The organism is Veronia pacifica, from assembly GCF_001707825.1.
GTDB lineage: Bacteria > Pseudomonadota > Gammaproteobacteria > Enterobacterales > Vibrionaceae > Veronia > Veronia pacifica.
This window is the reverse complement of record NZ_LYBM01000039.1, coordinates 1-49,282: the sequence shown is the minus strand read 5'-3', so window position 1 is coordinate 49,282 and position 49,282 is coordinate 1. Positions and strand designations below refer to the sequence as shown.

The following is a 49,282-nucleotide window of genomic DNA, read 5'->3' as shown; positions in this document are numbered from 1 at the left end:
GGTCACTCTCTCACAGACATATCTACTGTCATCTTTGCCGACTTTCTTAAATAAACTTTCGCGATAGACTTACCAATAGAATATGGAAGCAAGTTCAAGCCATATTTAGTGCTTACAGAAGCAGACATGTGTGGATATCTTTTTTAATGAGGTGTTTACTGCTGTAATACTGGGATCCAGTCATTCGTGTAAAGATTGAACAACGGCGTCAGGACGTTGTTCAATCAATTACGTATCTCTAATGCATTTTATCCACGAGGTATGCTGCCTTCGTCATCTGGGTGAGAACCACCAAGATACTCTTCAAGTGTGGTGAAACCGTCATTATCGCGATCAAGCACTGCATCTGCGGCATCTTTATCTGAATAGCTATGTAACTGCTCAAACCATCCCGGTAGCCCATCTCCATCTAGATCATCGGGCAACCCGAACGCAGTATTGATGGATAAACGTATCGTTTTTTCATCCTTCGAGAAGTCGGCGTTGTAAAGCATAACGTGAGCGTAAACTCTACCCGGTGTCGGAACATTTGGGGTGATAGCATTTTTCTGGTTGCTATAGCGGCAGTCTGTACTTTGTATACGGCTCCAGTTTGTCGTGTCATAGAAATCTACTGTGCAATCTACAGAGCGAAGATCCCCCGAAACAATATTTACATAAGCAAACAACTCAGAGAATGCATCAGGACGATCAAGGTAGGCGCCCACCCACTCTCGCTGCCCTTTAGTTAAGGAAATGTTCCCGGTTGCCTGACTGTAATGAATAGCATCTACAGTTGAGGGAGACACTGCCGTATGTTGCACTTGAGCAGAGTAGTTGCGAGTATCCTTAATGATTGATTCTGTCAGTGGCGCTTCTTTCGTCACAGAGGCCGATGCAGACGCGGCAAGAATCCACATAGGTGCTGCTATCAATAGACTTTTTTTCAAAACCAGTTTCCTTATATTCGGAGAAAGGATGACGCTTAAACGTCGTGGTAAAATCTCAATGAACAAAAATCTATACATTTAATGAAAAATAAACTAGTCAATTATTTATCTCGCTTACATATTTCTAGTGAGTCTTCACTTAAAAATGTAATGAAAACTCACAGTCTTCCATATCTATTGAATTGAATGCAAAATATTGAAATTATTAGTTAAAAATTAAAATTAATAACATGAATATTTTATGATTTGCGTGAGTATCAACAAGCTGTGGGCTAAGTGATTATTACAAAACAAAGGCCGAAAGAAATGTATTGGGGAAGAGGTTATGACGCTTTCTTTTATGGTGCCTAAAACCTACATGCAGTCGTCAAATGGCTTAGGCAAAAGTACACGGCAACATTAACAAAAAGTTGTTCTTAAGTGAGATATAGATTAAGTAGTGATTGATGATGCTAGATTAGTTTATGGACAGTCCATCATCTTCTATCGAGGGAATCTAACAGGTAAATTGAAATTTGCTTTGAGTCTTGTAATCAGTGTCTATCCCGTGTTCTTCGGGTTTTGTCCGACAGTCAGCACCATACAGATTTACCCTCCAAACTTTCGTAATTGAAGTCGTGGGGTATGGCACTGAAGCCAGCATACCCAGATTTTCTACACATACTAATTTGGTGGTTTAGTACAGCACTTAGGTCTCAGGTGCTCGGGTAAAAGAGGCGTATCAATTTTCAGCGTTTTTTCTCTTAACTGACCGATGTACATCACTGCAGATTCAGACAGCCAGACTGGTGATTCAAAGTCCATTCCACCAACAAGAAACTGACCATTTTTTCGCTTTGCTATGATTCCGGACTTACCAACATGTTGACCACGTTTTATCCAAACGGCACGACTTTGAAGTCGTGAGTCAATCACTCTGTAGTCTCTTTGGATTAGACGTTCCTTCATACATCCCTCTCCTATTTCTTACGCCACTAATACTTCCTAAGACAGACTCCGTTCTTTCCATAGAAACGGGCGGTTACTCCATCTCTCGAACGTCGTATTCATTAGCGTCGGTATTGTTAATCTAATCAATTCTCTTTTTTGGCGCTTAAAGTCAAACACACGTTTTAACTTTGAGATCGACATTTGAATAATCAGGGCTAATTGCTTATTTTTCAGCACGTTTAAGAATACGGTTCACTGATTATTTAACGGGCTTAAATCGTCGGTTTACATTGAATTTTGCAGGGCTTTTATGTCAGCAAGCCATGCCTAACCGGACATAAAATATGCCCACAATAAACAGATAAATGATCAGATTGAGTGTTGAAAAAATGCCTACAGAATCACACCGAGGCTGTTTTATTAGAGCGCCGGACAAACCGGCGCTCGTAACAAAATCAACGGCGCTCTACGTCAAGTGTTACATCAGAGAAAGCTCGGTATGCGCGCAAACCGATGAAGACGACATCTCCCTCGCTTGCCGTTACGTCGCAGCTTTCTGAATTACCGCTGCTGTACGGACGACAGTCATAGGTATTGATGGTAGGACTTTGATTAACACGAACATACAAATCCGCATCTCCTGTCCCTCCAGAGCTTTTTACCCTCAACGCTCCAACACCTGCCTCTACTGGGTATTCAAACGTCAACCACTCATTATCCGGGGCAGATAGTGCTGTCTTCGGCCAATCAGGCGAACCGACATTGCTCGTTTCTGCTATCAGCGTTACATCATTAAAATTGGAATAGCCAATGATCTTAATGAAAACTCTACCCTGATAATTGCCCGAGCAACTCTCAGCATTACCTGCGCTATATGGACGGCAGTCCCATTGATCTTTTGTTGGTTCAACCCCTGCTTTCACATAGAGGTCTGCATCGCCAGTCCCCCCTGACATTTTCACATCAAGTCTTGTCTGATCTTCTGGCATATCAATATAAAAGACTAACTCCTCTCCTTTATCGCCAGAAAGATTCGAGACAGGCACACCTGGTTCCAATACATTTGAGTCTTTACCTACCTCAATTGTCTCAATACGTTTATCCGTCTTACCCTCGTTGTCAGTCACTTCAAGGACCACATTATAAGAGCCAGCCTCCGAGTAATAATGATTGATCCTTTCTCCAACTCCAGTCGTTCCATCACCGAACTGCCAGACAAAGGCATCTATGGTTCCGTCGGTATCAACACTTCCTGATGCATCAAAAGCGCAATCGAGTTCGTTGCAACTTTGCACAAATGTAGCTATCGGTTTACCGCCCACCTCGTTGTCTCCAACTGGCGGGACATTGCCAAAGTAACTCGCAACCTGTGGCCATATTTTATCAATCCGAACACCTTGGTTCTCACAACCACCAAAATGGTGGAGCGCAATCGCTCGACCGGTATCTGCAGCTAAAACAGGCGAGCCGGAGGAGCCCCCAATGGTGTCACAGAAATAACCGGTGTCGACACCCGTAGCTCGTCCATTTGCGCTCACCACATCAATCTGACAAAGACCACCATTATTCTGATCGCTTTCAATTGCTAACTCTTTTGGATTACCAGAGCCATGCTGAGCAATGAAGATCCTCTCATCCTGAACCGGAGGACGAACCTCAAGTCCGAAGAAACCAAAGTCGGCAATTTCAGCAAAACCGTTTACAGAGAATAAGGTGTAATCAAGGTCATAATCTGTTTTCAGCAACTGGTCACCCGTTACTTTAACGACTTGTTGAAACTCTGAACCATTACATGCAGTTCGCTGATAGTTGAACCATACCTCGGTATCCTGTAGACGTGATTCTGTAGCGACACAATGGTTATTGGTAAACATGTGGTTATCCTGTCCAACTCGCCAACCTGTGCACAGGCCGCTATTAGCGATCAGCAATCTGGCAACAGGTCGGGTGCGCTCGAATTCTACAGGATGTGAATCTTCCCAACAGGCAACATCTCTACGCTCCATTTCACCGCATGTGGAAAATGGTGATACGGAATCATCGAAACTTACATCATCAACGATCGCGACTGTCTCGTTACCCTGGAAGTACTTATCGATTTCAACGCCATGCTCAGCAGTCCAAACGACTCCATTTGGCACAACAACACGAACGATAGCTGTTTCACCGGTAATTGACATAGCGGAAAAACGCGTGAGGCCGTCTTCACCGGCAGATGTATTGAATGTGGAGGCTGTCGTAGACAACCCATCGTAGATATATTTTTCAGTTCCCATCGGATTAGACACTTCAAGATAAGCGCCTGCTGGCAACACCACACGAGAAAAATGCACTTTTATAAAAGTGGCACCATCAACAGAGATAGTGTGCTCTGACACACGTTCACCCGCCACCAAGGTTTGCGTAAATTGTGTGGCATTGAATGACTTGCTGTATGGAACAGTATCAGATATCACAGGCGGCTTAATGCTTTGTAGCTCTGGTGACGCCGATACCGAAACAGGAAGGGTCAGGCTAATTGCCAATGCCAACCATTTAACGCTGGGAGTTTGCATATACAGATTCCTTTCATATAAAAAAATAGAAAACAAAAAACAAATTTCATATGTATGGTTATCTATACAATTTGGGGAGTTCAATAAAAACGATCACAAGAGAAATTTCTTCCCCCAAAAATACTATTCAGGTCATTTTGTTGTTGAAATATCGAGAAATGGAATAATTAAAACCATGACGAATATTTACTCTAATTATCTTGATGAGCGAAAAAAGCCAGTGAATCCATACACGTTAAAAATAAAAAACAACGATAGGAATAAGCTTTTGAAATTGCGGGTAAGTGATGTCGTTCTAAAAATTCAAAGTGACATTATTGGTTAACAAAAATGACACTCAACTTCTTTACTTTCTGCGCTGACTAATCAATCACTAAGGATTTAAACATGCTGTCACCCACTCGTCTGATAACGGCGTTGTCTCTTGTGTTATCTAGCCAAGTTATCGCGGATACCGATTTGTATTTAACGAATAATTCGAACGACGTCTTGTTCATCGATGTTCGTCATTTTGGTACCGACACTTTGGAAGAAGGTAATGAATGGATTCAGCATGAGGTTGAACTGGCACCATGGACATCAGCACCAGTATTAAGTTTTAACCGATGGCAAGGTGTTAAAGCGGGCAAAGAATATAATTTTGAAACCAGAGTGACTAATGCAGCTGGTGACACTGTCACACTTCATCAGCAATTGAAAGGAAGATGGCATAGCACTTCATTCACACATGGTGTTTCTTCATCAGACAATCCATTAATTTGGAGATCTGATCGAAATATTCACCGTGTGAATACAGACGAATTTGGTGAGCGAAAAACAGAATTAGCCGTTAAGTCTGAGTCAACTTGGCGATTCGATGATTTGTATTACAGCATTACACCAGAAAAAATTGATGAGCAGACTAACCCTGATCCCAATACCCTTAAGATCATGACTTATAACATCTGGGCATTGCCAGGTATTGCCTCGAAGATCTCCGAGCGATTTGCTCTTCTCCCTGATCATCTTAAAGGTTATGACGTTATCGCGTTACAAGAAGTCTTCGCAGGCGGTCGTGAAGCATTTTTACGCACGCTTGCTGAAGAATATCCGTATCAGACTAAAATGTTGAATAAGCCCGGTGTCAACGTGCACGACGGAGGCGTCACCATTGTCAGCCGATACCCAATCGTCAGAGAGAAACAAAAGATTTATGACCAATGTAGCGGTGCTGACTGCTTTGCTGATAAAGGTATTAACTATGCCGAAGTGATCAAAGGTGGCGAGTCATATCATATTTTCGCAACTCACGCGGCTTCATTTGATACTGATGAGGCTCGCAAAAATCGCCAGCTTCAATTCAAACAAATGCGTGCCATGGCAGAGTCTCTAGACATCCCAACCAACGAAACTGTCATTTACAGCGGTGATATGAACGTCAATAAACTGAAATTTCAGGATGATTACAAGCAAATGCTTCGTACTCTAAATGCGTCTGAACCTATCTATAGCGGTTACGACAGAGCGACATTTGATCCACGGATCAACAGCTACGCCGGGAACGCGCTTTCAGGAGGAGACAGCGTTGAATATCTCGATTATGTGCTGTTGGACAACAAGTATGGCCATCAACAAGAAAACAATAATCGTGTTGATGTACCGCGAACTACAGATACTAGCGTGTGGGGTAATTGGAACCTCTCTGACCATCAGCCAGTTACAGCAATCATAAAATGAAGCGTTTATATATTCTGGGTGGCCTGTTGGCCGCCCTTATTTTTTTTATCTACTCGATGAGTGATGTAGTTACTGATACCCAACCAGTTGCCTATGAGATAACTAATGATACCGCTATCAGCAATGCCTCATCTCTTTCAAAACAGGATGTACATATCGATACCGCCGAATCTGTGGCGCTTCCCGCCACGGATCGCCCATCCGTTTTGCCGTTAACTCAACAGAATCCATTAAACTTTGCGCAGGGAAAGACACTGATTTCAGCAATAAACAATTTCTGGTTTCATTGCAAGCAAGCTAACAACTGCGCCATTAAGCTGGGATCTCTTCAGTCTCAGTTGGGTGAGTCACGGTTTTTGTTGGTCCGGGATTACCCCTACCTAAACGAACTCTGGCAACAAAGTCAGGCTGAAATCGACTTAAATAGTTTGGATAGCTTAAGAGATAAGATTAATGCATTTAAAGATGCCGCAGTGGCAATTTGGGGGAGTAACGCCCAAATAGTGTTGGCAGACCAACTAACGTATCTTCAATTCCAACTAGCTAATCAGGATTTACGAGATAGTGTTGTTGCTGCGCCCGACCTAGGAATACAGGAAATTGTCTCTCACATTGAAAAGTGGCAGGTAAGCCTAATAGATGAGACTGATTCCACCAAGAGCGGAATATCAAAAGATTTGATCAAATATGAGCTGGCAATAGCACTTATTCCGTCATCATTGGATGAGAGTCAACAAACCGTCTTTCGTGAAAAGCTAGCCCAACGTTACCTAAATCCCGAACAACAGAAAACAATCTTACACCGCCAGAACCAGCGTCTGAGACAAGCAACGATAGTGGAGAAATATCAAAGTCAATTGCGACAATATCGGACAGCACTCAATGAACTCAGACAGACTGAATATTTGCACATGGACGAAGGCGAATGGCAATCTTTTTATCAACAGAGAATCCGTGAATTTCGCAAGGGCTTTTTTTCTATCAATCATTAGCAGACAAGAGATGATGGAACTTGAGATATAGCAGCATAAACAAAGCATCAACTCATTGATAAAACGTTATGTTAATAGAGCGAGTCAAGCTGTGGCACGGCAGCTTGAACTCTCCCCCTACTTTGTCTATCGTTAGAATGCTCTCGGTTACAACGTTTACCACAAGTATGTCTTGTCATATCGAAAGCACTTTAAGATTATCAAACTAGCGTCCTCTTTTCCCTTTAGTTAAATTGTATTGATAATAAACAAGTTACTTTTAATATAGTTATGTCCCTTTAATAGAGAATAGTCTTGAGAAAAGATAAAAGTTCGATAAAACAGAACCTAAATTGCATACCCATACAAATACATTGCTAACTGATTATCTATGGGTTTCGAGACAATATTAGTATTTATTTATAAATGACCATTTATGAAGAAGTGCCTAATTTAGAGGTAGTAAGCAGGATAAATCATTTTCACATGTTGTTACAAAACATGTTGCAGCCATTGCACTATCATATTATTGCTGTGACCATTTATAGACGAAGAGAAAATACAAAAAGTTCAGGCCTGTAGGACGGTGATACTGAAATAGAGTGTATCTAAACGGTAATCGTGTAAAGCTGAACACAATGAAGAAGTTTCTGGCTCATCTCCACTTAATGGGTTAGAATCTGCGAAGAACGTACGTTCTATTCTCAAATACATCAACTAATAGAATTAAAAAAAACATATATGAATGAAACACTACCGACAAGCCGAACTGACTGGCTGATTTATTTTCGCCGTGCAAAAACAGTAGATACGTTGGACCTTATGCTCGACGGTGCATTGAGAAAATTGAAAACTCCACGTGAACAGGCTGATGCGATACTAGGACATGAAGCTAGGCTTAATGAAATTGAAAAAGGATAATCTCAACCATACTGGTAGAGATGTATTAAAAATTACTTAAACATTTTATGTATGGCGTTTAGATATTCATTGGAAACATTCTCGAACCATATGTGTTGCTAACCAAGAAGGAACTCCTAAAAGTTCCCTCAAAAAATGAAAGCTATTTATAAATCTATATACCAGCCAAGACTTTCTGCTTGATTGACTAAAGATTGTTTGATTTTTATTTTTTTACTTGAGTCGACGAAAGATTCAAGACCGTGATTGAAATAAGATTGACCATACTTTCTGGTTTCTTTACCAAAAAAAGCGAATGAAGGTATCTTTATTTCATTTTCTGCAATACTGAGTTTAAAGGATACTGGCTCTTCAATATATGGCTTGTCATTGATAACCCAACCGCTCTTGGCACGGCAACGGTATTTCACCACTTCATACTTTCCTGGTGCAATATCAGTGTTAAGGGCATAATCTTCACCCGGTTTAACGTAGAAACTCGCGGATTCGACTTTTGAATCAGTACTCCCAAGAACAATAAAATCAATGCTGATTGATTGACAAGGAAAGTTTTTATCAAACTCATTTCTGCCTTCCACGAAGGTTGGTAACGCAACAGCCCCAGAACCATTGGCTTTAGACAGTGAAGAAGATGAGCATCCTGTCAATGCTATCGCTACACCCAAAGTTACCACTGCTTTTTTCATTTTTTTCACTCTTTACTCAAACAAGACAAGGCAATTCTTACTTTTCTACCAAATTTTTTCATCTTATTACTAAATAAATTCGAGTTATATAACATTCTTATACTGGATCAATTCATAAAAAGTGACGTGAATTTTTCGTCATCAATTAAAAACACAACAACTTACATTAGTATTAACTTGAATAAGTGTTGAGTGATTTATCGCCAATGTAAGAGATTAATCATAGACTGAATGAGATATAAGATATCAATAGATACGTAGGCCTTTCGATCACTTTTTCTATAAATAGTAAAAGTAATGAAAAGATAGTTTTGTAGGATTAAAGTATATGTTATTCAGAAAGAAATAATAAGTGTCTATAATATAAGATATTTTAATTAGATATTTGATGAAAATAAAAATCTATTTTTAATAAGATACTCGTTGAATAAATTTACGGAAAAGTATCTTTTCTTTACATCGACGCTGGTTCGAATGTATTAGGGAAAGCAGGGAATATCGCAATTAACCATTGTTTCAACCTACATTTTATTGAACGATGGACTTTTTATTTCAGACTGTCAAAGGCCATTTTCTTTTGATACAACACCAGCACATAATGTACGACTATCTGTTATAAGTACCGATTATAAATCCTCCGTATCTGCCCTCAAAAGATAAAATCGTTGGTCCAGCTTCCTGACACCTGCCCTACACTAATAGAAACACACGCTTTTTGAGCGCTTACTGTCTACGTTGTGTATTACATAATGCAACTATGGATACACAAATCGATAGAGTCCCATTGGCCAATTATCTCTCCACAACTATCTTTCTCGTACGCATTCAAATCCCGTGCAAATAAAGATAGAGAAAATGCTCTCACATTGCAACTAATTATCACGTAAGAATTAGTATATACATCCCAGTCACTTCAAACTGACATTCACCACAGCTCTAACTCCACCACTCCGTGACAAAATGCGCGTACTTGAATCATTAATTTACCATCGATGTTTTTCTAGCTGTAAACCATTGACGCACAACAACCAAGACATAGAGTGTTAAGGTACTTTTCGAGAGATTAATCAGTATTGGTAAGGATGAAACGCATCGCAACATTCAATCCATGGATTTCATCAGCGTCTCTAACCTACCCGCGTTAAATCTTCTAATTAACTCCGTTGCCCACACCCAAAGAGGTTATTTTTTGCGCAAATTACAGATTCTCCTCCCTGTAATTTCGAAAACTACTGAAAAATAATATTGAAAAATATAAATGTCATTTACATTTTTTTTAGATCTTGGTCGTTCTTAAATTGTAAAGATTGTAAATCCTATATTTTCCTAAAAATTTTTACGTAAAGATATCCAATATAAAATTAAAAATACCAATTAATAAAAAAATATGCCGATATTAAATGATTTTATGACGATGAAATAAATAGATTCGAAATATTAATCCTAAAGTTTAATGTTAATTTCTTAGATTTATAATTAAGGATAATAAATGATATCTGTCAGTGAACTGTGCTTTTCATATCCATCATCAGAAAATAAGACACTAAAAAATATAGCATTCTCTGTTAAAGAGGGAGAAATTTTTGGATTTCTTGGGCCATCAGGCTCGGGAAAGAGCACAACTCAAAAAATACTTTGTGGGTTGCTCAGAGGTTATGAAGGGGAAGCTAAAATATTAGATAAAGAAGTACGTGACTGGGGACGACAACTATATCAAAAAATTGGTGTGGGATTTGAATTACCCAATCACTATGACGCTCTTTCAGCATTGGAAAACCTTAATTTATTTGCCGCTATGTATTCGGACGCAAATCAACCGGAATATCTTCTTGAACGAGTTGGATTGTTAGAACACAAAGACAAGCCAGTCAATAGCTACTCAAAAGGAATGAAAATGCGTCTGAATTTTGCCCGCGCGTTATTGGGTAAGCCGCAGCTTGTCTTTTTCGATGAGCCAACATCTGGGTTAGATCCTACCAATAGCGTTAAAATAAGAGAGTACATTAAAGAGCTTCAACAACAAGGTGTTACTGTGTTTATCACCACACACAACATGCATGATGCAGATGAACTGTGTGACCAGGTAGGGTTTATCTCAGATGGCAAAATAATGAATATTGACGCGCCATTTGAAATGAAGCAGCAATATGGGAAAAATCAGATTGAAGTAACATACAGTGATCATTTAATAACGAAAAAAAAATCATTTCCACTTGAGAAAATAGGTGAAGATAGTGAATTTTTCGCATTACTAAAAAATAGTAAAATAAAAAATATTCATAGCCAAGAAGCGAGCCTAGAACAGGTATTTATTGAGCTGACAGGGGTAAGCTTGACATGAATCAAACTCTTGCATTATTCAAGGCTGAACTTCTTTTTCAGACAAAATCTGGTTTTCTGATTGTCGGTAGCATTGTCACTATATTATGGCTTTGTATACTTGTATTTATACCCGAAACCAGCGTGTCTACATTACTCGGCCTTGTTCTTACCCTCGACGTTTCATCAGTGGCATTAATCTTCTGTATGGGTTCACACCTTATCGAAAAGCGCCAAAACGTTCTTTCAGCATTTAGTGTTACGCCATTAATTATTGGTAATAAGATTTGGACGAGAGTAACGCTTATAAGCCTGATGACGTTATTCATTAGTTCTGTAGTTACTCTATTATTTGCAACACCCAGTGACGTTGTAGACATATTATTCGTATGCGCAGTTAACTCCGTGTTTTTCTCTGTCGCAGGCTACCTTCTTGCCATTCATACGAACAATATTAGCCAACTTATTGTCAGATTAGGATTAGTCAGTCCACTGTGGCTACTGCCGTATCTGTCTTATTTTGACATTTTCTATCATCCTGCATTTTACCTAGCGCCAAGTTTTGGGATGACTATGATGATTGCCACACATTCTCAATATGGCGGTATAACAATACCTAACCTTCTGAGTGCTTTATTCTGGTTACTCTCCTTCTCTTGCTGGCTCCAATATGCTTATCCAAGATCACTCTCACGGAGTTAAACATGGTCATTTCGCAAATTTTAAAAACTGACACTCGCCGAATTTTAACCGATCCTTTCATGATATTTATGTCTATCGCGCCTTGGGTGACGGCCATCATCACTAAGGCTGGCTGGTTATATATGAATAAACATTATCCAGATATTACTCTCGATCCTCTTATTACCTCACTGGCCGTTGCCTTATTGACACCAATGAACATTGGAATCGTTCTCGGCTTTCAGCTCCTTGAAGAGAAAGAGCAAGGAGTATTTAGAGCGATCTCGGTGACTCCACTTAATAACGACTACTATCTTTTTTATCGCTTTGCCATCACAGTCGTAATCGGCAGTATCATGACCTATTTTGTTCATGAAATACTGGGATTGATAAGCCTACCACTTGTATTTTTACTGCCGGTAATATTAGTTGCCACTTGTCAAATCCCGTTACAGTCGCTCATGATTGCCAGTTTCGCCCGTAACACACTTGAAGGCTTCGCCGTAATGAAAGGCACTGGTTTCACGCTCTTGGTTCCATTGCTAGTCGCGTACTTTTTTAGTGATTATTCAATAAGCTGGCTTGCCGGTATTTTTCCATTCTTTTGGTTAATTAAAGCCTACCAGTTTGCTATTAATGACCAAATTGGCCTCTTCATTGCCTCTTTATCGGTAGGGATCAGTTATACCCTTTTACTATGCTGGATTTTATTCAGGTACTATCGCACCAATGCATTAAAGTAATTGTTTTCTTAATCAGAGGGGCAAAGCCTCTCTGACTTTTCAAATGAACTTTTGGTAGGATTTGCACTGCTAAATATTCATACATAATAATATATATTGTCTAATTTTAATTACAATCACCCCTACAAAAAAATCAATTTTAAAGCGACACAATCACTTTTCAAAAAGATAAAAAAACTTATCGATCACATCTTAAAAAAAATACTTATTTAGCTTTCATTGAAGATTAATATCATTATCAGTTTATATTAATCAAAATAGTGGATCTGGAATGATGATTAAAAAAGTTACTTATCTGTCTGCATTGATATTTATTCAAGCATGTGGCGGTGGTTCAGGAGATGGAGAAACAGGAGGTGGAGGTTCAGTGACGGCAACTCAGTGCTTTCCATCTTACCTAGGAGAAGTAGGAAGTAAATTAGATACAGTATCTGATAAAACTGATTTTCAAGGCACTGAAATTATAAATAGCTCGCAGTCAGTACAGAGAAAAATAACATATCAAGGCATCTCTGATGTTTCAGAAATTGTCGATAACGACGATGCCAACAATCTTGCTTATGTGAAAATTAACGATATTGAGAAAAAACTCACTCTTCTCGCAAACAAAGACGTAGAAGGTACCAGTGAAATTCTTCCTAGCGGATTAGAAATAAACTACACCATCGCTCAAGGGACGACACTCACGTCAGAAAATGTGACACTGAGAAGTACAGGTTCTCCTGATGTAGTTGCCGATATTAGTGTGACGTTCCAAGGAATAGAGAGTATATCGATACCTGCTGGAACATTTAATGCCTGTCGATTTGATATCACCTTCTCACAGAATGGCGTATCGCGACAATTCGATCAGTTTTGGTACAACGTTGGAAATGGTATTGAACTGAGGTCAACATCTTTTTCATTCGGTGTGGCTGAAACGGAAGAGATAAGGAGTGCAATCCTTAACGGCAATACGTTAGAAGGAATATAATCACTAACATTTAAAATATGTGGGGTATAATTTGGTTTTGTAGTGATGCCCCACACAGAAAAATAACGGCTCCATAAGCTGTTTATAACTTGCACAACTTTTACAATATCAGTCACATCTCTGTACCCTCTTAAATTCCAACGCCATCTTTTTTCAGAGTAAATTTTATCGTTACTACTTTTATAGTATTTCATTCAATTGACTTATGAAAAATGGTAATCACCACGAGAGAAGATATCGCGATACTTAATAGTCAGTTTTAAACAAAAAAACAGCCACATATAGTGGCTGTTTACGTCTTTCTCTAAATAAATAGAATTATGGTTGTACAACTGGGCCAGGGGCAGCGGCTTGTTCCTGATCTTGGTACCTAAACCAAACATCATTCACAGCTTGTTCTTGACCATTCATAACGAATGCACCTTGCTGTCTGTGCTCGTTACCGTTTGCATCCGCATTAGCTTGACCGTTTTCATTGTAGCCAAGGTTAATTTCAGTAATACCCAACTCGGCCAAAGATTTCGCTTCGCCGTCAACCATCATGGTGAGACCCGTTACTTGGCTAAGTTGTTCAAGTTCTTTAGCATCAAGTTTGCCGTCAGCAATTGCCTGAGGACCAAGGTGCTTGGCAGCAAGAGCTTTTAGCGCCTCGAAGCCATTAGCTAAGCCATCACTCTTACCGTCACCGTCGACGTCGGTGTAGTTACCCAGTAATTCCTTACCGTTTGTACCTACTTTTCCATCGCCATCGGCATCAAAGGCAAGAACACCGTCGCCTTTTCCGGCCCACGCTGTGTTATCGACCTTACCGTCGCCATTGATATCAAATTTTTTGCCAATGCCTGTAGTGTCGACAGTGCCATTTTTGTTAAGGTCAAATGTGAGTGGCGAAGCAATCTTGTCTTTGTGCCCACCTTTTGGTGGATGCCAACAACCTTTAGATTCGCCCGACTTACAGCAGACAACGTTGAAGCAATTCTTGTCTTTCAGCCAACAACACTTGTGACCTGCCCACTTACCTTTAGTGATGGTAAAATCACCGTTCTTCTCTTTCTTGTATCCGCCATGTGGGCAGATCCAACCATTTTTCTCTTCGCCCTTGATTTGTGTAGGGTTAATGAAGTTTATATTGTTTGCGAAGAAATTATCACCCCTACTGTTCCTGAGGTCTGGGCGAATGTTGGCATAGTTAGGTCCCTGATAGCCCGTAAAGCTTCTTCCGCCTCTTGGACGATACGACAGACCCTGTGGACCCATACCATCAGGTGCTGGACCACTATAACCTGCACCACCACCCATGCCGCCAAAGTTACCCATTACAGGCATAGCAAGCATAGGCATTCTCATATTAGGCATTCCAAATCCCGAGATAGGAAGTTGCCCCATACCGCCGCCGACGAAACTCATGGGCGGTGCAAAACTGAGACCTTGACCGGGCATCCCGAATCCTTGTTGGAAACCAGCACGTGGGAATGGAATTGACGGGTAGAACGGCAACGTTCTCATGTTAGGAATTCCAAATCCGATATCAGGCATAACTGCTGGCTGCATTAGACCTGGCTGACCTTGGCCTGCAAGCATACGTGCCATGTAATATGAATTTCCAGCTGGAGATGCACCGAACTGAACTGCTGGATTAATAGCGGTTTGAGCATGCATAGCAGGCTGAATTGGCATCGCAGTCAGTGGAATACCACCGGTTCGTGCCGCCATGAATTGGGGATTGACATTAACCGGAGTAAAGACGATCGCCATATAACTCTCCTTAGTTTCACATCGGTTCAATCTTCAACATGGGTGTGTAGAGGTAAAAATTGACCGTTTATTGGAATAAGAATGGTGTTTTTCGCGGGTAGCTACACGCATTCAATAGTATTTCTTGTAACATTAAGTGAGTGATGGAAATGAGAAACTAGTTCCATATATATTTATTCCAGCCATATCATATAGATATATTAAATATCGTGCATAAGCGATTCATTATATAGAGATAATAAGATATTTATTTAAAGAAATTATTTGAATATGTGAATTTTTATGGAATAAAAATCAGTTCAAATACAAAGCGAAATGGCGGAATTATAAGAGGGAAGTAATTTCTTTAAGCTTATCAAAAAAACATCTCAAAAATGAGACTTCTTAGTATCCAAATAAAACTTATTGCATATAAAACTCATTTAGATAGAAGTCGATACAGCTTTTACACTCACCATTTCCATCTTGAATGCATTTAAGAAAAAATAATCCTTTAATATGAATAATCTACACATGAATACTAGGTTGATTTATACCAAAGAGGACAACCCATCTTATATATTAGACAATACTACACAGGACTTTACGGGAAATACAATAATTAGGATATAAGTATCCATGCTATGTTTGATATCCAATTATATAACCCGCCGAGGAAAGAACATCAAACATCAAACATCAAACATCAATAAGAGTGTGACCAATAATAAGCCCGCAGCTTACTCAATATTTCTTATAAATAAAGGTGATTTTTAAAAATTTAACTAATACATAAACGAGCACGACATGTTTACATCGGGTGTTCACTACAGGAACGTTAATATGATAACGCCAACACAACACTATGAAAAATCTGGATGAAATGGGAAAAGGCTAACATATAGCTTATCAACAATATTCCAGTGTACACTTTGGCGTGGTAACACCCACCATCTTGTCGATTGAGATAAGGCTATTAATTTGTTCTTTAGCGCTCCGCCTGTCATTTTTCGATATGTACAGTCTGCCCTGAAGTCTTCGTTTCGCAGTGTGTGAACGTTGTTATTCCTCCAAGGGTTTCACCCATGGCTTCATGTCACTGATTTGTGCATCTCACAAGCAGGCGATGCAATGACTTCTAACAAGCACCAACCTGCTTTTTGTGGTTTGCTTCGAAAAGATCAAGACAACATTAGAATTGTTGAGCCCAAGTGTAATCAGAGAAGGTTATAAGGTTGCCAGGCACCCCGGGAGCTTGAATAGGTTGCACAGCTAACCAGTTTTCTGGTGGCGGTGGTGGAGCTAACCAATCATTCAGTTTGAAGTCTGGAACAACCGGTGCTGTTGCACCTGGAAGCGCTGCTACCCAATCTTCAAAACGCGGCGGTTCCACCAAGCCAAAATCACCGTCGGTTAAAATAGTACCGCCGGGCATCACTGCAGGTGCCCAATGCCCTGTTTGTCCTAACTTCAGCTCAAGGTCAGATATAGGCACTATAGAACCCGGAACTACAGCAGGACGCATCATACCGGGAGCGTCATTGGGAAGTTGCTCCAGAGGAGTGAAACCTAGGCCAGCTCCGGGAGCGCCAAATCCCTGTAGAAATGGCTGCGATGGGAATCCAATTGGCGACGGTTTAAAGGGAGACAAACTGTTGAAATCAAGTCTGTTAATAACGTCACCTAAACCGGGAACAACTGCAGGCTGCGCCATAAATGGTACACGACCTTGGTCTTTTAATAGCCGGGACATGTAGTAAAGACTGGCATCTGGTGCCTGTTGTGGCAGACCAACGGTCACAGGTACAACAGCTGTCGTCTGAACCGCATTATGAAAAGGTACGGGATGGGTGAATACATTTGCCTGGGGTGTCGCAGTCATTTGCGGCACCACTGCACGATTAAATGTGGGAATAAATGTCATCTTTCTGTCCCTCTCTAGTAAGAATATAAATCTAATAACTCGTTTAAATAATGTTGACCCTTCCCCGTTATGTCTTGGTAATTATTAGGGAGACATCATTAGGTATAAAATCACTTTTACTCGTATTGAGTGCTCTTTATAAGCAACCAGTTCAATATTAAACTGATTTTATATTTTAAAAATATAATAGAATTCTTAAAAACAGTAATATCTTCACGGAAAACACTAATAAACAAGAGGGTAAAAAGTCAGATTGATTTTATCTTAATGTTTTCATTTCAAAACCCAATCAAAGTCATGAGTTTATTATTCATCATCATTTTAATTTTAATAAGGTAGCAGACTGTTCCCTCTCATACTTCGTTTCAAGAGAGACACATTATTAAGATCTATACGCTTGAACCTCAGATAAATAAACATCATCGATAAAGCAACAGGGAAAAAGTCATAGTAATAGTTAAATGATATTAACCACCGAAAAATATTTCCATATTTACACCTTATTCATCATTAATATTGAGAAAGAGATTGAAAGCGAAAAACGTATTGATACATATCATCATTGCACTCGCCTAAAAAAATAGTCCTGATAAATCAGGACTATTTTATTGAGAAGCACGATGTAGATTTTCTCTTCTAATATTTCTGCTTTAGGCATGATGTGTTTCTACAACACTTGAGTATCTTCTATGCGGCCAATAGCATTAATCGGTTATTCGTATTTGAACCAGACATCATTAACTTTCTGGTTCTCTTCACCGTTGCGGGTAAAGCCAACACCGACCTGTCTGTGCTCGTTGCCATTTTCATCAGCGTTGGTACCCGCCTCTTCATATCCCAGATTGATATCTGTGATACCGAGGTCTGACAGAGAACGTCTTTCGCCGTCAACCAGCATGGTAAGGCCCGTCAGTTGCTCGAGCAATGCCAACTCCTGTGCGTCAAGTTTACCATCAGCAACTGCCGCTTCACCCAAGTGTTTAACAGCCAGAGCACGGAGTGCGTCAAAACCATTCGCCAGTCCATCGCTTCTGCCGTCGCCGTCGATGTCTGCATAGTTACCAAAGAGTTCTTTACCGTCGGTACCCACTCTGCCATCGCCGTCTGCATCAAACGCAAGCACGCCGTCGCCTTTTCCTGCCCATGCAGTGTTGTCAACTTTTCCGTCAGCATTAATGTCAAACTGCTTACCACCATTGGTGGTGTCAACTTTTCCATTTCCGTTCAAATCAAACGTCAGTGGAGAAGCCACTTTCTCGGTCTTCGTAGGTGGCTTCCAACAACCAACAGACTCACCAGTGCTCGTGTTCTTGATGTGGAATTGTTTCTGTTCTGGCATCCAATAGGCTGTATGGCCTTTATAACGACCAGCTGTAATTACGGTCCCACCGCCTGCTTTGTGGTAGCCACCATGACCTGCGATCCAACCACCGCCGATTTGTTTTGTGTTAATGTCACTGGCTAGCTTTTCAGTCTTAGAAGCATGTTGGAACAAACCCTTAGGCATATTGGTTTTGTTATCGACTAAGTGAAATGCCTTTCTGTCTTCAAGCCAGATAGCTTTGTGCCCGGCCCACTTACCTTTAGTGATCTCGTAATTGCCGTTATCCAGTTTTTTCGCACCACCGTACGGGGCAAGGAAACCGCCTACTTCTGCATCTATTTTTTTCTCATTAATGTATTGAAGGCCCATCATAGCACCGCCGAATCGTCCAGCGCCGCCAAAGAGCATCTGATTCATAGGAGGCGTAAACCTGGGGCCTGCACCGGGCACACCAAAACCTTGCAGCTGGCCAGCAGGTGGGAAACCATAAGGTGAAAGCTGAAAATTACCCAACATAGAAAACAAAAGCTTTTGCAGATCCTGCATACCGGGAACCAAACCAGGCATAACAGCTGGTCGAAACTGCGGCATCACCGCCGCTCTCATCTGCATTGCATTGTTAGCTTGAAAACGCGCCATGTAATAAGCGCTCGGATCCGGTGCGTTTTGTGGAAATGCTAAAGTAACTGGTACAAGCGCTGTCGCTTGGCGCGCTTGTTGTAAAGGCATGGCATTAAAGGTCGGCATCGCAGTCATTTGCTGAGCCATACCTTGGTTAAACACTGGTATGAAAGTCATAATATTCTCCTTTATTTCATCGACCCTAACCATTTCTAATCATTCAAGAGCCAGACGTTTATTACTATTCTCAGTTCTAAAGGCATCGACAAAGCCCATAAGAGATTGTTCGAACCTTGTGTACGATAGTGAGTGAGATATATAGAAAAATAGTTCCATAAAAAATTAGTTCATATTATTAATGCCAATAACTGCCAAAAATTATAGTTAAACTAACCCAGTTTCCTTTTAGTTAATATGAAAGGTAAACGTAAGAAAAAATGGAAAAAGCAAAAATAAACTTATCAAAAATATAGGGGTGCGGTATAGAAAATTAGTCAATATTTTAAAATAATCTAGGGTGGGGAAAATTACTCACCACTTGATTTAAAATTACAATTAAACCATTGAAATATATATATTTAAAATAGATACTCACATGTAAAAACTGACTTTTCAGGGGGGGGGTAAACTTTATAAGGAATAGTAAATTAGAAGTAACCACCCAATTTAAAAGGCACAAAGACTCAGTACCTAAAAAATATCCTCCATAAAAATATAGACGTATTCACCTATAAAAGTCCCCCGTACAAAATTTCAATCGATTTATATTAAATCAATTTAATATAAGTTCATATTTCACTAGTAAGTTGACCTCATGACGAAAACAAATGAAGTGGTTTCATAGAAAATGACATGAACAAGGGTATTTTTATTGCTAAAAAGAGAGACACTCACTTTTAATGTTTTGAAGAGTGTTTAAGCGAATATGGTCGATATAGGAAAGGAGCGCGACTTCTCCATTTCTTGGGTACATGCAGGGAAATATCGTGAATCGTATACTGTGTAAACGCTAGCTAGCGATTTTTATCTTCACCTTCGCTCTTGGCTGGGAGAAAGTGGCTGCTATTGTATCGATCGTTATCCATAAAATGGGAACGGAAACGTGGATTTTCACCCGAGGGTATGTAGTTACTGATAGAGCGTTTGTGAATTGGTGTCTCAAATGGCACGCCAAAGCTCTGGCCATGATTATGACCGAGGTTCAACGGCGATACATATCGAAGGCCAAATCCACGAACACCAAATCCCTGCTTAAAAGGAGCAGGAGAAAAACCCAGTGGAGAGGTAAAGAATGGTGCTAAACGCGAAAACACAACATGCTCGCCAGATGTGTTAGCGCCATACATTGCAGAGCCACGAATCATTCCTGACTGACGTTGACCAGAAAGAAACCTGGACATGTGATAAGTGGAGACATCAGCGGCTGTAATGGGTATTGCGCCGGGAAGATGTGCCACCTCTACCTCTGGACTCACTCCATCGGGAACATGCTGTTTCTCAGGTGCATTGAAGGAAACAATCTTCATTCCACTCTCCATTTCGATGCAAAAGACCAGCCGTTATCTCTACATTTGATGCTAGCTGGTGTCCAATAGGGTTTGTTCCCTTCCATTTCTCCGTCGACATTTGTCTATATAGTGAGTGAATTTAATACGAAACAAGTTCCTTATTAATTTTTTGTATATCTTTCATTTGCATAAAAAAACATTAGGTTATGTTTAAACAATAAGTTACTAATATTGATATAGCTTAATGGTTATGATGCTATCGGCATGGTGTATGGACAAAATTTCATTGATTGCTAAATAATGATTAAAAATTACTTTCCTATAAAATCAATTTAAAACAGATAATTAGGCCATAGGTGTGCGTTGCAAACTGTTTAGCCCAGCGTACTTTTCAAGAACAGACAATAGAATACTCACAATTATGAGGAAACAAGTGAAAATACAACTGTTGAATATACGACCAATATCTTTGTGTGGCGTCATACGTAAACGATGGTATTTGTATCAGACACGGACCTTAAATCGGCATGTCTGATACTACGACAGAATTTATGTATCTATGTCTTAGATACAGTCATCTCAAACTTTGAGAGTTAATGGTGGCCTGTGGCCATCATTAGCAACTGTTAATTTTCTAAGTCAGCACTCCACTTCACCACTTTTCCTGTGCTTAATGCAGCAAAAATGGAATAAGGCGGAATGTGTTCACCATTTACTAAGAACTGCGCGCTTCCGAAATTTGCAATAATCTTGGAACCGTCATCGAAAATGGTTTGCTGAACAACGCCATGCTTGTCTAACCAGTCAAATTTGACCATTTTTTTGTCCCATAGCTGGGTATGAATTGCCAGAAAACCTTTCTGGTAGTGCACTAACGCTTTGACCCGAGGACTATTCACTGAGGAGGCTTCGTCTCTGGCCAAATGAACCATAGGTGGTGTGTTGTAAAGCATTGATGTCAGATCACGCTCTCGTTTCACATCACTGAATTTAAGGCTGTCACTGTGCCAGTGGTGGCTATTGATCACTTCATCATGAAATACAGTTTGATAAAGCGGAATGCGAAATTCTGGTGAAAAAAGCAGTGTTTTATACGGTTCTTTTACTCTTGCTGATTTAAAGAAGAACTGTGGCTTGTAATCAGGGTACCATCGGCCAAGGAAGTATGGAGAGCGCGTATTCTTCTTCATGTCTTTATCTGTCCAGCCAAAGCCGACAGTCTCTAAGCCATGAGCGAATGCGATACCCTGAGTTGTTAGGCTGTTCCCATCTTCTGAGCCCAGTACCATATTGCCCTGACGTGAAATCCAATCCAGACGATCATTAAAGCCATCCAGCATTTGTTGTTCACTTGACTTATTACTGAAATCCTCACGGACCATTGCCGTCGCATCAACATCCAAAAACAGACTGTTGAGATGACCATATTTAACAACATCTTTCACACGCTGTTTTACATAGTCTAAGTGGCAAGTTGGATTGAGATAGAAGCCATTACCACGGAAACCTTTTTTCTTTCTGCCATCAGCCATTTCAATTGCACATTGTTGACGAACGATATCCGGCAATTGGGCAGTCAACCAACTATCATTTTTTCCAGCTGGAATGGCAGTATTGTATGAGTCATATGCCCCAACTAAATATCCAGATTTCTTTGCCGACTCAACGGCTTCTGGTTGATAGAATGCCGGCATCCAGCTAGACAATCCCAACCATAGCTTTTGTAGCCCTGCTTTTTTAAGTGTCGAAACCATTTGGGGAGACATCGCTTGCCCCCACTTATGACTATCAATCAGATAGTTCGAAGCCTGTTTTTCTAGCCATTGCTTTTGGTGCTGGGCAGACCGATATTGTGCTTCGATTTGATTATCAGCCAATGTCGGTTTTCCAATTGGGAACTTTTGCTTTAACAACACATTGATTGCATCAACCAGCACCTGTTTTTGATAGCGGTCCAACCAGTCACGGCCTTTCTTTAGGTTTTTAAGTTCACGGCTGACTTCGTCAGTGTGAGATATACCGGGCACTGAGAAATACCAGTCTTTGAGTCCCCACCAATCAGAGACATCTGAAGAACTGAGTAGACTCTTTCCAAACATATAAACATGACTGGCACCAATTAACTTTTCTACATTCGCATCCTGTTTACGTTTTTCAGACAAAGTCGAAGATAAGTGATTTACTTCCCGCCAATTTCGATATGCTTTCGCGCCATCTAACCAATCATTGCCGACTGTAATTCTGACTGTGAAAGGTTCATTTTTGTTTAATACCGTAAAGTGGTGCTTAGCCGACATATCAATGTGCGGTTTGGTGTTGAGAAATGTCAGCTCGTTGTTTGTTGCGGTAACAACATGATAGGTAATGAATTTATCGTCTTGCTCGGCTGTCCAGAATGGCATCTTTAAGTTGTGGACGGTGTCAGAGCCCGAATACTCATCTACGAGGTAACTTGCCCATGTCTTGTTATCTGTTGGCACTCTCATGCCTTCGCTAAAAGGCAACAGCAAGGTATCCGTCGGCTGTTCCGCCAAATCAAACCAAGTCAAAGCTACTGGAGCATTGCGCTTTATCGCAATTGATTCCGGTGCTGTAAACGTAAGTTCTAAATCACCACGATCAAGAAAAGCTGATACACGAATACCACTGGGCAACAGCGTCCATGTTGCCTTCTTTGATGAGTAGACAACCAAATTCGATACCGTTTGTTCTTCTTGGTTCACCCGCAATGCGCCAGTATTAACCTCTAGCTTGTTCCACAGAATGGCGAGGTTCTGAGGAGAAACAGTAATATGATTAAGCTTGTCTGTTAGAGAAATATCGCTGGCGCTGGCGTTCATCGAAAAAAGCACTGCAGCGGCAACAGCGGCTCTCTTAAGTTTCTGATTGGGTAACATTTTGTACTCCGTGGGTTAATTTGGAAGCTATTAAACCCAAAGACGTTCATGGGAATGTCACCCATATGTCACCATTTAACTCTCAAGTTCACTGCATCAGTTTAATGAAGTGAGAGGTAAAGATAACCTCTGTGTGTACTTCACTTTGATACCTTGCTGATACTCGTAGTGAGAGGTGGCCGCTGTTAAACGAGTTGCACCTTCTGGACGGTCATTTGCGGCGGGTAGAGGGTTAACCACGTCGAGAATGGGAATTCGAACACCTAACAGCTCGAAGTCAGCACTAAGCCACTGCCAGGTAGTTACAGCCGACATACAGTTGTCTGTGGTATCAGGCGGAGAAACTAGCAATCGCTTGTTCGCTCCTTCAATTTTCAGCCATTTTTCTGATGCCTCCAGGGCAATGATCAACACATATTTGTTCTTTCCAATAGCGAGAGAATACACACCTGATTCGGGGATACGGAACATATCGCCTGTTTCAATCTCCTGATATCCATCTATGGCTGGAAACTCACCGACGAATAACGTTTGCTCATCTGGTGAGGTAAGAGACACTGAAAACGCGACTTTTACATCTTCAGCTGACAGGGTTATCGAATATCCCGGAGACAATATTCCAATCCTTTCGATAAAACTGAGAGTTATCTTTGCAGGAGGAAGGGATGAGCCGTGTTTTAGTGTCTGACCACAGGCAGATTGATCAATGATTTCGTTTTTCAGTGGTAACCAATGTTTTTTGTCAATTTTGTCGTGATTGAGTGCTTGGCGCAGCTCACTCCATGCCAACTTGGGATGGTTCTCTGCTAATGCTGAGTAAGCTTTCGCGAGCGGCGACGGGTAAAACCACCCATCGCCCTGCGCACTGAATACAGGAAGAAATATCATAAGGGCTAAAGTTAAACGCATATTCATGACAGACTCTCCAGCAATCGGTAGCCAACACCCCTATGCGTTTCGATATTCAAAACTGGAAATTTAGTGCGCAGGCGAAGAATATGGTTATCTATGGTGCGGGTACTCGGAAATGCCTGATAGCCCCATACTTTGTTGAGTAATTCATCGCGATGAAAAACCCTGCCCTGATTTTGGATAAGAAGTACAAGTAACTGAAATTCTTTAGGCTTCAACTGTACAACTTTGTTCTCGTATTGCGCCTCACGGCGTGATAGATGAATCTCGATACTTGCGTATTTCAGAGTGACCTCACCCAAAGGTCTTAGCTGACTTATGACCCGGGCGAGAAGTTCTTCATAAACAAATGGCTTAGTGACATAATCTTTAGCACCAGCGAGCAAGCCTTCAACTTTTTGCTCAGTTTCAACTTTTGCAGTGAGCACAATAACAGGTATTGCCTTCAGTAGAGACCAGGTTGCAAGGTGCCTTAAACTATCGCCATCACTGAGCTGCCTATCAAGAATAACCAAATCCGCCTGATACCAATATTCTTCTACCTCAGTTGACTCTTGAACCCAATTGCAGCGGTATCCGTTCGATTCAAACAAGGACAATAGTCCCTCTCCCAACAGAAGGTCATCTTCAATAATCAACAGCGTTTTCATAATGGCAACTCCAAAATACAGCGTGTGGGATCACGACGGATGCGAAGCTTACCTCCCATCAGTTTCATCAAATGAGAGACAATAGTGAGCCCTACCCCCATATTTTGACTCCTATCGCGCTGCTGAAATCGATTGATAAATGTTCGAAACATTGACGGATAACGGCCATCATCTCTCACTTCAATGATCAAACTGCCCGTTGCTGAAACGATCACTTCTATCTTTCCACTACCGTGTATTTTGGCATTGTTAATTAGGTTCTCGAGACAAACAGTTAGCCAGTAGAATGGGACATAGATTTCAATGTCATTTTCAAGTTGATAATCGATATTGTGCTTTTCACAAACATGACACAGCCATTCGTCTAACGAACCAGTCTGTCGCTTCAATGGCTCATCATCATTTGCATTCAGATAGGCTTTACTTTGATCTGTTAGTTGCAAAAGTCGCTGATAATCGCTGATTAACCTCCATACTGCGCCTTGCGCATCAACAGACAACTCATCAAACTGTTTCCGGAATACTTCAACAGTAAGCCCTAAACTTGTCATCGGTGTGCGAAGCTCATGAGTCAAAAGTTGCAAAACAAACCGCCTCTCCTGACTCTGTCTCCGTCGCACATACAGATACTTGATGCCGAAAGCCACAAAAGATGTAACTAAAGCTATTACCAGCAACATATAGTGTTGTGTGTTAAATACAGCTTGATTAACGCATAAGTTGCTGTAGCGAAATGCGCAGTTTTTCCCGGTTATCGTTATATTGAGATTTTGCGCAATGGGTCGCCAATGCTCTGGGGGAACAGCTTTCCAACCTTGCTCCCCTGTCAGCCAGAGAATATTGCCCTCGAGCCATGCGCGATAACCCTGTAGCAGGCTATCTCTACCGACGTCCGACAGTATTGATAGACGATCATGCAAGGGATGATCGGTATTTCCTACTGTTAAATATCGCGCTAACTGTTTTTTGATTAACGTATCTGGTGAGCGAGCGAGGTATCTGTCGGCAAAGCTCCCACCTGCAGGGTGCAAAAGATTATGTGAAGTAAACCAATCAATATCGAGTGAGCGGCCTTTGCAAAGTGCCAGCTCAAACTCAATAGCGTCCTTCAAATGTTCTGAGTACTTTTTATCGGGTTGGCATGTCTTACTGAGTGTATAAAGCCCCTCAATGTCCGACCATGTGAACTTATCCAGATCAACATATCGAACGCTACTTTCAAGGAGTAAAACAGGGTACATATCCAAGCTTTGCTGAGTAACGGCAAATGGCTGACCATCCCAACTTTGATGAAATAATGATTGCCATTTTTCTTGCAGAGTTTGCCCGGTAGCTATCTGTGGAGATAAGAATACACAAAGCGCAATTACTCGCCCAAAGTTCATAAAAACACTCATGGTTAAATGCGTGCAAAAACTTTACAGTGTTTATCAAAACTTGTGTAACCCTAATGTAAACATCGTCAAGTTATCCCCCTAAACGAAAAGCATGAACGTTAATGTAAGGATGAATATGCATACAGATTTAAACGTGTAAAGGCGATGGGATAAATTGCCCAGACTCTACTTTTCCCAATCAGGCCTTCACATTACATCAATTCCTGTTAGTACAATTAAAACAGATGTTTAATACGGAAGTCATAAGAGTGATATGTCACATTTACAATAAATGAAGGTTTTCGGGGGTAATTTGCCCAAGATTCACTGTTGTTTTGGAGGGAGCGATTTGGAGGGTAACTTGTACAGAGGAAAGATAGATTAAGCATTAAAACAGATATTTAATAAAGTAGAATAAAGGTTATCCAATATTTACCCGCTAAAAGTATATCTTTCTGATAATTACAAATTACTGTATCTATTATCTAATAAGCTATATTCCCACTATTAAAAACAAAAAAACGCCGAAATAACCCGGCGCTTAGTAAAAGTCATAGTAAAAATGGATTTTTTACTTAGGAACGTTGAAGAAAGTTCCGCCTTTGCAGGTAAAGGTATAAAATTTCTCTCTTTCCAAAAATTTCTCGAAACCTTTCCCTTCACAGTAAGTCGCGTTGAGGTCCGTTGAAATATTCAGTCGACCATCGACTACACGCTGATCTGGATTAGGCATGGAATCTGCGGTTTCAAGAGATGAGCACCCTGCCATTACCAACGCGGCAGTCACTGCGACTATCAGTTTTTTCATTTTTCCCTCACTTACAATACGTAGTTAGCGCCATCTTTACAGGATAGTTTGATACCACCCTGTTCATCAGACACTAAATTTCTAATTCCCATGCTTGAACAGTATACACGGTCCAGCTCTGCAACTTTTTCTATTGTTAATCCGCCACGCAGGATATATGAGCTACCATCGTGGCACATCACTCTAAAACCATCCTGAGTATTCGAAAACGCTTTTGCACTGTCGCTTTGGCATAGCTTTATCGCAGCCTCAATCCGAGTGTCGACCGGATCAGAGGTTGACGAGCAACCCGCCAATGTCAGAGCAACAGCAAGAGGAAGTAATGCTTTAATCATTTACACTGTCCTGCATTCTCTTTTTTGTCTAAAAAATATAACAAAGTTAAGGAGTTTTGGCACAACAGATTAGCATACAGATAATAAAACTACATCCAATTAGACTTTATCGGTGGCGAAATTTGTAAATAAGGCGAGGTTGTTCATCATTCTGGTAGGATTTGTAGAGGTCGTAATTGGGGTGTAACCATAATCACTGATGGTTTTTAAGATAAAGGCTGATACTGATACATCGAGATTTTTTGCCTTTGCCTGCATATCTTCCACCATCATGATATTCAGCAAATTGTCATACTCTTCAGGCAACTCATCGGGGTCTTCCTCTAAATGGCCATCAAGCAACGCTGAATAAGTCAGTATTTCTGGTTTGAAACGACTGGCGTGAAGTACATCATTCAACGTTTCATCTAGCAGCACCTGCGGTGCAAAGTTTCGATTGAAATTTGGCGTGATCAGGCTATATCTGTACTGCGCATACTTGAATGGTGTTAGGCCATGAGCAAGTATCTCTGATTCAAGAGCTGTTACTCTGTCGGCATTGTAATTTGAAATACCGAGCTCACCGACAATTCCCTGCCGTACAAGATCTGACATGGCAGTCCAGGTCTCCAGCAATGGAACCCGATGATCATCCACATGTGCGTAGAGCACGTCTATGCGATCTGTCTGAAGTCGATTGAGGCAAGCATCCACTGAGGCTTTAATATTACTGGCTGAAAGTCCGTCTAGGTTGTCGTAGGTCAGACCATCGGTAGGCATAGCACCAATTTTTGTCATAACCTCAACCGAGTCGCGACCTCTCTCAGCCATCCACTCACCAATTAAGGTTTCACTCTCTCCACCCTCTCCGTCGGGATGCCAGCAGGCGTAATTATTTGCCGTATCGAGACGTCTACCTCCACTATTAACGAATGTGTCGAGCAGGGAATAGCTGGTTTCCCTATTCTGAAAGGTATTAAATTTCGCAGTGCCAAGCACGATGGGAAACATGGGAACACTCCTGTCCGGGCGGTAAAGCATGTGTAAGTAAGGGGTATTCTTTAACCCTAGTCGGACTCATGATGAATACAAACCGTACAGCGCAAAGTAATTAAATATACTAAAGCAGAACTCTTTAGTTATTTTGTCTGGCTATTGACTAATTAGCGTGATTTTAATGGCTTGATAACAATTTATAGTAGTGATAAACAGATAGTCTTAAAAACTGACTATTTTGTTTCATGATTTAGAAGTGTGATCAATCATATGAGCTGGAGGCAAAACGACAAAGAATATTAGTAAATACAGTGGTATGGCCTGTTTTACGAGTGAGTTTTTCGCGGCCTGAAATTATGTATCGTCAATAACCAGTGAGCTCCATGAAGCCTTTTCCTTTTTGGCTGCCGCTAACAGATATTGGCCCTTCCCAATAAGGTAAAGCAAAGTCTAGCCAGTTATTTTTGTTAAGGGGTTGAACGATATAAGTTTGGTTTTGCTCTTTTAAATTAATTGTCCATATCAATGGCAGTTGCTTGTCATTTTTCACTTGAAATTTTTCGGTAGGTTCAATGCTGATGGCATCATTATCGATCAGTGTCGTCACACCCAGTTTATCTGTCAGTGAGGCGAAGCGAAAATCAGACTGCTCTCCACGTAGCTGGTACACCATAAGTGATGACCCGTCGTCGAGATGAACAGAGAACCAATCCCAACCTGATTGCTCAGCAGACAGTGTGCTGCTTCCCCACTCGCGATCCAGCCACCCTTTCCCGCTTACATCTCTCACAACACCATCAATCTTGAGCTTTCCCTCTATGCTAATCTGAGGAACACTGAAATAGTATGACGCAAGATTCTCCTTTGGATGTTTTCGGCTGAAGCCTTGTTTGCCTTGCATGACAGGTTCCATTGTCTGACGAAGCGCGAGTTCAAACCCTGTCTGGTTCTCTTCCGCTGACAATATGGCGGGAAAAGGCTCCTCACTCTCCGCCTGCCACTGCCAGTTGTCTAGCCACACAGAGTATGGGCTTCGACTGACACCCGCTTGTCCTATGCCTCCTCGGCCAAAACGCTCAAAAGCATATGTGTTGGAATCTGTCGTCACAACAGTGTGTGCCATGAAAATCTGATTGCTGAACCAGCCTGATTTCTGTTGAGGTTCAGTTGCGAAACGAAATACAGTCCATTGAATACCGTATTCATTACCTTCCTGATCCCTCACATTTGCAGTGACATACCACCATTCATGGCGAAACCCCGGATGAACGCCATAGTCTTTGGGAAATTTGATCTCGTATCCGGGAACAACAGGTGAAAAATTCTTATTTGAATCCATCGTGAGTAAGCTGACAATTTGTCCGTTTTGTGGATCGTTCACTCGCATCACAACAATAACTACCAATGTGACCAAAATGAAACTCAAACAGACAACCAGTTTCTTCAGTTTCTTTTGCTTACGGTCCGTCATAACGCCTCTCGCATTGAGGTAACAGCAGAGCGTTTTATGAGTCGCCATACAGGCCAAGCCCCAGCCGCCAGAAGCGTGACAATGGTAGCGACCAAGGTCGTGGCATAACTTGAAAGAAAGTATGTCATTGACATGGTCCAGCCAAAGGAATATTTGATCACCACATTGATCAACAGCTCCGAGATAAGTAAACCGAGAGGGAGCGCAAATAACGCTGAAAAAAGACCAATCAACGCTAACTGTCCTCCCCCCAATAATGCGAGGTTACGGCCGGAAATACCAAGAAACCTCAGCAATGCATATTGACGGAGCCTGGACAGCTCACTGGCAAGCGTCGCGAAAAACAAACCACACAAAGCAATAAATAAGGTCAAAGTACTTAAGGTGTTGGTGACAGAGAATGTACGATCAAAAACCTTCATTGCTCTATCGAGGATGTCGTGCTGACGATTTATCTGATTGTTCCGCAGTTCGAAAGTACGCTGAAGCCGTTCAATCATTTGATCATTATCGACGCCATCTTTAAACAACACAGCAAACCCACCACTACCTTGTGCCACCCAAGGAGTAAGATGAGACCTGACTGAAACCATAACCTGACCATGAGGATTTCCGTAGTCAAGATACACGCCGGCAACTTGCCAACCTTTCCCCATAGGTTCAGGGAAGTCAATTGTCCCACCCGACCTTACATCAAACCTGAGAGCCAAAGATTCGCTGATCAACACGGCGCGTTTAGTATGGATAACAGACCAAAAGTCATCTATTCGCTCTTCCAGTGCAAGAGAAACACGCTCGGTCGTACTGGTACCGACTGACGTTACCTCGATAATTTGATTGCCATATTCGAGATCGTTCTTCCATTGCACCCAGCTTTGGTCTACCTCAGGCTGAGCTTTAAGCCACAAGTTAACCCGGCTCATTTGCGATTTAGCCGGTCTGACATAGACGTCAGCGACAAGACGCTCTTGAAGCCAGGATTCTGTTGCTGCTCTAAAACTCCCTATCATGGTCTCCATACCAATATTGACCGCAATTGCCATCATAAATGCCATTGCTGCAATACCTCTGAAGCTAAGGCTTGCTGACGCATCTGAAAAGAACCATGTCAGACGGGCGGATTTGGTATGCCGGGAGAAAAACTGAAAGACTTTGCCCATGCAAAACGGTAGTAACAGACCACCACTGACCAGAATAAGGCCAACAAGTAAAAAGCCTTTATGTAAGCTCTCTGGCAAAAAATTGATGACAAGCGCAGCGGTAATAAAAAAGATAGCGACCAAGGCCTGCCACTTAAACTCGGTATACATAGATCTGACAACATATTGAGATTTACTCAAACGTGATGGTACTGTTCGAATCAAGCGGACAGACGGCCAGAATGACGCGAGAAAAACCCCCACCAGAGCGAGTAAGAAGCTATACATACCCCATTCCCATTCCCAATGCATAGCAAGGGATATGTTTGCACCGTAGAGGTCTTCCAGTGTCGTCGCAACGGTAGGTAATAGTCGGCTTGCCAACATAACGCCCAAGACATTACCTATAACTAATCCGACCGTCAGCATAACGGCCATTTCAGTCAGAAGTACCTTGGACAACATAGACCGACTGACGCCAAGCTGTCTTAGTATACCCACCAGAGGTTGTCGTTGCGTGAGTGACAAGGATATCGCTTGATAGAAGATAAAAAGTCCGACGACAAATGCCAGTAAACCCATTGCCAATAGGTTGATGTGGAACGCACGGGTAAGAGGGGCAAGCTCCGCAGACTCTGTTCGTGACAGCGTCACATCACTAGGGAGTTGTTGTTTGATTTTCTGACGTTCAAGGCTGCTTAGTTTGCCACAGAACACCTGATTGAAGCCGCGGTGGTCGGAGAGCGCGCGTAAGATTGAGATATCAGTAAACAGGCGTATTCCTGAGCTGATACTGTCTTCGTCCATTAATTGAAGTGGCCCAAGTTGACGGCCATCATTCAGCACGATGGCCCCACCCTGTTTCCACCCCATATGGCGTGCCAACTCTTTACTCACCCAGATTGCGTTTTTGTTATCGGTGATATTAAAGAACTGCGGTCCATTTTCGCGGAAGCTTGGCAGATTGAGAAACGCAATATAGTCGAGACCCATAAGACGCAAATCTCTGCCTTTCTGAGTCACCACTTCAACCGAGTCAACAGGAACACACTGCTTGAACCCTTCTCTACGCAGAGAAATATAAAATTCCTCGCTGACTCTACCTCCTCGGCTCGATGAGTGTAAAACATAGGGGAAGGGATTTGAGAACATTCTCTCTCCCCTCTTGTAGCTCTGCTGGGCATGTTCATTAATTGACAACACGCCCACCAGCAACGCGACACCAAGAATAAGGCCAAGCATGACAAGCACGACCTGCAAAGGATGTCGGCGGTAGTGTCCCCAAACGGCGCTAGCGACTGTTGCGAACATTCAATGTACCACCCTGAAGAACATATTTACGCTCGAAATACTCGGAGACTACAGGGCTGTGAGTGACGACCACGAGCGTTGATTTTAGTGTTTTTGTCAAGGAAATAAGAAGCTTCATGACCACCTCGGCATTTCGTTCGTCGAGGCTCCCTGTTGGCTCATCGGCCAAAAGTAACTTGGGTTCCATATAGAGTGAGCGCGCGATAGCTGCTCTCTGTTGTTGTCCACCAGAGACTTCTTCGGGGTAGCGTTTGAGCAGAGGGCGAAGATCGAGGGCAGATATAATCTGACGCCAAAGCCCATCATTGTCATCAAGACCTTTGAGCTGGCGCGAAAAGCGGATGTTATCTTCCATCGAAAGTGTAGGTAAAAGGTTGTACTGCTGGAAGACAAAGCCGATGTTGTCCCGACGAAAGCGAGTACGAGCTCTCTCTGACAAATCATGCATAGATTTATCAGCAATCCATATTTCACCGCTGTCGGCAGTATCCAATCCACCGATGAGGTTTAAAAGTGTACTCTTACCCGAGCCACTCTCTCCCATCAAGGCAATTTGATCACCTTCATGGCAATTAAGTTCTGCTCCCTGAAGTACCGAATGAAACTCCTCTCCATCCTGATACCCTTTACACAGACGGGCCAGCTTAAGCATTACTTCCTCTGTCCTTTTTTTTACATGAATAACGGACGTTATCCAATTTCAGATCGTTTCAGCATTCCTTGCCCTACGAAGAGACCAACAATAATCATTGACCATCTTCTAATTTTTACACGTTGTAGGAGTATTTTTCCATTACGAAGCGGGAGATTGGGCAAGTATAGCTTACTGGACAGACCAGTAAGCTAAGATTCTGTTATTGATTCTAAGGACTTTAAGTTAAGGTTTCATATTAGCGGGCAAAACTGCGAGGCAATTCGCACGATTTTCGGGCCAAAGCTGATATTCAGCGTGATATTTCACAATCGACTTATAATCAGTCACTTTCGTCAGGGCCATATCCTGTGAAACAGCAAGGTCAATAAATTCTGACTCTGGACAACGAACATAGAAGCTAAGCGGTTTAATGAGTTTTCCATCAGCATCAAACGCACTTTCTAATGCCTTCGCGCAGATAGCAAAAGAATGTTGTCCATCTGAAATGACTTTAACCTTACGATTAATTTCATATTGGATGTTTACCATCCATTGCCCGTCATCAAGACTATCAATCAGAGCATCCAATTGATCGCGGGTTATCGCTCTATCTGATTTATCGTCTGAGAAAAAGTGCCTGTACACATTACTGATATGAAGCAATTGACCTTTGAGGTCGGCATTTTTTCCCATGCTACGGCCTTGCTGAACCCAAAGTGTCATCTCATTGGCAACAGAACTTCCAAAGCGGTGCTTTTTAATTGCCTGAGCAAACCATCGACACAAAAAAGATTCTTCGCTAACAGGGTTTGGTTGAATCTTTTTTTCATCTATCGCCTGCTGTAGCTCAGAAAGCGCCGTGTTTACCAGGCGCTGTATATCATTAACGTAACTCATTACTTTTCATTTTTTCTTGCTAAGAACCAATAACTTGCTGAAGACAACACGCCGCATGTTGTGATAGCGATAACCATAGGCCACGGTGAATGTGCTGAGATCAACGATAAGATAAAGCCAATAATAGTTCCGACTCCAAATCGCATTGTTCCCATCAGAGACGCAGCTGTCCCGGCAATATCAGGATACTCGTTAAGCACACTGGCCGAGATATTACTGGCGACCATAGAAATGCCACCGACAAACATCATGACGGGAATCGCTGTTCCCCAGAAGCCAGCATTAAAAAGTTGTGCTAGAAAAACCGTGATCCCAGCGAATAACTGCACACCAAGGCCGATCATAAGCATATTGCGGCAGCCAAGGCGGGTAACAAATCGTCCATTTATCGTCGTCATAATGATCAGGCAAACAACGTTTAAGCCAAACATGTAACCAAAGGCGTCTGGGCTCAGCCCGTAGTAGCTGATATACACAAATGACCCTGAGGTCAGGAAGGCAAACATGCCAGCAAAAGAAAACCCAGATGCCAATAAGTAGCCCAACACAGAGCGGTTTCTGAGTAATTTGGCGTAGTTTCTCATCACGCTTGAGAAATTAAGTGGCTTGCGAGCTTCAGGCTTTAAAGTTTCCGGGATAGCGATGTACACCATCACAATCACAATGGCCGCGAAGCCAGCTAGTACCCAGAAAATTGAACGCCAGCCAAACCAAAGTGCCAAATGTCCACCAAGCATGGGAGCAACAAGAGGTGCCAGGGTCATAACTAAGGTGATAAAAGACATGGTGCGCGAAAATTGTTCGCGTTCAAAAAGGTCACGAACAAGGGCCTGTACTACCACGGCTGCGGCTGCGCCTGCAAATCCCTGTATGGCACGGATAATAGTCAGTTGTTCAATGCTTTCAGCAGAAGCACAAAGAACAGCCCCCACCATAAACATCAACACACCAGATAACATCACTCTTCGACGGCCTAAGCTGTCAGAGAGTGGACCATGAACTAATTGACCGAGTGCAAAGCCAGCGGTGTAAGCGGCTAATGTACTTTGTACAGCACCAGACATTGCGCCAAGATCGTCCGCGATACTCGGCATCGCGGGCAGATACATATCAATAGCAAGCGGCGTGATCGCCGCCAATGCACCAAGAATAATAATTAATAAGGTACCCATCTGTTCTGACGGGTTACTTAACGTTTTTGCTGTCATGAATATCCTGCAAATGACAAGTGAAGCGAGACTTATCTCACAAATTTTCTATTTGCATAGTAACATGAGATTAATTCCCAGTAGGAAAGAATGCGTTTCTCGACGGTTGATACGACGCTGTGTAAACCTATTTTGTAAAATACGTGTTTACACTCATCGCCGTATCAGATGACGCTGAAGGATTATTTAGTCGCCAGAAAGGACGCAACCTCGGCTTCAGTAAGTGCCCTATACTCTCCAGGCTCTAGTTCAGGGTCCAACGTTAACTGACCAACGCTTTCGCGGTGCAACGCCTCTACCTTATTACCGACAGCTGCAAACATGCGCTTTACCTGATGATATTTACCTTCATGGATAGTGAGTAAGACCTCATCATCGGTAACTCTTTCCATCTGGGCAGGAAGCGTCAGCTCTTTTTCACCACGCAATTGAACGCCCGATGCAAATTGCCTTTCGGTGTCCGCAGCCGCAGGTTCTGCCAACCAGACTCTGTAAGTTTTATCGCATTTATGTCTTGGCGAAGTCACTCTGTGTGACCACTGGCCATCATCAGTTAAAAGTAGCAAGCCCGTTGTATCCCCATCAAGGCGACCTGCGATGTGAAGCTTTTCTGCGCCAATCTCGTCAAGAAGGATAAATACAGTTGGATTGTAAGCATCATCATGGGAGCAAACATAGCCTGAAGGCTTGTTCATCATAAAATATCGCGGGCCGCTGAGTCGGAGCGCTACACCATCGAATTCAACATCGGCATCTTCCTCAATTTTGAGGGAACCATTTTTTATCGCCGTCCCGTCCAAAGTGACACGCTCTTCTTTTAAAAGCCTGGCAGCTTGCTTGCGGGTTATACCCAAGGTTTCGCAAAGAAATTTATCCAACCTGATCATCGTTTTTCCAGTACTCATTTAGACGGGGCAATATATACCTGATTCTTACTCGACGATCACCCGGTTTCTGTCCACCATCACCTGCTAATAATAAAAAACACTAAATCACCCAAACGATGACATGAGAGGAAAATAAGAAAAAATACAGATATCCATTACTGAAAAAAGGGTTAAAAATGTGAAATCAGACACTTTTGAGTAGATAATAAATGAAACTTGATTGGTATTTAAGCAATTGAAATCTATATCACAAAGACGAGGAATAAATGGTGAACAAAGCGAAAGAAACAGGTGCCAGAGTTGCAGTCTGGGGGCTAAGTTTCTATAACTAATGGGTGTCAGATACAACTGAAATTTTTTGACAGGAAAGTCGTCTTTTTATATGTGCAACCAGCACGCATCTGACCTATCACCCTTCGATTAGGAAATAGTGTATGAATATTTCTCTGAAAGAGCCTTCTGTCGACTCAATGCACAAACTTATAGAACTATCAAAAGAACTGCATGACCACGAGGCCCTCTCTTTCGACCCCGAACACACACAGAAAGCTTTTGAGTTCTTAATGGATTCCCCCTCATATGGTGATGTTTTTCTCATTCACGCAGAACAAGATGGCCACCAAGAAATAGTAGGGTTTGTCGTTCTTTGTTATAGCTTCAGCGTTGAGTTTGGTGGTCAGATAGCTGTTATAGATCAAATATTTATTAATCGTTCTTGGCGCCGACAGGGAGTAGGTTCGCACGTATTGCCGATACTTGAAGATAAGGTTAAACAACGGAAGTGTCAGGCAGTGATCTTGGAAGTCAATATTGGAAACAGTGGTGCGCGCGAGTTTTATGAGCAATTTGACTACACCCCAAGAAGGCAGCATTGCATTATGTCAAAACGAGTCGCCGTTTAGTTGTAATTCAGACCGTTAGCGTATATCCACGCTTTCAGATAAACTTGGCAGCCCTGCGCTGCCATTTTTTATAGTCATAGTTATGTATACCCTACGTCCATATCAATCTGACGCTGTAAAAGCTGTTGTTCATTACTTTCGTCATCACCAAAGTCCAGCCGTTGCTGTTTTGCCAACCGGTGCAGGTAAAAGTCTGGTCATTGCTGAACTGGCAAAGCTCGCTCGGGGGCGTGTGCTTGTTCTCGCCCACGTCAAAGAGCTGGTCGAACAAAATCATGAAAAGTATGAGGGTTATGGACTTGAAGCAGGGATCTTTTCTGCCGGGCTTGGTCGAAAGGAAAGTCATCACAAAGTGGTATTTGCATCCGTGCAGTCGGTGGTGAGAAACCTTGATGCATTTAAAGAGGAATTTTCGTTACTGGTCATCGATGAATGTCATCGGGTTCCCGATGACAAAGACAGTAGCTACCGCAAAGTGATCAGCCATTTACAGAGTATTAATGCCGGAATAAAAGTACTGGGCCTGACAGCGACCCCCTATCGACTGGGTATGGGTTGGATTTATCAGTTCCATACTGCTGGCAGGGTCAGAAGCGAGAACCCAAGGTTTTTCCGTGACTGTATCTTCGAACTACCAATCCGCTTTTTACTCGACGAGGGTTTTCTCACCGAGGCAAAGCTTATTGACGCACCGGTCCTGAGCTATGACTTTTCTGCTCTTAAAGCGTCATCGACTGGTCACTACAAAGAAGCAGAAATGGATAAGGTCATTGCCAATGCTCCCCGGGCGACGCCACAGATCATCGAACAGGTCTTAAAATATGCAGAACAACGACAAGGAGTCATGGTATTTGCTGCCACTGTTCGCCATGCCGAAGAAATATTGTCGTTATTGCCCGCGGAGCATTCTGCCCTGGTGATCGGCGACACCCCACAGGAGCAACGTGATCAAATTATTCAGGACTTCAAGCAGCGAAAGATCAAATTTCTGGTAAACGTATCAGTGCTGACAACGGGTTTCGACGCCCCACACGTCGATCTTATCGCGATACTTCGCCCAACCGAGTCGGTCAGTCTGTATCAGCAAATTGCTGGACGAGGGCTACGACTATCGCCCGGTAAAGAAGATTGCCTCATTCTTGACTACGCAGGTAATGTCTACGACCTCTATCAGCCAGAGATTGGCGAACCAAAACCAGATAGCGACAGTGAGATTGTAACCGTTCCCTGCCCCGGATGCGGTTTCAACAATAATTTCTGGGGAAAGCTGGATAGTAATGGTTTTTTAATTGAGCATTATGGCCGGCGCTGTCAGGGATTTTTTGAATTGGACGGTGAGCGGGAGATTTGTGGTTATCGCTTTCGGGCGAAATTTTGCGATGAGTGTGGTGCAGACAATGATATTGCTGCCCGCCGCTGCCATCAATGCGACCATGCACTGGTTGACCCTGATAAAAAGCTGCGCGAAGCGCTGAAACTTAAAGACGCTCTCATTCTTAGTTGTACTGACATGCATTTGACAGCGGGGAAAAACAAATTTGGTAAGCCACAGCTTAAAGTGACTTACGTAGGCAATGAGGGGGCTGAAGTGCATGAAATGTGGCAACTCTCTACACAGAAGCAAAAAAAGGACTTTCTTGCTCGCTTTATTAACCCTCATCTTGTTGATAGACACAGACCGTTCACTGATACCGCACCATCAAAAGTTGTCCGATCTGAGCACAGGCTTCGTCCACCGGATTTTGTAGTTGCGCGCAAAAATGGCAGATTCTGGGCAATCAGAGACAAGATCTTTGATATCACCGAGCAGCCAGAAACTTAAACGTCATTTTACTTTTCGGTTATGAAGCTCCGCCAAAGTCCTGTGGACCAAACTTATTGACGGCCCAGACATAAAGAGCGCGTAAGGGAAAACCAAGTTCTCGGAGCTGGTCATCAAATACCTGATTGACCTGCTGTTTGCTCAACGGTAACTGATGGCGGAATTGACACAATACATCATGTACCAAGGTCGCGTGATACGTCCATGGCAGGCCGCAGCGCAACGCGCCATCTGGCGTCCCGACAGTGAAGAGGCCAAGAGGCTGCCACTTCGGCGTCGCGCCATCCCACGCATACCCAGATCGTATGGTTAGCGTCTGATCTTTAATCGAGAACCATGCATTACTGAACTCAACATCACCAAACGCCTGATGCTGGTAATGAAATGGCTCACTGAGATAATAAATCCAAACTTTCATCCATACGACCTCGGTATACTACGGGAAATGACTGCTCGGTTTTATGTTCATTAACATAGCGAGAAGTGTGTTTTTATTGTCCCTGTATTGCCTCGTAGTGCCTGTAACAGTTCTAGGATGCCGACGAATAAAAAACTGGATAAATAAGCGGCAACTGAATGCTATTTATGAAAAAATATTCGTTTAAACGGTGATTGGCTTGTTATTCAATAAGGCCAATGTTAGTATCCGCGCTCACTTTAAGTGGTACCACGTTAGGTCGCTAAACGCGGTACTTGTTTTTAACTCTATACATTGAGTATTTATTATGAAATTTGAAGCAGTAGTTCGTACTGAGCAGGGTAAAGGTGCGAGCCGCCGCCTGCGTCACGCTGACCAATTCCCAGCTGTAATCTACGGCGGTAAAGAAGCAGCAGTTGCAGTCGCTCTGGACCACAACCAGGTTATCAACCAAATGGATAAGCCAGGCTTCTACGAAGCAATCACCTTGGTTATCGATGGTAAAGAAGTGAACGTGAAGCCTCAGGACATTCAACGTCACCCATTCAAGCCAAAAGTTATGCACATGGACTTCATCCGCATCTAATTGCGTTTGATAACCTGTGACATACCACTCGTTTGGTTTGAATAGAAAAGCGCCTTAATGGCGCTTTTTTTGGATTTGATTGATAACTCTCTGAGTACTTGCTGTCACTAGAAATCATCAAATAGGGGTCGCTGCGGAGAAACCTCTTCGCGATACTCATTTTCTCTTTGTTTTGCCAATCTGGCGCGTGAAATGCGAAGGTAACGCTGACGACATAACCTGATGACTTGCAGGCGTTGGTCGCCACTGAGATCGTTCCAATGAAACCGTTCATCCCGACTGCGGAAGCAGCCTTTACAGTATCCTTTATTATTTACCTGACACACTCCAATGCAGGGACTGGGCACATCAAAAAAATCCAGTTGCTCCACAATGCTCTCCTTACCACCTGCTTTCATTCAAGCTACGTTTTGCCAATTTTGCAACGAATAACAGGACAAATAAGATTTTCACTCGCAGATTTACTGTACTCCTGCCTACTATTTAGCGTTTCGGATCAGTATCTTTTCGATGTATAGAAATAGAAAACACACGCCGTTAGCTTTTTCATATTTAAACACGTCAGCAAAGTTTTAGTCTTTATACTTGCCAACTATCTACACTAAGATAATCCAAGCTCCACTAAAATAATCCAAGTTGTGGTAGAGATAGCGTCGCAAAGTCTTTGCCAATAAACGGAAGAATGCCATCTGCAATGGGCTTGAGCTGCTTATCAACGTAATGTTGATAATCTATCGGGCTTTCAAGTGCCTCTTTCGGCTCTGGTCCATGAATGGTAATGAGATACTCTATCCAGCCGCCATTTTGGTATTGCAGTTGTCGTCCCAATTTCTGGTTTATCTCATCAGCGCGTCTGGCAGCTCTAACATGCGGCGGGACATTTTTCTGGTATTCATCCAGCTTGCGTCTCAACCGCTTACGATAAACGAGCTTATCGTTGTACTTTCCGTTTAGTGTATCATCAACCAACTGACGAACATACTCATCAATGTCCTGACCATCAAAAACTTTGGCGTAGAGGCTTTTCTGAAAGTCTTGAGCCAGTGGGGTCCAGTCGGTACGGACTGTCTCAAGCCCTTTAAAGATAATCTCTTTCTGTCCGTCACGCTCAATTAAGCCTGCGTAGCGTTTTTTACTGCCGGTATCCTGACCTCGGATTGTTGGCATCAGGAACTGTTGATAGTGCGTCTCGTATTCAATTTCTAATGCAGACGCCAATTGATAGTCATTAGATAAGTGTTCAACCCACCACTGATTTATATATTCAGCCAACTCTCTTCCGACTTTGTCAGCCTCCGGTTGACTAAAGGCGCGACCAAACGAGACAAAGGTAGAATCTGTATCGCCGTAAATTACCTCATAGCCTTTTTCCTCAATCAGCCGACGGGTTATTTTCATGATCTCGTGACCGCGCATGGTGATAGATGATGCAAGTCGGTGATCGAAGAAACGACAACCTGAAGACCCTAATACGCCGTAAAAGGAGTTCATGATGATTTTTATGGCTTGAGAAAATGCTTTCTCACCCTGACGCTTCGCTTCATCCCTCGCCTGCCACAAATCCTCAATCAAGGCAGGCAAGAAATGTTTATTGCGGTGAAAGATACCTCCCCTGAATCCCGGTACTGTCTTGGTCTCTATATCCGCTTTTAACCCCTCAATTAAGCCGAGGGGGTCAATGAGAAAGGTCTTAATAATGGATGGATACAGCGACTTGTAATCCAGCACCACCACAGATTGATAAAGGCCGGGCTTGCTGTCCATCACATAGCCACCGGGACTTGCGATCCAGTTTTCACTGGCCAATGTTGGCGCTACATACCCTGCCCGGTGTAAACGGGGAAGATAGAGATTGGTGAACGCGGCAACAGAGCCACCGACTCTGTCAAGTTCAATACCGGTAAGGCGTGAACGCTGGATGAAAAATTCCAGCAAATGAGTAGAATCAAAAATCCGATTAACCAGCACACAATCCTGAAGATTATATTTCGCCAGTGCGGCCTTATCCTCAGCAAACATTCTGTTGATTGATGCCATTCGGTCATGAGGGTTATCAATCGCTTTCCCCTCACCAAGCATTTGTTGTGACACTGATTCAAGCGACCATGAGCTAAAGCTATAAGTTGCCGTTTTTAGTGCATCGATACCGTCAATGACCACACGTCCGGGAATCGTGATGAACCCTTGCCTGCCTTTACTGCTGTCACGCCAGTGTGCTTTTTCTCTTCCCCGTCCAAGAGTAAGGGGTATTCGATGATATGCGGCACGTTTTACTAAGAGACGGAAATCAAAGTCAATCACACTCCAGCCAACGACGACATCAGGGTCGTAGGTGTGAAACCATAAACAGAGTGCTTGTAAAAGCGCAGACTCAGACGGAACCCATTCAATCCATTCAGGCCTCTCATCTTGCTCTTTTGGATCGCCTATCATGATCACCCGACTGTCCATCTCACTGTCAAGACCGACTGAATACAGAATGCCCTTTTCTGAGCACTCGATGTCGAGAGAAACACGTGATAATGGTCTTTGATATTCCGCCGCTTTTAACTTTACGTTCCGGTATTCAGTAAAACCGTGTTTGTCTGATTTATCTCCGGTAAACAACATGCCACCGCAGATAAACCTCTCCATAAGATAGCGGTCTGTCAGCCGAATGTCTGATTCAAATGGATCAAACCCTTGTGATTGCAGCAAACGTGTTGCACGTTGACAAGCATTGAGCGTATTAAAGTACACGCCCACCACCTTAGTATGGGAAAAGGTGTGGAGATCTAGCGGCTTGGTATAGTGAGTGATATTTTCTTGATCCAGTAAATTAACCGCGCTTTGTTGATCGATTTCTGGAAGAAAAAAAATCGGCCTTTCTCCCTGAATAACAAGTTTGGCTGGCCCGCCATCGGTCTGCACCCAAAATACCATCTCAGTAGTGCCTCTGACGTCTCTGCTGTGTCGGCTAATTAAAAAACCTTGTTGGTATTGCAAATGTTCCTCGGTCTCTGTGGACAACACTATGCTTTGCCAGTTGAACAGATACTATTTTTGGCATGAAAGAAAAAATGAGATCATCCATACCAACTGTTCAGCTCGCTCGTTTTTACCCAGTAAAATAGAAATGGGCATTTTTGATGAAGTATAGAGATAAGTGTATGAGACTCGAGATAGAGATACTATGCCAACGCATCTTTTTGCTCAATTAGCACTCAAACATTGGCATTATCGTGTTAACACGCAGAAAAACGGAATACTATTCAGCAGCTACACTTTGTGACTTACCGAGAAAGGTTATCGCGATTCCGAAGAGGATGACTGTGCCAGCAATCAACAGTCTTAAATTAAGTTGCTCGCCCATAAATAGGATGGCAAACAATCCTGCAATAACTGGCACTGACATTTGCATCACGCCAGACTGAATGGACGTAAATTGTTTAACGACCCAGTACCAAGCAACATATCCGAGCGCTGACGCGAAAGCACCAGATAGTGCAGCGAGAGTTAACCCTTCAACCGACATCTTCATCGCTGGCATATTGAGTAGAAATAATGGCCCGATAAATACAAGGCTCAAAGTAAAATTAACTTTACTACTCAACAGCATAGAAACACTCATTCTTTTGCCCAGAATACTATATAGTCCCCAAGCTATGCCTGATACCGCCATAAGTGTGATCCCCCATAAATCAGGTGAATGAAAACCTGGAGAGACCAAATAACCCAAACCGCAGACAGAGACGAGGATACCTATACTCTCGATACCCGAAGCACCTCCTTCCTGCCAGTGAGCATAAGTCAGCATTGTCAACTGTACAAAGGCAAACAATACCAATGCACCTATTGCTGTATCTAAATACATATAGGCAAAAGAAAACGCTGAGGCATACAAAAAGAGCATCGCGGCAGCCAACCAATACTCGACGGGAGCCTGAAAGAAAGAAAATGTCTGTTTTTTTGTTTCTTCTGGAGAATCGTTGAGGCTAACCGGGTCACTGAAAAATAGCAGTAAAACGGATAGCATGATTGCCCCTGAAATCAGCCTGACAGATGTGAAAGTAGCGGGATCAATCATGTCACTGTCCAGTGCCATCCGACAAAGAACTGAGTTCGCTGCAAAAAAAATTAAGGCAAGTAATGCCATACTCGTCTTCTTGATATGTACCCTAGACACTGATCCCACTTTCCTCTTCATGAATGATCTCTACAGTAAGACCTAAAGAACGAAAAAAACATTCATCACGGACAAAATTCTCTCATGGCCTTGCATATTCTAAAGCAATAATCGTGTCGTAATTTATTCGTTTTCCATCATGAAAATGTTAACGACGATTATTAAAAAAAGTACGTCGCTGTGCGAGAGCGATGTGTAAATTTGGATATGGATCCTACCTCTGGGTTTGGTAATTTTTATCGTAAAAGGTAGAATATCGCTCTTGTTTTTTTTCCGGGAAAGTAGATGTCTGAAGCCAAACGTAAAGCATTGAAAAAAATTGCCAAGTGTTTAGAACTAGGCAATTCCGCGAACATCAATGAAGCTGCACAGGCCATAAAGATGGCCCAGAGGCTGATGAAGAAATATGGTCTTGATCAGGATGATATTGACTTCATTAGTATGGGTAAAACGCGTTCAGAAACTTTACTTCCTACGAGCATAAGTGACGCAATTTTAAAAATTATTCGTGGCATAAATGCCCGTTTTGGCGTCGAGTGTGTCTTAATTAATCACAAAGGCCTGAAAATAGCTGAATTCATTGGCGATGCTGACAAAGCCATTTTTGCTGCCTTTGCATTTGACATTGTTTATCGAGAGATGAATGAAAACGTCGGTCAGTTTCGCAACAGCTTTGCAGGCTCAGGAACGTCTCAAAATGAACTGGCTAAACGTGTTCGCTCCTACACAATTGGCTGGCTTGAGGGAGCACTTGAAAAACTACCTAACATTGCAAATGACGAAGGGTCTGATAAGAAAATTAAGAGCTACATTGACAGCCAATTCAAGAACATAGATCGAGAGACATTCAAGAAGCAGCTGAAAGAAGCAATGAGCTCGATTACAGACGATTACGAAAAAGGGATGAAGAAAGGAAGACAAGTATCTGTAAGTCGTCCAGTTTCTGGCACACGGGATTTAAAACGTCTGGGTTAATAGGAACTATCCTCCCTCACATAACGTGATATCAGTCGAGAATTTATGGTCCGTGTCACTTAGCGACAACAAAGTTTCAAATTAGTTTCTCTTATTTGTGAAACACTCGTCTTATGGCGAGTGTTTTTTTTATTAAAAACAGATAATCAGAGGCTTCTCTCTTGTAGAGATTTGATAAACGACATAGTTTTATAGCGGCTCTGAGCTTTTTTTCAGTCTGTTGCTATTCTAAATAGAGTTTTAGGCTGTTTTCATTCTATGAATATCAGAGCAGGCATCTCACGCTATTTAAACGGAGAAACATTGATGAAGAAATCGATTATTAGCATGAGCTTGGCTCTTGCTATGTCACCACTGTATGTCAGTGCAGACAGTGAGGGATTTTATTTTGGGCCAAGGGTTGGCATGTCAATGCTCAATGACGCCTGCGCATCCGGCAGCGAGTGTGAAGATAAGAAAGTGGGTGCTGGTCTGCTGTTAGGGTACGGTTTTGACGACAGGCTCTCTGTCGAAGGGTCTTACGACTTACTGGGCAAATTTAAGACAAGCTTTGATGAAGAAAATGGCAACCGCGTGCTCTCTAATGGCAAGCTTTCTGCTTTGACCTTGGCACCTAAATTGGATTTCCCGATTGATGAAGTGAGTGATATTTACGGCAAAATCGGTATCAGTCGCTGGAACTGGGACAGTAAAGATGCAAAACAAGAGGGAACATCCCTTTTGGCTGCGTTAGGTTACGACAGACAGCTAACAGACCTGATAAACCTTCGCCTCGAATACCAACTCATGCGAGATCTGACGGACAATTATTTCCGTGGTGTTGATGCGCACTTTGTCAATCTTGGTATGACTCTTCACCTAGGCCGCACGAGCGCACAGCCTCCAGCTCCAGAACCTGTTGTTGTCGCCCCGATAAAGAAACCTGAACCACCGAAAAAACCAGTGGTTCAAGCGCCCAAGCGCTTGGTGCTAACTTCTGCTTCAGGCGTTGAAATGTTCAAAACCGGCCAATCCAGTCTATCTAAGAACGCACAGAATGAATTACTCCCGTTGTTGAGAAGACTGACCAAGTTTGAACAGGCAACCATTTCAGTAACAGGTTATACCGACAGCGTTGGTGCTGCAGCATTTAATCAGAAACTGTCTGAAAAACGCGCGCAAACCGTGGCTGACTACTTCACCTCTCGCGGCATTGATCCAAGCCGTATCACAGTGTCGGGCAAGGGTGAAGCAAACCCTGTTGCATCAAATGACACAGCGGATGGACGAGCGAAGAACCGTCGTGTTGAGATCACATCACCTGAGTTCTCTTATGAGGTTCCAGCAAACTAAACGCACAGTAAATGTATTCCGTAAAAACGCCTGATGGCGGTTTTTTTTTGCGGTAGGCAGTTAAAAAATACTAGTGGCTTTCTAATCTTACCTTTTTCATTTTTAGCAACAGATCAACATGTGCTTGTTTATTGGTATCAACACCTGCAACACGTTGATAAATAGGGTTATCTCTATCATTAAGAAAAGCGCAATCCCATCCGCTAGTTGAATCAATGAATGACTCAGCAAAAGCTGGCGAAAACTCTAAACATCCGACTAAAACAGTATCGATGTAACTTTGGACGATGGGGTGCTCTGGGCTCGGCATGACAACACTTTCAGTGACATAAACGTGTATCGGAAGGCTGCAGTCAATATTTTCGCCATTCATTACTTTCACACAAGTCTCAGAAAGGAAAGTTCTTTTGTATCCCTTCTCTCGCCTATCAAAGTCGCTGAGGGTGGCACTATCAACCTCTAAAAGCACACCATTACACGTTCCACTTCCTTCGGTAACGATAAGATGAGACATGACCTTTGAACCAGTATGACCCCATTGTCTGACCAGTCCCTCAACTTGCACAGGAATAACTGATTTAGTCTGACCTGTTATGGCTCGCGATGCGGAATTTATTAGGCTACCGTAGCCAAAGATATACCCTATTTCGTTTTCATTTTTAACTTTGACCATCTCTCTTTTTGTCCCCGATCCACGCTCAATAATTACTTTTAGGGGAATACTTTTTCTATAGAATGCCCATACCGCACTTACCCTTCGGGCGCATTTAATACTTACCTCTAAAGAGTATGCCCGGTCGCTGACACGCAGCTCAAGTCAACCAGTAAAATATGGAATCTCTTCAACAAAAAAGTACGACTCACACAGACACATTGTTAATTAGCTGACGCGAACAGTATCGAAATGTGGATTCTTATCTATTGCGATCATTTCTTTTATTTTATCCATTTCGATATCAATTTGATCACCGTTCTGTTCAAGGACTAAGTATTCTCTTTTCTCCGCAGTCACCTTCGTATCGACGGCTTTTCCCTCAACCCTGTCGCCGGATTTCATGACCAGCTCCACTTTTATTTTGTATAGGCAAGCGACTTCAATCACATCATGAGTATTACAATTGATCATCTTTATTCCCTCTATCTTTTCTGATTTATGTTTCAACAATATCCAAACCACTTAACTAATTTGTACGTGACAACAATGAGTTTCAATAGATCGTCAAATACACATCGCTGATTTCTCATCAAAAAAACACAAATATTAACAAAGATGATGATCATGCAGATCAAAGGTATGCTCGTGGTTTATCAGCAATCAGAGGCATTTAAACAGCGAATTGGTGGGAAGGACAAGCATGGACATTCGCCCTTAGAACAATAGTAAAATGCAACACTACAGGCTATGTGCATTAACAGATAAAAAACATCATGCCCAACAGGCTGAATACGACCACATTTACTGTCTTATATATGCGATTTTATATTAAATATCAGCCAATTACACAGCGATACAACAGAGTAATTCAACGGGTTATCCACAGTTTCTGTTGATAGCTCACTCCATATGATAACTCGTTTATAGCCATATATTTCAATAACTTATATCTAATTTGTCATTTTTTTAAATTTTTCTTGACGTTAATGGGAAAACTATAGTCTTACATGTGCACAATTTTAGCCACGAATGCCTGTATAAAAAGCGTGCAACATTGCCTTTCACCTCACATATATGAAAGGCAAAAAATCCCAAGGTTTACAACTCAAAAATATTTAAAACCAACGCGTAGCCGCATCAAAAAGCAAACGATCCTCATTTGGTCTTGCCAGTAGAGAGACCCCCATAGGCGCATCGTCATCAGAGAGAAAAGGAACAGTCAGTTGAGGTATACCTGCGACTTCAGCAATCGCAGTCAGTCGATGCTGATTCATTTGAAATTCATCATCCAGTTCGCCTTTTCTCGCGGGAGCCCCCCCCGGTGTTGAAGGAATAATGAGCAGTTCTCCGCTATTAATAGCACTGCACAACATCTCAGAAAAAAGGACTTTTTTCTTCTTAGCGTCAACCTGATCTTTAAAACTGAATCCGCGGATAGTATCCAAGAACCCTTGCGTTTCTGCATCTAACTCAGGTTTGTGTTGATCGAGCCACTGACCATATTCCATATCTACTTCTCGTCCAAGTATTACTGAGTGTATTTTCCCGGCTTGAGCAAGAATAAGCTTACTGATTGAAAAGTCCTCATCCAGTTCACAACTTAATTGATCAAGCTTTTCCTGAAAACACACCGTGAGTTCCTCTGAGAGTAGGCTGTTGAATAGACCGGAGGCATATTTAATACCGGAAAGGGGTAACATCTGCCGGTTACCAGTACACTTCTCATATATTTGCTGTAAAACAGGGGCTGATTTTGACAAAAAGCCCACTGAATCAAACGTTGTGCTTAAAGTGCGGATACCTCGAGAGTCGAAAATGCCTGGAGAGGGGCGATACCCATACAGACCGCAGTAAGAGGCGGGTATGATCACTCCTCCATTACAGGCATTCCCTAAGCCTACCGTTGCCTTGCCACTGGCAACAGCAACAGCGGCACCACTAGACGATCCACCAACCCGACATTTTCTCACCACCGGATTTCTCAGATCATTATAAAAGCTGTTTCGGCCACTGCTGCTGGTGCCAAAATCGTCAACCTGTCCTTTACCGAGCAGTTTGATCCCCGCCGCCATCAACTCTGCAACGACAGAAGCATCAGACTCCGATTTATCTTTTGACTCTGCCCAAGCAGGAATGCCAATACCAGTCACATGATCCCGAACGCTGACACAATCGCTGACAACTAATTTTTGGCTACTTAAAAGACCACGTGGCGTATCCTGACGACCCACCGCCTCTACCAGAAAGTCATCTCCAATCATCTCACCCTCACCAGCACTTATTATGATTTTTATTATTAGTGTAATACGTAAATATGGAATGTTATTCCCTATTCAATTATTGATCCCCTACCCTTCATAGTTATTGATATTCTCCATAAGGAGTGACATAA

The 49,282-nt window shown here is 42.4% G+C and carries 40 protein-coding genes; 12 read left to right on the top strand and 28 right to left on the bottom strand.

The annotated features are described in order from the left end of the window. Nucleotides 1-248: 248 nt before the first annotated feature. The 3 genes from A8L45_RS17890 to A8L45_RS17880 form a co-directional block, all read right to left on the bottom strand. Nucleotides 249-929 carry a hypothetical protein gene (locus A8L45_RS17890; RefSeq protein WP_068904732.1) on the bottom strand — a complete coding sequence of 227 codons (681 nt, stop codon included), beginning with the start codon at nucleotides 927-929 and terminating at the stop codon, nucleotides 249-251. A gap of 663 nt (nucleotides 930-1,592) precedes the next feature. Continuing rightward, nucleotides 1,593-1,877, bottom strand: coding sequence for a hypothetical protein (locus tag A8L45_RS17885; RefSeq protein WP_068904731.1), 285 nt, complete (start codon nucleotides 1,875-1,877; stop codon nucleotides 1,593-1,595). 437 nt (nucleotides 1,878-2,314) lie between these two features. Beyond that, a complete protein-coding gene (locus tag A8L45_RS17880; RefSeq protein WP_068904730.1) occupies nucleotides 2,315-4,414 on the bottom strand; it encodes a pre-peptidase C-terminal domain-containing protein in 2,100 nt (699 codons plus the stop codon). A gap of 387 nt (nucleotides 4,415-4,801) precedes the next feature. Between A8L45_RS17880 and A8L45_RS17875 the strand changes: the two genes are divergently transcribed. From A8L45_RS17875 to A8L45_RS17865, 3 genes are all read left to right on the top strand, one after another. Then, nucleotides 4,802-6,130, top strand: a complete 1,329-nt coding sequence (locus A8L45_RS17875; RefSeq protein WP_068904729.1) for a sphingomyelin phosphodiesterase — start codon at nucleotides 4,802-4,804, stop codon at nucleotides 6,128-6,130. Further along, the gene (locus A8L45_RS17870; protein WP_068904728.1) at nucleotides 6,127-7,122 is read left to right on the top strand and encodes a hypothetical protein; all 996 of its coding nucleotides are present in this window, start codon (nucleotides 6,127-6,129) and stop codon (nucleotides 7,120-7,122) included. Before A8L45_RS17875 ends, A8L45_RS17870 begins: the two co-directional genes overlap by 4 nt. Before the next feature lie 720 nt (nucleotides 7,123-7,842). Then, nucleotides 7,843-8,022 (top strand): hypothetical protein, encoded by a 180-nt coding sequence (locus tag A8L45_RS17865; protein ID WP_068904727.1) that lies wholly within the window; start codon nucleotides 7,843-7,845, stop codon nucleotides 8,020-8,022. A gap of 146 nt (nucleotides 8,023-8,168) precedes the next feature. Here A8L45_RS17865 and A8L45_RS17860 read toward each other — a convergent pair whose 3' ends face one another. After that, complete coding sequence (locus A8L45_RS17860) at nucleotides 8,169-8,708, bottom strand: hypothetical protein (protein WP_068904726.1); 540 nt, start codon at nucleotides 8,706-8,708, stop codon at nucleotides 8,169-8,171. Nucleotides 8,709-10,197: 1,489 nt separating this feature from the next. Between A8L45_RS17860 and A8L45_RS17855 the strand changes: the two genes are divergently transcribed. The 4 genes from A8L45_RS17855 (at nucleotide 10,198) to A8L45_RS17840 (ending at nucleotide 13,424) form a co-directional block, all read left to right on the top strand. Beyond that, complete coding sequence (locus A8L45_RS17855) at nucleotides 10,198-11,049, top strand: ABC transporter ATP-binding protein (protein WP_068904725.1); 852 nt, start codon at nucleotides 10,198-10,200, stop codon at nucleotides 11,047-11,049. Then, the gene (locus A8L45_RS17850; RefSeq protein WP_068904724.1) at nucleotides 11,046-11,729 is read left to right on the top strand and encodes a hypothetical protein; all 684 of its coding nucleotides are present in this window, start codon (nucleotides 11,046-11,048) and stop codon (nucleotides 11,727-11,729) included. The genes A8L45_RS17855 and A8L45_RS17850 overlap by 4 nt, the downstream gene beginning before the upstream one ends. 2 nt (nucleotides 11,730-11,731) lie before the next feature. Further along, the gene (locus A8L45_RS17845) at nucleotides 11,732-12,451 is read left to right on the top strand and encodes a hypothetical protein (RefSeq protein WP_068904723.1); all 720 of its coding nucleotides are present in this window, start codon (nucleotides 11,732-11,734) and stop codon (nucleotides 12,449-12,451) included. 271 nt (nucleotides 12,452-12,722) lie between these two features. Further along, nucleotides 12,723-13,424 carry a hypothetical protein gene (locus A8L45_RS17840; protein WP_068904722.1) on the top strand — a complete coding sequence of 234 codons (702 nt, stop codon included), beginning with the start codon at nucleotides 12,723-12,725 and terminating at the stop codon, nucleotides 13,422-13,424. 318 nt (nucleotides 13,425-13,742) lie between these two features. Here the strand turns inward: A8L45_RS17840 and A8L45_RS17835 are convergent, their stop codons facing one another. The 17 genes from A8L45_RS17835 to rsuA form a co-directional block, all read right to left on the bottom strand. After that, on the bottom strand, nucleotides 13,743-15,179 hold the full coding sequence (locus tag A8L45_RS17835) for an SPM autocatalytic domain-containing protein (protein WP_068904721.1): 1,437 nt from the start codon (nucleotides 15,177-15,179) through the stop codon (nucleotides 13,743-13,745). A 1,171-nt stretch (nucleotides 15,180-16,350) separates the two neighbouring features. Then, complete coding sequence (locus A8L45_RS17830) at nucleotides 16,351-17,082, bottom strand: hypothetical protein (protein WP_068904720.1); 732 nt, start codon at nucleotides 17,080-17,082, stop codon at nucleotides 16,351-16,353. 712 nt (nucleotides 17,083-17,794) lie between these two features. Next, nucleotides 17,795-19,204: an SPM autocatalytic domain-containing protein gene (locus tag A8L45_RS17825; protein WP_068904719.1), complete on the bottom strand. Its 1,410-nt coding sequence runs from the start codon at nucleotides 19,202-19,204 to the stop codon at nucleotides 17,795-17,797. A gap of 836 nt (nucleotides 19,205-20,040) precedes the next feature. Continuing rightward, a complete protein-coding gene (locus A8L45_RS17820; RefSeq protein ID WP_068904718.1) occupies nucleotides 20,041-20,553 on the bottom strand; it encodes a hypothetical protein in 513 nt (170 codons plus the stop codon). Between the two features lie 608 nt (nucleotides 20,554-21,161). Then, complete coding sequence (locus tag A8L45_RS17815; protein ID WP_068904717.1) at nucleotides 21,162-23,432, bottom strand: glycoside hydrolase; 2,271 nt, start codon at nucleotides 23,430-23,432, stop codon at nucleotides 21,162-21,164. Between the two features lie 96 nt (nucleotides 23,433-23,528). Beyond that, the gene (locus A8L45_RS17810) at nucleotides 23,529-24,347 is read right to left on the bottom strand and encodes a DUF2861 family protein (RefSeq protein ID WP_068904716.1); all 819 of its coding nucleotides are present in this window, start codon (nucleotides 24,345-24,347) and stop codon (nucleotides 23,529-23,531) included. Beyond that, nucleotides 24,344-24,994, bottom strand: a complete 651-nt coding sequence (locus A8L45_RS17805; protein WP_068904715.1) for a response regulator transcription factor — start codon at nucleotides 24,992-24,994, stop codon at nucleotides 24,344-24,346. Before A8L45_RS17805 ends, A8L45_RS17810 begins: the two co-directional genes overlap by 4 nt. Then, entirely contained in the window at nucleotides 24,991-26,379 is a 1,389-nt protein-coding gene (locus A8L45_RS17800; protein WP_068904714.1) for an ATP-binding protein, read from the bottom strand. Before A8L45_RS17800 ends, A8L45_RS17805 begins: the two co-directional genes overlap by 4 nt. Before the next feature lie 562 nt (nucleotides 26,380-26,941). Next, nucleotides 26,942-27,178 (bottom strand): putative periplasmic lipoprotein, encoded by a 237-nt coding sequence (locus A8L45_RS17795; protein WP_068904713.1) that lies wholly within the window; start codon nucleotides 27,176-27,178, stop codon nucleotides 26,942-26,944. An 11-nt stretch (nucleotides 27,179-27,189) separates the two neighbouring features. Then, a complete protein-coding gene (locus tag A8L45_RS17790; RefSeq protein WP_068904712.1) occupies nucleotides 27,190-27,513 on the bottom strand; it encodes a hypothetical protein in 324 nt (107 codons plus the stop codon). Between the two features lie 99 nt (nucleotides 27,514-27,612). Continuing rightward, nucleotides 27,613-28,503, bottom strand: coding sequence for an aldo/keto reductase (locus A8L45_RS17785; protein WP_068904711.1), 891 nt, complete (start codon nucleotides 28,501-28,503; stop codon nucleotides 27,613-27,615). 349 nt (nucleotides 28,504-28,852) lie between these two features. Continuing rightward, on the bottom strand, nucleotides 28,853-29,959 hold the full coding sequence (locus A8L45_RS17780; RefSeq protein ID WP_068904710.1) for a lipocalin-like domain-containing protein: 1,107 nt from the start codon (nucleotides 29,957-29,959) through the stop codon (nucleotides 28,853-28,855). Further along, nucleotides 29,956-32,409: an ABC transporter permease gene (locus A8L45_RS17775; RefSeq protein WP_068904709.1), complete on the bottom strand. Its 2,454-nt coding sequence runs from the start codon at nucleotides 32,407-32,409 to the stop codon at nucleotides 29,956-29,958. The genes A8L45_RS17780 and A8L45_RS17775 overlap by 4 nt, the downstream gene beginning before the upstream one ends. Next, complete coding sequence (locus A8L45_RS17770) at nucleotides 32,390-33,061, bottom strand: ABC transporter ATP-binding protein (RefSeq protein WP_068904708.1); 672 nt, start codon at nucleotides 33,059-33,061, stop codon at nucleotides 32,390-32,392. Before A8L45_RS17770 ends, A8L45_RS17775 begins: the two co-directional genes overlap by 20 nt. 225 nt (nucleotides 33,062-33,286) lie before the next feature. Continuing rightward, on the bottom strand, nucleotides 33,287-33,940 hold the full coding sequence (locus tag A8L45_RS17765) for a DUF2913 family protein (RefSeq protein ID WP_068904707.1): 654 nt from the start codon (nucleotides 33,938-33,940) through the stop codon (nucleotides 33,287-33,289). Continuing rightward, nucleotides 33,940-35,148: a Bcr/CflA family multidrug efflux MFS transporter gene (locus A8L45_RS17760; protein ID WP_068904706.1), complete on the bottom strand. Its 1,209-nt coding sequence runs from the start codon at nucleotides 35,146-35,148 to the stop codon at nucleotides 33,940-33,942. The genes A8L45_RS17765 and A8L45_RS17760 overlap by 1 nt, the downstream gene beginning before the upstream one ends. Before the next feature lie 182 nt (nucleotides 35,149-35,330). Continuing rightward, on the bottom strand, nucleotides 35,331-36,032 hold the full coding sequence (rsuA, locus tag A8L45_RS17755; RefSeq protein WP_175402018.1) for a 16S rRNA pseudouridine(516) synthase RsuA: 702 nt from the start codon (nucleotides 36,030-36,032) through the stop codon (nucleotides 35,331-35,333). Between the two features lie 437 nt (nucleotides 36,033-36,469). On the opposite strand from rsuA, the gene A8L45_RS17750 reads away from it, so the two are divergent. Both A8L45_RS17750 and radD read left to right on the top strand, forming a co-directional pair. After that, complete coding sequence (locus A8L45_RS17750) at nucleotides 36,470-36,937, top strand: GNAT family N-acetyltransferase (RefSeq protein WP_068904704.1); 468 nt, start codon at nucleotides 36,470-36,472, stop codon at nucleotides 36,935-36,937. An 82-nt stretch (nucleotides 36,938-37,019) separates the two neighbouring features. Then, nucleotides 37,020-38,759 (top strand): DNA repair helicase RadD, encoded by a 1,740-nt coding sequence (gene radD / locus A8L45_RS17745; RefSeq protein WP_068904703.1) that lies wholly within the window; start codon nucleotides 37,020-37,022, stop codon nucleotides 38,757-38,759. A gap of 19 nt (nucleotides 38,760-38,778) precedes the next feature. Here radD and A8L45_RS17740 read toward each other — a convergent pair whose 3' ends face one another. Next, nucleotides 38,779-39,177 (bottom strand): hypothetical protein, encoded by a 399-nt coding sequence (locus A8L45_RS17740; protein WP_068904702.1) that lies wholly within the window; start codon nucleotides 39,175-39,177, stop codon nucleotides 38,779-38,781. A 307-nt stretch (nucleotides 39,178-39,484) separates the two neighbouring features. On the opposite strand from A8L45_RS17740, the gene rplY reads away from it, so the two are divergent. Then, nucleotides 39,485-39,763 (top strand): 50S ribosomal protein L25, encoded by a 279-nt coding sequence (gene rplY / locus A8L45_RS17735; RefSeq protein ID WP_068904701.1) that lies wholly within the window; start codon nucleotides 39,485-39,487, stop codon nucleotides 39,761-39,763. Between the two features lie 107 nt (nucleotides 39,764-39,870). Here the strand turns inward: rplY and A8L45_RS17730 are convergent, their stop codons facing one another. From A8L45_RS17730 to A8L45_RS17720, 3 genes are all read right to left on the bottom strand, one after another. After that, nucleotides 39,871-40,134: a DUF1289 domain-containing protein gene (locus tag A8L45_RS17730; RefSeq protein ID WP_068904700.1), complete on the bottom strand. Its 264-nt coding sequence runs from the start codon at nucleotides 40,132-40,134 to the stop codon at nucleotides 39,871-39,873. A 250-nt stretch (nucleotides 40,135-40,384) separates the two neighbouring features. Beyond that, nucleotides 40,385-42,748 (bottom strand): DNA polymerase II, encoded by a 2,364-nt coding sequence (locus A8L45_RS17725; protein ID WP_068904733.1) that lies wholly within the window; start codon nucleotides 42,746-42,748, stop codon nucleotides 40,385-40,387. Between the two features lie 262 nt (nucleotides 42,749-43,010). Beyond that, nucleotides 43,011-43,928, bottom strand: coding sequence for a DMT family transporter (locus tag A8L45_RS17720; protein WP_245680760.1), 918 nt, complete (start codon nucleotides 43,926-43,928; stop codon nucleotides 43,011-43,013). Nucleotides 43,929-44,213: 285 nt separating this feature from the next. On the opposite strand from A8L45_RS17720, the gene A8L45_RS17715 reads away from it, so the two are divergent. Beyond that, on the top strand, nucleotides 44,214-44,903 hold the full coding sequence (locus tag A8L45_RS17715; protein WP_068904698.1) for a DUF2786 domain-containing protein: 690 nt from the start codon (nucleotides 44,214-44,216) through the stop codon (nucleotides 44,901-44,903). 306 nt (nucleotides 44,904-45,209) lie between these two features. Then, entirely contained in the window at nucleotides 45,210-46,235 is a 1,026-nt protein-coding gene (locus tag A8L45_RS17710; RefSeq protein ID WP_068904697.1) for an OmpA family protein, read from the top strand. 70 nt (nucleotides 46,236-46,305) lie between these two features. On the opposite strand, the gene A8L45_RS17705 is transcribed toward A8L45_RS17710, so the two are convergent. The 3 genes from A8L45_RS17705 to A8L45_RS17695 all read right to left on the bottom strand — a co-directional run bounded on the left by A8L45_RS17705 (nucleotide 46,306) and on the right by A8L45_RS17695 (nucleotide 49,151). Next, a complete protein-coding gene (locus A8L45_RS17705) occupies nucleotides 46,306-46,908 on the bottom strand; it encodes a gamma-glutamylcyclotransferase family protein (protein WP_068904696.1) in 603 nt (200 codons plus the stop codon). Nucleotides 46,909-47,115: 207 nt separating this feature from the next. Continuing rightward, nucleotides 47,116-47,361, bottom strand: coding sequence for a Rho-binding antiterminator (locus A8L45_RS17700; protein WP_068904695.1), 246 nt, complete (start codon nucleotides 47,359-47,361; stop codon nucleotides 47,116-47,118). A 644-nt stretch (nucleotides 47,362-48,005) separates the two neighbouring features. Continuing rightward, the gene (locus A8L45_RS17695) at nucleotides 48,006-49,151 is read right to left on the bottom strand and encodes an amidase family protein (RefSeq protein ID WP_068904694.1); all 1,146 of its coding nucleotides are present in this window, start codon (nucleotides 49,149-49,151) and stop codon (nucleotides 48,006-48,008) included. Between the last annotated feature and the right edge of the window lie 131 nt (nucleotides 49,152-49,282).

Excerpts from the sequence above, each read along its gene's own strand:
- A8L45_RS17885 (WP_068904731.1), bottom strand. The coding sequence starts at position 1,877 with ATGAAGGAACGTCTAATCCAAAGAGACTACAGAGTGATTGACTCACGA.
- A8L45_RS17880 (WP_068904730.1), bottom strand. The coding sequence starts at position 4,414 with ATGCAAACTCCCAGCGTTAAATGGTTGGCATTGGCAATTAGCCTGACC.
- A8L45_RS17875 (WP_068904729.1), top strand. The coding sequence starts at position 4,802 with ATGCTGTCACCCACTCGTCTGATAACGGCGTTGTCTCTTGTGTTATCT.
- A8L45_RS17870 (WP_068904728.1), top strand. The coding sequence starts at position 6,127 with ATGAAGCGTTTATATATTCTGGGTGGCCTGTTGGCCGCCCTTATTTTT.
- A8L45_RS17865 (WP_068904727.1), top strand. The coding sequence starts at position 7,843 with ATGAATGAAACACTACCGACAAGCCGAACTGACTGGCTGATTTATTTT.
- A8L45_RS17860 (WP_068904726.1), bottom strand. The coding sequence starts at position 8,708 with ATGAAAAAAGCAGTGGTAACTTTGGGTGTAGCGATAGCATTGACAGGA.
- A8L45_RS17855 (WP_068904725.1), top strand. The coding sequence starts at position 10,198 with ATGATATCTGTCAGTGAACTGTGCTTTTCATATCCATCATCAGAAAAT.
- A8L45_RS17850 (WP_068904724.1), top strand. The coding sequence starts at position 11,046 with ATGAATCAAACTCTTGCATTATTCAAGGCTGAACTTCTTTTTCAGACA.
- A8L45_RS17845 (WP_068904723.1), top strand. The coding sequence starts at position 11,732 with ATGGTCATTTCGCAAATTTTAAAAACTGACACTCGCCGAATTTTAACC.
- A8L45_RS17840 (WP_068904722.1), top strand. The coding sequence starts at position 12,723 with ATGATGATTAAAAAAGTTACTTATCTGTCTGCATTGATATTTATTCAA.
- A8L45_RS17835 (WP_068904721.1), bottom strand. The coding sequence starts at position 15,179 with ATGGCGATCGTCTTTACTCCGGTTAATGTCAATCCCCAATTCATGGCG.
- A8L45_RS17830 (WP_068904720.1), bottom strand. The coding sequence starts at position 17,082 with ATGACATTTATTCCCACATTTAATCGTGCAGTGGTGCCGCAAATGACT.
- A8L45_RS17825 (WP_068904719.1), bottom strand. The coding sequence starts at position 19,204 with ATGACTTTCATACCAGTGTTTAACCAAGGTATGGCTCAGCAAATGACT.
- A8L45_RS17820 (WP_068904718.1), bottom strand. The coding sequence starts at position 20,553 with ATGAAGATTGTTTCCTTCAATGCACCTGAGAAACAGCATGTTCCCGAT.
- A8L45_RS17815 (WP_068904717.1), bottom strand. The coding sequence starts at position 23,432 with ATGTTACCCAATCAGAAACTTAAGAGAGCCGCTGTTGCCGCTGCAGTG.
- A8L45_RS17810 (WP_068904716.1), bottom strand. The coding sequence starts at position 24,347 with ATGAATATGCGTTTAACTTTAGCCCTTATGATATTTCTTCCTGTATTC.
- A8L45_RS17805 (WP_068904715.1), bottom strand. The coding sequence starts at position 24,994 with ATGAAAACGCTGTTGATTATTGAAGATGACCTTCTGTTGGGAGAGGGA.
- A8L45_RS17800 (WP_068904714.1), bottom strand. The coding sequence starts at position 26,379 with ATGAACTTTGGGCGAGTAATTGCGCTTTGTGTATTCTTATCTCCACAG.
- A8L45_RS17795 (WP_068904713.1), bottom strand. The coding sequence starts at position 27,178 with ATGAAAAAACTGATAGTCGCAGTGACTGCCGCGTTGGTAATGGCAGGG.
- A8L45_RS17790 (WP_068904712.1), bottom strand. The coding sequence starts at position 27,513 with ATGATTAAAGCATTACTTCCTCTTGCTGTTGCTCTGACATTGGCGGGT.
- A8L45_RS17785 (WP_068904711.1), bottom strand. The coding sequence starts at position 28,503 with ATGTTTCCCATCGTGCTTGGCACTGCGAAATTTAATACCTTTCAGAAT.
- A8L45_RS17780 (WP_068904710.1), bottom strand. The coding sequence starts at position 29,959 with ATGACGGACCGTAAGCAAAAGAAACTGAAGAAACTGGTTGTCTGTTTG.
- A8L45_RS17775 (WP_068904709.1), bottom strand. The coding sequence starts at position 32,409 with ATGTTCGCAACAGTCGCTAGCGCCGTTTGGGGACACTACCGCCGACAT.
- A8L45_RS17770 (WP_068904708.1), bottom strand. The coding sequence starts at position 33,061 with ATGCTTAAGCTGGCCCGTCTGTGTAAAGGGTATCAGGATGGAGAGGAG.
- A8L45_RS17765 (WP_068904707.1), bottom strand. The coding sequence starts at position 33,940 with ATGAGTTACGTTAATGATATACAGCGCCTGGTAAACACGGCGCTTTCT.
- A8L45_RS17760 (WP_068904706.1), bottom strand. The coding sequence starts at position 35,148 with ATGACAGCAAAAACGTTAAGTAACCCGTCAGAACAGATGGGTACCTTA.
- A8L45_RS17750 (WP_068904704.1), top strand. The coding sequence starts at position 36,470 with ATGAATATTTCTCTGAAAGAGCCTTCTGTCGACTCAATGCACAAACTT.
- radD (WP_068904703.1), top strand. The coding sequence starts at position 37,020 with ATGTATACCCTACGTCCATATCAATCTGACGCTGTAAAAGCTGTTGTT.
- A8L45_RS17740 (WP_068904702.1), bottom strand. The coding sequence starts at position 39,177 with ATGAAAGTTTGGATTTATTATCTCAGTGAGCCATTTCATTACCAGCAT.
- rplY (WP_068904701.1), top strand. The coding sequence starts at position 39,485 with ATGAAATTTGAAGCAGTAGTTCGTACTGAGCAGGGTAAAGGTGCGAGC.
- A8L45_RS17715 (WP_068904698.1), top strand. The coding sequence starts at position 44,214 with ATGTCTGAAGCCAAACGTAAAGCATTGAAAAAAATTGCCAAGTGTTTA.
- A8L45_RS17710 (WP_068904697.1), top strand. The coding sequence starts at position 45,210 with ATGAAGAAATCGATTATTAGCATGAGCTTGGCTCTTGCTATGTCACCA.
- A8L45_RS17705 (WP_068904696.1), bottom strand. The coding sequence starts at position 46,908 with ATGGTCAAAGTTAAAAATGAAAACGAAATAGGGTATATCTTTGGCTAC.
- A8L45_RS17700 (WP_068904695.1), bottom strand. The coding sequence starts at position 47,361 with ATGATCAATTGTAATACTCATGATGTGATTGAAGTCGCTTGCCTATAC.
- A8L45_RS17695 (WP_068904694.1), bottom strand. The coding sequence starts at position 49,151 with ATGATTGGAGATGACTTTCTGGTAGAGGCGGTGGGTCGTCAGGATACG.